The organism is Mesorhizobium montanum, from assembly GCF_033977145.1.
Taxonomy (GTDB): domain Bacteria; phylum Pseudomonadota; class Alphaproteobacteria; order Rhizobiales; family Rhizobiaceae; genus Mesorhizobium; species Mesorhizobium montanum.
The window spans coordinates 228,053-285,723 of sequence record NZ_JAVIJF010000002.1 but is presented as its reverse complement, the minus strand read 5'-3'; the positions used below and the strand labels follow the sequence as shown (position 1 = coordinate 285,723).

At 64.5% G+C, this 57,671-nt stretch carries 50 protein-coding genes (1 of these 50 cut by a window edge); 32 read left to right on the top strand and 18 right to left on the bottom strand.

Going from position 1 to position 57,671, the window contains the following annotated elements; genetic code table 11:
• The first annotated feature begins 11 nt into the window (after nt 1-11).
• The 9 genes from phnA to RFM68_RS03640 all read left to right on the top strand — a co-directional run bounded on the left by phnA (nt 12) and on the right by RFM68_RS03640 (nt 10,553).
• The gene (phnA, locus tag RFM68_RS03680; RefSeq protein WP_320231299.1) at nt 12-1,268 is read left to right on the top strand and encodes a phosphonoacetate hydrolase; all 1,257 of its coding nucleotides are present in this window, start codon (nt 12-14) and stop codon (nt 1,266-1,268) included.
• A 240-nt stretch (nt 1,269-1,508) separates the two neighbouring features.
• Nucleotides 1,509-2,963, top strand: coding sequence for a phosphonoacetaldehyde dehydrogenase (phnY, locus tag RFM68_RS03675; protein WP_320231298.1), 1,455 nt, complete (start codon nt 1,509-1,511; stop codon nt 2,961-2,963).
• Nucleotides 2,964-2,967: 4 nt separating this feature from the next.
• The gene (locus RFM68_RS03670) at nt 2,968-4,086 is read left to right on the top strand and encodes a TIGR03364 family FAD-dependent oxidoreductase (protein WP_320231297.1); all 1,119 of its coding nucleotides are present in this window, start codon (nt 2,968-2,970) and stop codon (nt 4,084-4,086) included.
• Entirely contained in the window at nt 4,083-5,429 is a 1,347-nt protein-coding gene (pbfA, locus tag RFM68_RS03665) for a (R)-1-hydroxy-2-aminoethylphosphonate ammonia-lyase (protein WP_320231296.1), read from the top strand. Before RFM68_RS03670 ends, pbfA begins: the two co-directional genes overlap by 4 nt.
• Before the next feature lie 5 nt (nt 5,430-5,434).
• Nucleotides 5,435-6,445 (top strand): 2-hydroxyacid dehydrogenase, encoded by a 1,011-nt coding sequence (locus tag RFM68_RS03660; protein ID WP_320231295.1) that lies wholly within the window; start codon nt 5,435-5,437, stop codon nt 6,443-6,445.
• A 245-nt stretch (nt 6,446-6,690) separates the two neighbouring features.
• Nucleotides 6,691-7,722 carry a 2-aminoethylphosphonate ABC transporter substrate-binding protein gene (locus RFM68_RS03655; protein ID WP_320231294.1) on the top strand — a complete coding sequence of 344 codons (1,032 nt, stop codon included), beginning with the start codon at nt 6,691-6,693 and terminating at the stop codon, nt 7,720-7,722.
• A gap of 65 nt (nt 7,723-7,787) precedes the next feature.
• Nucleotides 7,788-8,903 carry an ABC transporter ATP-binding protein gene (locus RFM68_RS03650; protein WP_320231293.1) on the top strand — a complete coding sequence of 372 codons (1,116 nt, stop codon included), beginning with the start codon at nt 7,788-7,790 and terminating at the stop codon, nt 8,901-8,903.
• On the top strand, nt 8,896-9,753 hold the full coding sequence (locus tag RFM68_RS03645) for a 2-aminoethylphosphonate ABC transporter permease subunit (RefSeq protein WP_320231292.1): 858 nt from the start codon (nt 8,896-8,898) through the stop codon (nt 9,751-9,753). The genes RFM68_RS03650 and RFM68_RS03645 overlap by 8 nt, the downstream gene beginning before the upstream one ends.
• A gap of 2 nt (nt 9,754-9,755) precedes the next feature.
• Nucleotides 9,756-10,553, top strand: coding sequence for an ABC transporter permease subunit (locus tag RFM68_RS03640; RefSeq protein WP_320231291.1), 798 nt, complete (start codon nt 9,756-9,758; stop codon nt 10,551-10,553).
• A 120-nt stretch (nt 10,554-10,673) separates the two neighbouring features.
• Here the strand turns inward: RFM68_RS03640 and RFM68_RS03635 are convergent, their stop codons facing one another.
• The 6 genes from RFM68_RS03635 to RFM68_RS03610 all read right to left on the bottom strand — a co-directional run bounded on the left by RFM68_RS03635 (nt 10,674) and on the right by RFM68_RS03610 (nt 21,044).
• Nucleotides 10,674-12,071, bottom strand: coding sequence for a hypothetical protein (locus RFM68_RS03635; RefSeq protein WP_320231290.1), 1,398 nt, complete (start codon nt 12,069-12,071; stop codon nt 10,674-10,676).
• Entirely contained in the window at nt 12,068-14,944 is a 2,877-nt protein-coding gene (locus RFM68_RS03630; protein ID WP_320231289.1) for a peroxidase family protein, read from the bottom strand. Before RFM68_RS03630 ends, RFM68_RS03635 begins: the two co-directional genes overlap by 4 nt.
• Before the next feature lie 73 nt (nt 14,945-15,017).
• Nucleotides 15,018-16,727, bottom strand: coding sequence for a thiamine pyrophosphate-binding protein (locus RFM68_RS03625; RefSeq protein ID WP_320231288.1), 1,710 nt, complete (start codon nt 16,725-16,727; stop codon nt 15,018-15,020).
• A 304-nt stretch (nt 16,728-17,031) separates the two neighbouring features.
• Nucleotides 17,032-18,237: an ROK family transcriptional regulator gene (locus RFM68_RS03620; protein ID WP_320231287.1), complete on the bottom strand. Its 1,206-nt coding sequence runs from the start codon at nt 18,235-18,237 to the stop codon at nt 17,032-17,034.
• Between the two features lie 160 nt (nt 18,238-18,397).
• On the bottom strand, nt 18,398-19,651 hold the full coding sequence (locus tag RFM68_RS03615) for an NAD(P)/FAD-dependent oxidoreductase (protein WP_320231286.1): 1,254 nt from the start codon (nt 19,649-19,651) through the stop codon (nt 18,398-18,400).
• A 4-nt stretch (nt 19,652-19,655) separates the two neighbouring features.
• Nucleotides 19,656-21,044: an aminotransferase-like domain-containing protein gene (locus RFM68_RS03610; protein WP_320231285.1), complete on the bottom strand. Its 1,389-nt coding sequence runs from the start codon at nt 21,042-21,044 to the stop codon at nt 19,656-19,658.
• A 300-nt stretch (nt 21,045-21,344) separates the two neighbouring features.
• Here RFM68_RS03610 and RFM68_RS03605 point away from each other — a divergent pair, with 300 nt between their 5' ends.
• The 8 genes from RFM68_RS03605 to otsB all read left to right on the top strand — a co-directional run bounded on the left by RFM68_RS03605 (nt 21,345) and on the right by otsB (nt 31,793).
• A complete protein-coding gene (locus tag RFM68_RS03605; protein ID WP_320231284.1) occupies nt 21,345-22,511 on the top strand; it encodes an ABC transporter ATP-binding protein in 1,167 nt (388 codons plus the stop codon).
• Between the two features lies 1 nt (nt 22,512).
• Nucleotides 22,513-23,565 carry an ABC transporter substrate-binding protein gene (locus RFM68_RS03600; protein ID WP_320231283.1) on the top strand — a complete coding sequence of 351 codons (1,053 nt, stop codon included), beginning with the start codon at nt 22,513-22,515 and terminating at the stop codon, nt 23,563-23,565.
• 9 nt (nt 23,566-23,574) lie between these two features.
• Entirely contained in the window at nt 23,575-24,855 is a 1,281-nt protein-coding gene (locus tag RFM68_RS03595; RefSeq protein ID WP_320231282.1) for an ABC transporter permease, read from the top strand.
• A 3-nt stretch (nt 24,856-24,858) separates the two neighbouring features.
• Entirely contained in the window at nt 24,859-25,677 is an 819-nt protein-coding gene (locus tag RFM68_RS03590) for an ABC transporter permease (protein ID WP_320231281.1), read from the top strand.
• Nucleotides 25,678-25,749: 72 nt separating this feature from the next.
• The gene (locus tag RFM68_RS03585; protein WP_320231280.1) at nt 25,750-26,808 is read left to right on the top strand and encodes a glycosyltransferase family 4 protein; all 1,059 of its coding nucleotides are present in this window, start codon (nt 25,750-25,752) and stop codon (nt 26,806-26,808) included.
• 39 nt (nt 26,809-26,847) lie between these two features.
• Nucleotides 26,848-29,010 (top strand): amylo-alpha-1,6-glucosidase, encoded by a 2,163-nt coding sequence (locus tag RFM68_RS03580; RefSeq protein ID WP_320231279.1) that lies wholly within the window; start codon nt 26,848-26,850, stop codon nt 29,008-29,010.
• Nucleotides 29,011-29,220: 210 nt separating this feature from the next.
• The gene (locus RFM68_RS03575) at nt 29,221-31,014 is read left to right on the top strand and encodes an alpha,alpha-trehalose-phosphate synthase (UDP-forming) (RefSeq protein ID WP_320231278.1); all 1,794 of its coding nucleotides are present in this window, start codon (nt 29,221-29,223) and stop codon (nt 31,012-31,014) included.
• A complete protein-coding gene (otsB, locus tag RFM68_RS03570) occupies nt 31,011-31,793 on the top strand; it encodes a trehalose-phosphatase (RefSeq protein ID WP_320231277.1) in 783 nt (260 codons plus the stop codon). Before RFM68_RS03575 ends, otsB begins: the two co-directional genes overlap by 4 nt.
• Nucleotides 31,794-31,924: 131 nt before the next feature.
• Here otsB and RFM68_RS03565 read toward each other — a convergent pair whose 3' ends face one another.
• The 8 genes from RFM68_RS03565 to RFM68_RS03530 form a co-directional block, all read right to left on the bottom strand.
• The gene (locus RFM68_RS03565; protein ID WP_320231276.1) at nt 31,925-33,001 is read right to left on the bottom strand and encodes an ABC transporter ATP-binding protein; all 1,077 of its coding nucleotides are present in this window, start codon (nt 32,999-33,001) and stop codon (nt 31,925-31,927) included.
• Nucleotides 32,998-33,798 carry an ABC transporter permease gene (locus RFM68_RS03560; RefSeq protein WP_320231275.1) on the bottom strand — a complete coding sequence of 267 codons (801 nt, stop codon included), beginning with the start codon at nt 33,796-33,798 and terminating at the stop codon, nt 32,998-33,000. The genes RFM68_RS03565 and RFM68_RS03560 overlap by 4 nt, the downstream gene beginning before the upstream one ends.
• Before the next feature lies 1 nt (nt 33,799).
• Nucleotides 33,800-34,660, bottom strand: coding sequence for an ABC transporter permease (locus RFM68_RS03555; protein WP_320231274.1), 861 nt, complete (start codon nt 34,658-34,660; stop codon nt 33,800-33,802).
• A gap of 68 nt (nt 34,661-34,728) precedes the next feature.
• Nucleotides 34,729-35,733 (bottom strand): ABC transporter substrate-binding protein, encoded by a 1,005-nt coding sequence (locus tag RFM68_RS03550; RefSeq protein ID WP_320231273.1) that lies wholly within the window; start codon nt 35,731-35,733, stop codon nt 34,729-34,731.
• 62 nt (nt 35,734-35,795) lie between these two features.
• Nucleotides 35,796-37,271: an aldehyde dehydrogenase gene (locus RFM68_RS03545; RefSeq protein ID WP_320231272.1), complete on the bottom strand. Its 1,476-nt coding sequence runs from the start codon at nt 37,269-37,271 to the stop codon at nt 35,796-35,798.
• The gene (locus RFM68_RS03540; RefSeq protein ID WP_320231271.1) at nt 37,268-38,326 is read right to left on the bottom strand and encodes an LLM class flavin-dependent oxidoreductase; all 1,059 of its coding nucleotides are present in this window, start codon (nt 38,324-38,326) and stop codon (nt 37,268-37,270) included. Before RFM68_RS03540 ends, RFM68_RS03545 begins: the two co-directional genes overlap by 4 nt.
• 5 nt (nt 38,327-38,331) lie before the next feature.
• Nucleotides 38,332-40,155: an alpha/beta fold hydrolase gene (locus tag RFM68_RS03535; RefSeq protein WP_320231270.1), complete on the bottom strand. Its 1,824-nt coding sequence runs from the start codon at nt 40,153-40,155 to the stop codon at nt 38,332-38,334.
• The gene (locus RFM68_RS03530) at nt 40,148-40,735 is read right to left on the bottom strand and encodes an amino acid synthesis family protein (RefSeq protein WP_320231269.1); all 588 of its coding nucleotides are present in this window, start codon (nt 40,733-40,735) and stop codon (nt 40,148-40,150) included. The genes RFM68_RS03535 and RFM68_RS03530 overlap by 8 nt, the downstream gene beginning before the upstream one ends.
• A gap of 140 nt (nt 40,736-40,875) precedes the next feature.
• Here RFM68_RS03530 and RFM68_RS03525 point away from each other — a divergent pair, with 140 nt between their 5' ends.
• On the top strand, nt 40,876-41,553 hold the full coding sequence (locus tag RFM68_RS03525; protein WP_320231268.1) for a GntR family transcriptional regulator: 678 nt from the start codon (nt 40,876-40,878) through the stop codon (nt 41,551-41,553).
• 15 nt (nt 41,554-41,568) lie between these two features.
• Here RFM68_RS03525 and RFM68_RS03520 read toward each other — a convergent pair whose 3' ends face one another.
• Nucleotides 41,569-42,600, bottom strand: coding sequence for a hydroxyacid dehydrogenase (locus tag RFM68_RS03520; RefSeq protein ID WP_320231267.1), 1,032 nt, complete (start codon nt 42,598-42,600; stop codon nt 41,569-41,571).
• Between the two features lie 144 nt (nt 42,601-42,744).
• Between RFM68_RS03520 and RFM68_RS03515 the strand changes: the two genes are divergently transcribed.
• From RFM68_RS03515 to pobA, 11 genes are all read left to right on the top strand, one after another.
• The gene (locus RFM68_RS03515; RefSeq protein WP_320231266.1) at nt 42,745-43,818 is read left to right on the top strand and encodes a LacI family DNA-binding transcriptional regulator; all 1,074 of its coding nucleotides are present in this window, start codon (nt 42,745-42,747) and stop codon (nt 43,816-43,818) included.
• A 76-nt stretch (nt 43,819-43,894) separates the two neighbouring features.
• Nucleotides 43,895-44,884, top strand: coding sequence for a sugar ABC transporter substrate-binding protein (locus RFM68_RS03510; protein WP_320231265.1), 990 nt, complete (start codon nt 43,895-43,897; stop codon nt 44,882-44,884).
• A 154-nt stretch (nt 44,885-45,038) separates the two neighbouring features.
• Entirely contained in the window at nt 45,039-46,025 is a 987-nt protein-coding gene (locus RFM68_RS03505) for an ABC transporter permease (protein ID WP_320231264.1), read from the top strand.
• The gene (locus RFM68_RS03500) at nt 46,022-46,798 is read left to right on the top strand and encodes an ATP-binding cassette domain-containing protein (protein ID WP_320231263.1); all 777 of its coding nucleotides are present in this window, start codon (nt 46,022-46,024) and stop codon (nt 46,796-46,798) included. The genes RFM68_RS03505 and RFM68_RS03500 overlap by 4 nt, the downstream gene beginning before the upstream one ends.
• Before the next feature lie 4 nt (nt 46,799-46,802).
• Nucleotides 46,803-47,657: a sugar phosphate isomerase/epimerase family protein gene (locus tag RFM68_RS03495; protein WP_320231262.1), complete on the top strand. Its 855-nt coding sequence runs from the start codon at nt 46,803-46,805 to the stop codon at nt 47,655-47,657.
• 101 nt (nt 47,658-47,758) lie between these two features.
• Entirely contained in the window at nt 47,759-48,571 is an 813-nt protein-coding gene (pcaD, locus tag RFM68_RS03490; protein ID WP_320231261.1) for a 3-oxoadipate enol-lactonase, read from the top strand.
• A complete protein-coding gene (gene pcaC / locus RFM68_RS03485; RefSeq protein WP_320231260.1) occupies nt 48,564-48,962 on the top strand; it encodes a 4-carboxymuconolactone decarboxylase in 399 nt (132 codons plus the stop codon). The genes pcaD and pcaC overlap by 8 nt, the downstream gene beginning before the upstream one ends.
• Nucleotides 48,955-49,707 (top strand): protocatechuate 3,4-dioxygenase subunit beta, encoded by a 753-nt coding sequence (gene pcaH, locus RFM68_RS03480; protein WP_320231259.1) that lies wholly within the window; start codon nt 48,955-48,957, stop codon nt 49,705-49,707. Before pcaC ends, pcaH begins: the two co-directional genes overlap by 8 nt.
• Complete coding sequence (gene pcaG, locus RFM68_RS03475; protein ID WP_320231258.1) at nt 49,707-50,321, top strand: protocatechuate 3,4-dioxygenase subunit alpha; 615 nt, start codon at nt 49,707-49,709, stop codon at nt 50,319-50,321. Before pcaH ends, pcaG begins: the two co-directional genes overlap by 1 nt.
• 11 nt (nt 50,322-50,332) lie before the next feature.
• Nucleotides 50,333-51,385 carry a 3-carboxy-cis,cis-muconate cycloisomerase gene (locus RFM68_RS03470; RefSeq protein WP_320231257.1) on the top strand — a complete coding sequence of 351 codons (1,053 nt, stop codon included), beginning with the start codon at nt 50,333-50,335 and terminating at the stop codon, nt 51,383-51,385.
• 60 nt (nt 51,386-51,445) lie between these two features.
• Nucleotides 51,446-52,621, top strand: coding sequence for a 4-hydroxybenzoate 3-monooxygenase (gene pobA, locus RFM68_RS03465; RefSeq protein WP_320231256.1), 1,176 nt, complete (start codon nt 51,446-51,448; stop codon nt 52,619-52,621).
• Nucleotides 52,622-52,781: 160 nt separating this feature from the next.
• Here the strand turns inward: pobA and pcaF are convergent, their stop codons facing one another.
• From pcaF to RFM68_RS03450, 3 genes are read right to left on the bottom strand one after another with little or no spacing between them, the layout of a single operon-like run.
• Nucleotides 52,782-53,987: a 3-oxoadipyl-CoA thiolase gene (gene pcaF, locus RFM68_RS03460; RefSeq protein ID WP_320231255.1), complete on the bottom strand. Its 1,206-nt coding sequence runs from the start codon at nt 53,985-53,987 to the stop codon at nt 52,782-52,784.
• Nucleotides 53,988-54,791, bottom strand: coding sequence for a CoA-transferase subunit beta (locus RFM68_RS03455; protein WP_320231254.1), 804 nt, complete (start codon nt 54,789-54,791; stop codon nt 53,988-53,990). It abuts the gene before it with no gap.
• Nucleotides 54,788-55,645: a CoA transferase subunit A gene (locus tag RFM68_RS03450; protein WP_320231253.1), complete on the bottom strand. Its 858-nt coding sequence runs from the start codon at nt 55,643-55,645 to the stop codon at nt 54,788-54,790. The genes RFM68_RS03455 and RFM68_RS03450 overlap by 4 nt, the downstream gene beginning before the upstream one ends.
• A 111-nt stretch (nt 55,646-55,756) precedes the next feature.
• Here RFM68_RS03450 and RFM68_RS03445 point away from each other — a divergent pair, with 111 nt between their 5' ends.
• From RFM68_RS03445 to RFM68_RS03435, 3 genes are all read left to right on the top strand, one after another.
• Nucleotides 55,757-56,527 carry an IclR family transcriptional regulator domain-containing protein gene (locus tag RFM68_RS03445; protein ID WP_320231252.1) on the top strand — a complete coding sequence of 257 codons (771 nt, stop codon included), beginning with the start codon at nt 55,757-55,759 and terminating at the stop codon, nt 56,525-56,527.
• Between the two features lie 93 nt (nt 56,528-56,620).
• Nucleotides 56,621-57,346 carry a GntR family transcriptional regulator gene (locus RFM68_RS03440; protein ID WP_320231251.1) on the top strand — a complete coding sequence of 242 codons (726 nt, stop codon included), beginning with the start codon at nt 56,621-56,623 and terminating at the stop codon, nt 57,344-57,346.
• A 2-nt stretch (nt 57,347-57,348) separates the two neighbouring features.
• Nucleotides 57,349-57,671, top strand: the beginning of a protein-coding gene (locus tag RFM68_RS03435) for an ADP-ribosylglycohydrolase family protein (RefSeq protein WP_320231250.1). Its footprint extends 712 nt past the window's final position; only the first 323 of its 1,035 coding nucleotides appear in the window; it begins with the start codon at nt 57,349-57,351; its stop codon lies beyond the right edge, outside the window.

Sequence of the window (57,671 nt, the reverse complement as noted above, 5' to 3'; positions counted from 1 at the left end):
TGAGGTCTACGATGAACCAGATGTCTCCCGTCAACGTCACGGCCAATGGCCGTTCCTATGCCTGGCCGCGCGTGCCGGCCATCGCCATCTGCCTCGACGGCTGCGAACCGGCCTATCTCGACGAGGCGATCGAGGCCGGGCTGATGCCGGCACTGGAAAGGATCAAGCAGAAGGGTACGGTGCGCTTCGCCCATTCGGTGATCCCGAGCTTCACCAACCCCAACAATCTGTCGATCGCCACCGGCCGACCGCCGGCCGTGCATGGGATTTGCGGCAACTACCTCTACAACCCGGAGACGGGCGAGGAGGTGATGATGAACGACCCGAAATTCCTGCGCGCGCCGACGGTGTTCCAGGCGTTCTACGATGCAGGCGCCAAGGTCGCGGTGGTGACGGCCAAGGACAAGCTGCGCGCGCTGCTCGGCAAGGAACTGAAGTTCGACGATGGCAGGGCGATGTGCTTCTCGGCCGAGAGGTCCGACACCACGACGAAAGCCGAGCACGGGATCGACAATGCCTCGACGCATTTTGGCCTTGCCGTGCCCGAGGTCTATTCCGCGGAGCTTTCGGAATTCGTCTTCGCTGCAGGCGTGCAGTTGCTGAAGGAATTTCGGCCGGAGGTGATGTACCTTACCACGACCGATTATGTGCAGCACAAATATGCGCCGGGCGTGCCCCAGGCCAATGCCTTCTATGAAATGTTCGACAAGTACCTTGCGCAGTTGGATGCGTTGGGTGCGGCCATCGTGGTAACGGCCGACCACGGCATGAAGCCGAAGCATCACGCCGACGGCTCGCCCAATGTCGTTTATATTCAGGATCTGCTGGATGAGTGGCTGGGCAAGGACGCGGCCAGAGTGATCCTGCCGATCACCGATCCCTATGTCGTGCATCACGGGGCGCTCGGCTCCTTCGCTACCGCCTATCTGCCGAAAGGCACCGACCGCGAGGCGATCATGGCGAAACTCCGCAAGGTCGAGGACATCATCCTGGTGCTCGGCCGCGAGGAGGGCTGCGCCCGCTTCGAGCTGCCCGAGGACCGCATGGGCGACGTCATCCTGATCTCGGGCGAGAACAAGACGATCGGCACGTCCGAGCACCGGCACAATCTGGCGGCGCTTGACGAGCCGCTGCGTTCGCATGGCGGGCTGACAGAGCAGGAGGTGCCCTTCATCGTCAACCGCGTGCTGCCGGATCTGCCGAACGAGCCGGCCCTGCGCAACTTCGATGCGTTCTGCTACGCGACGATGGCGGCGGCGCAGGCTTGATGCCGAGGGCGCCGTCGACCTCCGCCGAGCTGCGCTCGGCACCTCTCCCCCGATCGACGGGGGAGAGGAAAGGCGCCAGGGCGATCCGCCGTGCTTTTGGCTTCGGATGTTGTGCCGTTGGATTGGAAATAGGGCGCTGACTTCGCAAGATTTCCTCTCCCCGTCGACCGGGGGAGAGGTGGCCCGAGGGGCCGGAGTGGGGGTCGATCCCCGCGACGTATCCAATAATGGAACTAGCCCATGACCCAACTCGATCCTTCCATTAAAGTCCGCCATGAGCCGATGCGCATCGCCGGCGAGAAGGTCAATGCCGAACGCCGGCTTGAGGTGCGCTTCCCCTGGAACGATACCGTCATCGGCACCGTGCCGGCGGGCGGGGCGGAGCATGCGCGGCGCGCCTTCGAGATCGCCGCCAATTACCAGCCGAAGCTGACGCGCTACGAGCGGCAGCGCATCCTGCTCAAGACCGCCGAGCTGCTCAATGCCCGCAAGGATGAGTTGTCCGACCTCATCACGCTGGAGCTCGGCATTTCCAAGCAGGATTCGCTCTACGAGGTCGGGCGCGCGTTCGACGTCTTCACGCTGGCCGGTCAAATGGCCATCCACGACGATGGCGAGATCTTTTCCTGCGACCTCACCCCGCATGGCAAGCAGCGCAAGATCTTCACCACACGCGAGCCGCTCAACGCGATCTCGGCGATCACGCCGTTCAACCATCCGCTCAACATGGTGTCGCACAAGGTGGCGCCGGCGATCGCCACCAACAATTGCGTCGTGGTCAAGCCGACCGAATTGACGCCGATCACGGCGCTGATACTGGCCGATATCCTCTACGAAGCCGGTTTGCCGCCGGAGATGCTATCGGTCGTCACTGGATGGCCGGCCGATATCGGCGACGAGATGATCACCAATTCGAACATCGACCTGATCACCTTCACCGGCGGCGTGCCGGTCGGCAAGATGATCGCATCGAAGGCGGGCTACAGACGCCAGGTGCTGGAGCTCGGCGGCAACGACCCGCTGATCGTGCTCAACGATCTTTCGGACGAGGATCTGGCGAAGGCCGCCGACCTTGCCGTCGCGGGCGCCACGAAGAATTCCGGTCAGCGCTGCACGGCGGTGAAACGCATTCTCGTGCAGGAAAAGGTCGCCGACCGTTTCGTGCCGATGGTGCTGGAGCGGGCGAAGGCGATCCGCTTCGGCGATCCGCGCGATATGGCCACGCAGCTCGGCACCGTGGTGAATGAGAAGGCTGCGGCGCTGTTCGAGAAACGCGTTTACATGGCGGCGGAACAAGGGGCCGAGGTGCTCTACGATCCGGGGCGCAAGGGCGCGTTGCTGCCGCCGATCGTCGTCGACCGCGTGCCGCACCAGTCCGAGTTGGTGATGCAAGAAACTTTTGGGCCGATCGTGCCGATCGTGCGCGCGCCGGACGATGACGAGGCGCTCATCGCGCTGTCGAATTCGACGGCTTTCGGCTTGTCGTCGGGCGTATGCACGAACGATTTCCGCCGCATGCAGAAATACATCACCGGCCTCAAGGTCGGCACCGTCAACATCTGGGAAGTGCCTGGATACCGCATCGAGATGAGCCCCTTCGGCGGCATCAAGGATTCCGGCAACGGCTACAAGGAAGGCGTCATCGAGGCGATGAAGAGCTACACCAACGTCAAGACGTTCTCCTTGCCGTGGTAGTGTCGTGACGGATACCTATGACCTTGCCGTGGTCGGCTCCGGCATCATCGGGTTGGCTCACGCATTGGCAGCCGCGCGGCTTGGCTTGCGCGTCGTCGTCATCGACCGCGACCGCCAGGCGAACGGCGCCTCGATCCGAAATTTCGGCCTCGTCGTCGTCACCGGGCAGGAGCCGGGTTCGTCGCGCCGGCTGGCGGAACGCAGCCGCAAGATCTGGCTCGAGCTTGCGAATGAGGCGGGGCTTGAAATCCTCCATCGTGGCAAACTGATCGCGGCACAGCGCCCGGAAGCGCTGGCTGTACTGGAGTCGTTCAAGGCTGGCGAGCACGGCGCGGAATGCAAGATTCTGACGGCGCGGGAGACGGTCGGGCAGCTGGGCAGCCTCAACGGAAAGGCGATCGTCGGCGGGCTTTTCAGCCCGTTCGAGTTGCGCGTGGAATCGCGCGAGGTCCTGCCGCGACTGGCGTCTTTCCTGGCGGGGCGCTTCGGCGTCGCGTTCCGCACCGGCATATCGGTCAACGAGATCGCCCCGCCGATGGTCGAGACAAGTGCCGGTCGCTTGCGTGCGCAGAAGGTGGTTGTCTGTCCCGGCGATGATTTCAGCTCACTCTATCCGCAGCGCCTCCGTGAACTTGACGTGCAGCGCTGCAAGCTGCAGATGCTGCGCCTTGCCTATCCCGGCTTCCGGCTTTCGTCGGCGCTGATGTCCGATCTCAGCCTGTTGCGCTATGGCGGTTTCGCCAGCCTGCCAGAAGCCGTCGCGCTGCGAGCCAAGTTGGGCGAACAGCGCGAGGCCGCGTTAGCCAATGGCGTTCACCTGATCGTCGTGCAGAGCGCTGATGGCTCGCTTGTCGTCGGCGATTCCCATCACTACGGCCTGTCGCTCGATCCGTTTGGGTCGGAGGCCGTCGACCAGCTGATACTCGATGAGTTCAGGACATTGTTCGGCAAAGCGCCAGAGGTGATCGAGCGCTGGACCGGAAGCTACGCTTCAGCGAAGAATGCCGTGCTGCGCGACACCCCGCACAAAGACGTGCGGCTGGTGATCGTCACCAGCGGCACCGGCGCCAGCACCGGATTTGGGCTTGGCGAGGAGACCATCGTGGAGTTGTTAAGCCAATGACGCTCGTCCATACCGAAGGTGAATCCAACAGGGCCGCGGCGCGACAGGAGTGGAGCGCCAGGCAAAGTCATGCGCCCTCGCAGGAGCTCTTGCGGCGCGACGCGGCGGCCTTCCTGCATCAGAGCCTTTCCAGCCCCTGCGTCTCGGCCATCGCCAAGGCGGAAGGCATCTGGATCGAGGACACCGCAGGGCGGCGCTACATGGATTTTCATGGCAATAGCGTCCACCATATCGGCTACGGCCATCCGCGCCTCAAGGAAGCCATCCGCAAGCAGATGGACGAATTGCCGTTCTCGCCGCGCCGTTTCACTTGCGAGCCGGCGGTCGAACTGGCCGAGACGCTCGGCAAGCTGGCGCCGGGCGATCTCGGCAAGGTGCTGTTCACGACCGGTGGGTCGGACGCGATCGAAGTTTCGCTGAAGCTGGCGCGCGCGGCCACGGGCCGGTTCAAGACGCTGTCGTTCTGGGATGCTTTCCACGGCGCCGGGTTCGGCGCTGCAAGCGTCGGCGGCGAGGCGACCTTCCGTTCCGGCATTGCCGGGCCACTCCTGCCCGGCACCGAACATGTCGCGCCCTGGGCGCCGCACAATTGTCCATACGGCACCAGTTCGCTGGAGGATTCGGCGCGTGCCTGCGCAAACATGATCTCCTATGTGCTGGGACGCGAAGGCGACTTCGCCGCCTTCATCGCCGAGCCGATGCGCGCGACGCCGCTGGTGCCGGCGCCGGGCTTCTGGAAAGCCGTTCGCGAAGCCTGCGACCGCCACGGCACGCTCTTGATCTTCGACGAGATCCCGACCGGTCTCGGCAAGACCGGAAAATTCTTCGCCTCCGAGCACGACGGGGTCACGCCCGACATCATCGTGCTCGGCAAATCGCTCGGCGGCGGCATCCTGCCGATCGCCTCGGTGATCGCCCGGCGCGATCTCGACGTCGCCGGTGACTATGCGATCGGCCACTATACGCATGAGAAGAACCCGGTCACCGCGCGCGCCGCGTTGACCACCATCGCCATTATTCGCGAGGAAGGTCTCGTCGAGCGCTCGGCCGCGCTCGGCGCCCACGCGCTCGCCCGCATGAACGACCTCATGCGTCGCTCGCCTTTCGTCGGTGACGCCAGGGGCAGGGGTTTGATGTTCGGCGTCGAGATGGTCGAGGACAAGGCAAGCCGCGCTCCAGCGCGCGCGCTTGCCGAGAAGATCTATTACCGCTGCCTCGACGAGGGGCTGAGCTTCAAGATCAGCCAGGGCAATGTGCTGACGCTGTCGCCGCCGCTGGTGATTTCGAGCGCCGATCTCGATCGCGCGCTCGACATCGTCGAGGCCGCCGTGCTGGCGGCCTGAGCAAGGTGAAGGCCGTCCGCACCGACAGGGAACTCGAATGCCCGGGTATTGACGCGGGTCTGAGGGCGCGCGGTGTCAAGCTCGTCACGCTGCCGGACCGCATTCCGGAAGCCGAGCTGATGGCTGCGGTCGCCGACGCCGACCTCATCCTGATGTGCTACACGCCGATCACCGCGCGCGTCATTGAGGCCGCGCCAAATCTCAGGGGCATCGTCAAATATGGCGTCGGCATCGATGCCATAGATATCGAGGCGGCGATGCGGCGCGGCATTCCCGTCGTCAATGTTCCCGAATATGCCGAAGAGACGGTCGCCGAGGGCGCCTTCGCGCTGATGATCGCGCTGGCGAAACGGCTGCCGGCGATCTCGGGGGCGGTTTCGCGCGATGGCTGGGTCTGGCCCGAGCACCGCTGGCTGGGCCGCGACATCTCAGGCTCGACGCTTGGGCTGGTCGGCTGCGGCAAGATCGGCCGCAGCATGGCGCGCATGGCGGGGCAGGGGTTTCGGGCGCGGGTGCTCGGCTTCGATCCCGGCGTCGACGCGGCGACGATGCGGGATGCGGGGATTGAGAAGGTCGACGATCTGCAAGCGATACTGCGCGTCTGCGATTTCATCTCGGTCCATTGCGTGCTGAACGAGCAGACGCGCGGCCTGATCGGCGGCCAAGAACTCGCTTGCATGAAGCCTTCGGCCATCCTCATCAACGTATCGCGCGGGGCACTCATCGACGAGGCGGCGCTTGTCGAGGCGATCGTTGCCGGGCGCATCGCCGGGGCCGGGCTCGACGTCTATTCGCTGGAGCCGCTGGCAAAGTCCGGCCATCCGATGAGCGCGCTGTTTGATCGCGACAATGTGATCCTGTTTCCGCATCTCACCTTCTTCACGCATGAGGCGATGCGCCGGCTCGAGGATGACACGCTCGAGCGCTGTTTCGAGCTGCTCGATGGCCGGCCGGTCACCATCCGCTCACATGACCCGCGGCTGCGGGCGCAGACGGTTGGCGTTTCATTCCGTTGATTTTCAATGATTTTTCGTAGTCGGATCGGGCTCTCTCGAGGCTCGCGACCGCGATGCGACAGTTCCGTGACAAATATCAGAAAAAACTTGCCTGTCATAAAATAAATAGATTTTACTTATCGATTGGCGACCCCCAAAGTTGACACAACGACGACATGCACCAGCGCTAATGAGCCCGTAGCGGGCCAACGAACGCGATCACGAGTGCGTCGCAGATTGTGCCTTCAATCAAAGGGGAACTGACCATGAAATCGCGAAATCTTACTATAGCTATGACCTTCGCCGCGGCGCTGCTGGGTTCGTCGGCACTCGTCGCACCGGCATTCGCCGATGGCGTCGTCACCATCTATTCGGCCGATGGCCTGCATGACGGCAATGGCAGCTGGTATGAGACCGAATTCGCCGCCTTCACCAAGGCCACCGGTATTACCGTGCAGTATATTGAGGGCGGTTCGGGCGGCGTCGTCGAACGCGTCGCCAAGGAGAAATCAAACCCGCAGGCCGACGTTCTGGTGACGCTGCCGCCCTTCATCCAGCGCGCAGCCGCCGACGGCCTTCTGCAGGACTATAAGCCGGAAGGCTCCGACCAGATAGACGGCGGCACCGACAAGTACCGGCCGCTGGTCAACAACTACATGAATTTCATCTACAACAGCGCCGTGCTGTCGGAAGCGCCGAAGAGCTATGACGATCTGCTCGATCCGAAATTCAAGGGCAAGATTCAGTACTCGACGCCCGGCCAGGCCGGCGATGGCACCGCCGTCATGCTGCAGATCATCCACGCCTTCGGCGGCGAGGATGCGGGCTTCGGCTTCATGAAGAAGCTTCAGGACAACAATGTCGGCCCGTCCGCCTCGACCGGCAAGCTGACCGCGCTGGTCAACAAGGGCGAATTGCATGTCGCCAATGGCGACCTGCAGATGAACATGTCGCAGATGGCCGACAACCCGAACATCAAGGTGTTCTGGCCCGCCGGTCCGGACGGCACCCGCTCCACCTTCGCGCTGCCTTATGAAATCGGCCTGGTCACCGGCGCGCCCAACAGCGACAACGGCAAGAAGCTGATCGCGTTCCTGCTCTCCAAGGAAGCGCAGTCGACGGTGAGTTCCGTTGCGCTCGGCCTGCCGGCCCGCAAGGACGTGAAGCCGGACGATGCCAACTTCGGCAAGCTGCAGGATGCCATGAAGGGCGTGACCGTCTGGGCGCCGAACTGGGACGACGCGCTGACCAAGCTGCCCGACTACGTCAAGAAGTGGAACGAAGCGACGGGAAGTTGATCTCCCCGGTGTCCAATTCCGGAGGACCAGCCATGTCGGTGCCCGCTGTCACGGGAAGCAGTGTCATGGACGTCGACGCCGCGAAAATTCGCGGCGCCGGCTCCAATGTCCACTTCGACAAGGTCAGCGTCGCTTATGGCGCGCATGTCGTGCTGCATCCGCTGACGCTCGATATTGCGCCGGGCGAGATCCTGGCGATGATCGGGCCCTCCGGCTCCGGCAAGACGACGGCGCTCAGGGCCGTCGCCGGTTTCGTCAGGCCGGCAAGCGGCCGCATCCGGATCGGCGCCACCGACGTCACCGATGTTCCGCCCTATGAGCGCGGGCTCGGCATGGTGGTGCAGAACTATGCGTTGTTCCCGCATATGCGGGTCGAGGACAACGTCGCCTTTGGTCTGCGGGCACAAGGCGCCGACAGGGCGCTGATCGGCGAGCGCGTCAAGGACTCGCTCGCCACCGTCGGCATGTCGGGCTTTTCCAAACGCTACCCGCGCGAGCTTTCCGGCGGCCAGCAACAGCGTGTCGCGATTGCGCGGGCGCTGGCGGTCAGGCCGCGCGTGCTTCTGCTCGACGAACCGCTTTCGGCGCTCGATGCGCAGATCAGGCGCAACATGGTCGAGGAGATCGCCAAGCTGCATCGCGACCTGCCGGGTCTGACGATCCTCTATGTCACCCACGATCAGACCGAAGCGCTGACGCTTGCCGACAAGATCGCCATCATGCGTGACGGCCGGGTATCCTCGCACGGGCCGACGGGCGAACTCTACCGGCGGCCGCCAAATCGTTTCACGGCTGAGTTCCTCGGGCGCGCGAACCTCTTGCCGGTCACTGTCGCGGAGGGCGCCGCCGGACCGAAAGGGCTCGCAAAGGCCAAGCTCGGCGATGCCGTGCTTGCGGGCGCCGCGCGCGGCGAGAAGCCTGGCGACAAGACCCTGCTCTGCATCAGGCCGCAGCATCTCAGCCTCACCGGCGACGAGGAACACACCAACAGGATCGTCGGCACGCTGAAGGAAGTGCACTGGCAGGGCGAGCTTACCCATCTGGTGCTCGATGTCGACGGCACGCCGGTGCGTGTGTCGGCGACCAGGCTGCCGGTAAGCCTGCCGGAGCGCGGTTCGGCAATGCCGCTGTTCTTCACGCCCGGCGATACGTCGCTCGTTCCGGAAGACGTCCGTGGCTGACGCGGCCGTCCTCCCCGCGCCGATAGCCAGAAAGGTGCCCGGCCGGTTCTGGATCTTGCCGCCGGCAGCGCTGCTGGCGCTGTTGTTCTTCTATCCTCTGGTGTTGATCGTCCAGCAGGCATTTTTCGACGACAGCGGCATGGCCAATGTCGCCGAATTCGTACGTGTGCTGCATGCGCGGTTCTTCCTCAACGCGCTGCTGAACACCATCACCATTTCCGTCGCGGCGACAGCCGGATGCCTGATCGTCGGGCTGGTGCTGGGGCTGATCCTCGCCTTCGTGCCGTTTCCGGGCAGTGGCGTGGTTGCCCGGCTGATCGACACTTTCATCGCCTTGCCGACATTCCTGGTGACGCTTGCCTTCACCTTCCTGTACGGGTCGGCCGGCATGCTCAATGCCGGATTGATGGAAATCTTCGCGCTGCCGGCGCCGCCCGTCAATTTCCTCTACTCGACCTGGGGCGTGATCCTGGCCGAGATCACCGTCTATTCGCCTTTCGTCCTGCGCCCGCTGCTCGCCGCGTTTTCGCTGGTCGATCGCGGCCAGATCGAAGCGGCGAGCGTGCTTGGCGCGAGACCATTTCGCATCGTCCGCCAGGTGATCCTGCCGGCTGCCGTTCCGGCGCTGATTGCCGGCGGAAGCCTGTGCCTGCTTTTGACGGTCAACGAGTTCGGTATCGTGCTGTTCATCGGCGCCAAGGGCGTCATCACACTGCCGCTGCTCATCTATAGCAAGGCCATCCAGGAATCGGCCTATCAGGTCGCCTGCATCATCGCCGTCATCAACATCGCGCTGTCGCTGGGGCTGTTCGGCCTCTACCGGTTCGCCGCCGGCCGGCTGGGGGTATAGGGGTGCTGGTCTGGTCGCGCCCCGGTCGCATCCTGATTTGGGCAGTCTTCGCGCTGCTGTTCGGCGTGCTGTTCCTGGCGCCGCTGGCGGTGATCCTGCTCTCCAGCCTGGCCGACCAATGGAACGGCGTGCTGCCGAGCGGGCTGACAGTCGAGCACTACAGCGATGTCATGCGAGGCGCTGCGTGGAAGGCAGTGAAGGCCAGCCTGGTCACCGGTTTCCTGGCCAGCGCGCTGGCGCTGGTCAGCGGCACCTGGGCAGCGCTTGCGCTGCGTGTCCAGGGCGCAACGCTGGCGCGGCTGCTCGGCCTTTTGTTCTTCATCCCCAGCGCCGTGCCTTCGGTGTCGGTCGGTCTCGGCCTGCTGGTGGCCTTTAGCCATCCGCCGCTGCTGCTCAACGGTACGATCGCCATCGTCATGGTGGCGCATTTCGTACTGATCTCGGCCTTCACCTTCGGCAATGTCTCGGCCGGGCTGGCGCGGCTTTCGCCCGATTTCGAACAGGTGGCGTCGAGCCTCGGGGCACGTCCCGCCTATCGGCTTTGGCATGTCACGCTGCCGCTGCTCACGCCTTACCTGGTTGCCGCCTTCGGGCTGAGCTTCGCGCTGTCGATGGGCGAGCTGGGTGCCACCGTGATGGTCTACCCGCCGGGCTGGGTGACGCTGCCGGTATCGATCTTCAGTCTCACCGATCGCGGCGATGTCTTTGCCGGAGCGGCGCTGACCATGGTGCTCGTCGCCGTGACGCTGGTGCTCCTGCTCGGGCTCGAACGCCTCACCGGTCGTCAGACGAGATCATAAAGCGCGTCGCGATGAAACGGATTCAGGCGACGCGCTTTAAGTCTTTGTTTTGATGCATGTCGTGATCCCAAAACCGCTGCGCACTTTTGGGCGACATGCATCAGCGTCCCAACGCCAGCGTCAGTGCCAGTCGCGCGCGTGGTTGAGATGCGCGTCGGTCAGGCCGTTGCGGAAGAAGCGCTGGTAGTAGCCGACATCGACATGGTGCACCTGCAGCCAGATGCCCGGCACATGGATGGCATCGCAGTGCGCCGGGAAGCGGCCGTGGGTTTCATAGATGTAGGTGCAGATATCGCGCACGCAGTCGATGACATCCTGCGTGTAGACGGCCGCTTCGCTCAAATAGCGGTGGCCGTAGTCGCCCTTGTAGATTTCTGAGAACAGCTTCTCGTCGGAGAACAGGCCATTCTTGCCGAACTTCTCCTCGACCACTTCGGCAACGGCGTCGGCCATCGTATCGTAATAGGGCGGCGACATGCCTTTGATCAGGTGCTCGCCCTTGAAGCGCAGGCCGATCGGATTGCTGCGCAAATTGGAGTATTTCGGCAGTGGGATGTGCCAGCGCAGAAGGTCCATCAGCCGCCAGCGCGGCACCGCCACGTCGAAGCCGAGCATCGGACCATAAGTCTTTGAAAATTTCGGATCGCCGAGCAGCACAGGCGGACTGATCGAGCCGTGTATCCAGGCGCCGAGTCCCATGGCGTCGGCGACGAGGAACAAATTCTGCAACAGAAGGTCGGCCTCGATCTGCGTGCGCAGCGAGCCGATCGCGCCGAGCGGGATCTTCAGGTCCTTGTTGAGGAAGCCATTTTTCACCCAGCGCTTGACGCCGGCCGAGCGATAGAAATTGCGGTCGTCGACGATGTTGGGGCGCGCCCCATCCGGTTGCGTCAGCAGATACATCATGCCGTTGATGTACTGGCGCGAGAGGTCGACGACCGGCAGCAGGATGGTCGTGCCCGGCAGGTTCGACAGGAAGCGGTTGGAATCGAGATAGGCTGGAAAGTCGCGCATGCCTTCGGCGACGTCGAGCCGCTTGTCGAGGATGCGCACCTTGGCGTCCTGCGCGCGCTCGATCAGCCGCTCCGGCGTGAACGCCGTGTTGCCGTCGGCAGGCGGCGGCAGCTTGCGCAGGAAATAGGTGCCTGAGTCGTTGATCAGGAAGAAATGCGTGCCTTGCGCATTGTCGGGGCTGCCGGCGGTGCGGCCGGCCATGGTCAAATTGGGCTTGGCCATGATCGGCTTCTTCGTCGCCGGGTCCTCGAAGGGCCGGTCGGGCATGGTGAGGCCGGTGCAGCCGGTCATGGCGATCAGCACGGCTTCCTCGAGTTCCGACAACCGCTCGCGTGGCTCTTCCGACACGTAGCTCATGCTGCCGGCAAGCACCGAACTGCCCTGACTCACGCGATGCGTGCGGCGGCGAAAGATCGTCTCGACCAGCGGCCGCTTCAAAAGCTGATCGAGCCCCGAAGCGATGCTGGCATTGGCGGCCGGGGTTTGCTTGAGCGGCGCGGTCATGGCTTTGCTCCTGCCAGCGCCGGGTCGGTGCTTGCCGGCACGATCGGCCGCCAGGGCGCGAAGGCGCTCTGCGTCCTCGGCAGCACCGAGGCGAGGTCCGGGCAGTGGCGCAGGATCAGGCTGGTCATGCCGTTGTTGGCGATCCAGTCTATGCCGAAGGGCGAGTAGATTTCTGGCCGGTAGTCCACGGTGAGGAAGCGGTCGCTCTGCAGCCGCCGCGACGCCATCAGGATGAAGATACGGAAAGCGGTGTCGCTGAAGCCGAAGCCCGCCGGCGCCGGCTCGGAGAGCAGGCCAACCACCGTGTCGATCTTGTCGACATCGCCATAAAGCTCCTTGAGCAGCCGCGCATCCTCGGGACTTGTCGTGACTTCCTCGAAACTCCGGATGCGCGGTCGGTGCAGGCCGGTGCGAAAATCATTGTAGCGCGGCACGCCGCGGCGCCTGGTGCGCACGATATCGACGACGGAGAGATCGATGATCTCCTTGTCGCGTTCCAGCTTGAGTAGTGATTTCGGGAAGTTGTGCAGCGCGATTGCGCCCGGATGCGCGATGCCGAAAGAGTAGAGCGTGTTGCGCAGGCCGAAGTCGCGCATGATGTCGTCGGCGCCAGCGCCCTGGATGTCGAGGAAACCCTTCTCTGCAATCTTCTCGCCTGACCTGTGGTGGTAGAAGCAATAGTCGTCCGGCAGCAGCGGATGCATGCGATAGACGGTGGTGAAATCCTCGGTCAGCGAGTAGGGCGCGGTGTGATGGTCGGGCATCGTCTTCGGGATGCCGACGGACGCATGCTCGTCGAGCAGCCACAGACCGAATTTGGTCACCCAGTCGTTCGCGGGCGGGCCGTTCCAGTTGCTGGAGAGGCCGACCTCGATGGCGCGGGTGGCCAGGATCGCCGGCGTCCACTCGACCGTGTGGATCTTGGCAATCAGCGCCGAGACGATGAGCCGCGCGGTTTGATAGATGCGCTCGTCGTCCCAATTGCGGTAGCGCAGCCGCAATTCGTCGCAGAGCAGATTGTGCTCGCGCGCGAACAGCGTGTGCATGGCGCTCAGGCCCAGCCACCAGCTTTCGTTGAAGCCTGTCACCTCGAAGCCGTGGACGTCTACCGGCAGATGGTTGTCGACCAGCCTGATCTTGGCGCCCTCGCGCAGCATATTGGCCTTGGCGCTGCTCGGGCCATAGACCTCCGAGCCGTCCCACCAGTGCGAGGCCGCGTTGCCGAAATAGATTGGCGGCTGGCCGGGGCCGCGGTCGAGCGCCTGGTTGCCGGCAATGCGCATCACGTCTTCAGGCTTGCCGCCGACGGAGTTCGTCCACTTCATGCCGGGCGGCAGCGGGACGACGACGTCATCCTTGCCGAGCGGATTGCGCGCATGGTTCACCCAGTCATGCACCTGGAACTGGATCCAGGCGGCGGCGAGGATGTTGAGCGAGCGCGCCGGGATGAAGGTTTCGCGGTGCAGCAGCTTCTCGGCAACGACGACCGGGTTCGGCGTATCGAACAGTTCCGGCTTGTAAGCCGGCGTCAGGTTGCGGCCGAAAGTAGCGCCGACCGCGCCCATCTTGGGCACAGACAGATCGTTGTAGCTGCCGTCATAGGTGCGGCTCTGGCGCACTTCCTCGGGGATCGGCGCTTGCGGCTCCGGCCGCGCCTGCGGTGGCTCCTCGACAACTTCCGTGCCGATCAGGTTTTTCTCTCTCAACACATAGCGAAACGCGTCGAGATTGAGCAGGCTGAGGCGAAGCGGCAGCTTGTGCCATTCGATGCGGCGGTTGATCACCACAAAAGCCTGGCGCGCGATCCCGCTGAGCAGGCGATTGCGCAGCGGTGCTTCGGTTCGCCAGCGATAAGCGAGGCGATGCGCGGCGCTCGCGTCGTACACGCCCTTGCGTGCCCGATTGAGATTGCCGAGAGGACGAAATTCATCCGTCGTGTTCCACGGATTGAAAGCGAGCTCGTCGATCACCCGCGTATTGGTGAAAGCTTCTGAGGTGCCGGATGAGGGCCGGGTGATGGTGAGCTCCGCTATTTTCACCGGCGGCGACACGGTTTCCGTCCATTCGACCGCCGTATCCTCGATCGGCGTCGAACGCTCGTCGATGAAAGGCTGGACGCATAGCTCGAAGCGGACGTCGCCGGCTGCCAGACGGGCGGCGAACTCGTTGGCCAGATAGCTGGCATCTGTCGCGGACGGATCGGGCGCGGGAGCCGCACTCGGCACAGGCCGCACCAGGTAGCGCACGGCAAGCGTTTCGCCCCAGCGGATGGCGCCGCGGCTCCAGAAGGTTTCCAGCGCGACACTGCGCACCTTGCGATTGCGGCCGGCCGAGATGTTCTTCAGCATGCGGATCACTTCGCCCGGGCCGAAGCCGAAGGCAAGGCCAATGAGGCCAATGATCTTGCCGATCGTCCCGCCGGCGGTCGCCTTGGCGAAAGCGACGAACTGCCTTGCATCGCGGGCGTGCGAGACGGGGAAGTTGGTGGCTAAAAGGTCGTGCTGCTCCCTGTCCGAAATCTTCACGCGCAGCGCCAAGCCGCGCAGGTCGGGCTTATAGTCGGCCTGGCCCGAACCGCTCGCGTTGGAGAAGCGCACGATTGCCGGATAGGATTTGCCGGGCTGGGCGAAACCGGCGCGGAATTCAGCGGGAAGGTCGTCGTTGAAGCGCAGCGTCGCGTCGATCGAGGCGAGGATCGGCTTGGCATGGAAGGCGCGCTGGATGCCGGCTGCCTTGGCGCGCTGCTTCGTCTTCAACTGGACATGCATCATGTCCTGCGCGAGTTTCTCGAACAGCAGGCGCTCCTGCTCGTCCGAACCTTGCGATATCTCGCGCCAATTCGTCGTGGCTTGCCTGCCTGGTTGCGTCAACAAGGCTGCCTCCCCTGGTTCTCTGTTTCACGCAATTCCGAACGGGAAACCGCCGCTCACTTTTCCTGGAATTGTCTCAGTCTGGGCGGATGCGTTTTTCGATCATCTCGGCGACGCCCGCGACAAGGCCCTCGGGCGAGGGGCTGTAATGCGGCAGCGCCAGTCGTGTGATGTGGGCGTCGATGATGGCGGGCTTGCCGAGCGCGAGCGCTTCGTCGAGCGCGGCTTCGAATTCCGCGAGGGTCTCGACGCGATAGCCTTTGGCGCCGCAGGCCTGGGCAAAGCCGACATAATCGGGATTGTCGAAATCGACCAGGCCGTATTCCTGGTAGGATTGCAGCTGGTAGAGCTTGATCAGCTGGAACTCGTTGTTGTTGAAGACGATCCAGATCACCGGGATGTCGTACTGGACGGCGGTGAGCAGCTCGAAGCCGGAGAGCAAATAGCAACCGTCGCCGCAGCCGACGATCACCGGGCGCTCGGGATGGGCAAGCTTGACGCCGAGCGCGCCGTTGACGCTGCCGGCCATCGGCCCGAAGCCGCCGGGCTTGCGGAAACTCTGCCCGGGCGCGATCTGCAGGTAATAGCCGAGCCAGGCGAGATGCGCGCCGGCATCGGCGAGCACGATGGCGTTGTCCGGCAGGCGCTTCGACAACGATTGCGCCATCTGTCCGGGATGGATACTGCCGGTGAGATGGAGGATGTGCTCTTCGCTGTAGTCGGTCGCCTCGCAGTCTACCGGCAGGCTCGGCTCGAGCATATCCGACATCTTCGCAAGCAGCGCGCCGACCGCGAGTTTGGCATCGCCGATGACGGCGCCGTCGGCCTTGTAGACCTTGTCGATCTCGCCGATGTCGATGTTGATGTGGATCAACTTGCGATCCGCGAACAGGTCGTCGCGAAAACCGAAGGTCGCGTGCTGGGCGAAGGAATTGCCGACGGCCAGGACAAGGTCGGCATCGAGGAAGGCTTTCCGGGCGGCGCTGTGGCCGCTGTCGCAGAACACGCCCACGCATAGTGGATGACGCTCGGCGATGATGCCCTTGCCATCGAGCGTGGTGGCGAAGGGAATCTGGTAACGCTCGATGAGCTGCTTCAGCTCGTGGCCGGCACCGCTCTTGACCGCGCCGAAGCCGATCAGCGCCAGAACCTTCTTGCCCTTCTCCAGCGCCTCCACAAGCGTCTCGGCGACATCCCGCACCCGCGCCGGATCCGGCAGGACAGGTTTCACCTGAAGATCGACCGGACGGAAATTATCGACGGACATATCGTGCTCGGTGAGGTCCTCCGGCACGTGGATATGGACAGGGCCGGGCCTGCCCTCGAAGGCGATGTTGACGGCCTCTTCCAGCACGTCGCAGGTTTTCGCGGCGTCGGTGAGCAGGAAGGATTTTTTCGTCGTGGCGGAAAACATCGCCTGCGAATTGGGTGTGCGGCTCACGCCCGACGTCTCGTTCAGCGCGCCCTTGCCCGTCCATTTGCGCGAGGCGAAGCCGGATATCGCGAGCACCGGATAGGAGTCCGACATGGCCACCGCCAGTCCGGAGAACAGGTTGAAGGCGCCGGGGCCGGCGGTGGCGAAGCAGACGCCGAGCTGGCCTGAGAACATGGCATAGCCGCAGGCCATGAAGGATGCCGCCTGCTCATGCCGGGTGATGACCGGACGGATCGATTTGGAGTGCTTCAGCGCCAGCATCAGCCCGGCGGCATTTTCGCCCGCGCCGCCAAACGCGGCACCAACGCCAATGCCTTCCAGGCCCTTTACGATCGCCTCGTAGACCCGCATCGGAAATGCCCCCGGAGCCCTTGCGGCCGGCAACGGGAACAGCTCCGATGTCGATGCGGCGGCAAAGGCGACAAATATTCACAAATGAAACCAGTACAGGGCGAATCTGTGCTGTCTCGCTGAGGTTGACTGTGAAGCAGCTAACATTCGCGGCAAAAATAGAGTTGATGACACCCCGGAAGAGCCAAGTATTTCTTCTGTCGGTTTGGGTCGGAAGCCTAGGCGATCAGGTTCGCCGCGGATGCGGCGAGCGTTGCGGCGACGACGCGCGCCGGTAGCGTCATGACTCCTTGGGACTGAACACCTAGCCCACCGGCTTCTGCAGCACGTCGAATTGCGGGTTGGTCTCCGAGAAGATCGGCAGGGCCGCGGCACCGAGGACGGAGGTGTCCTTGCCCGCGGCGCCGACCAGAACGCGCGGCGTGATGCGGGCGCTGGTCGAGCTGACCGAGAGATGCAGCGGCTCGAGCCGGCTGGCCAAGGCCTCGATCACCGGCAACGGCATGAAACCGCCGAGCACGACAGTCTCGGGGTCGAGCGCCATTTCCACGACGTCGATCGCCTGGCGCAGCGGATCGACCGCCTCGGCGAGCCAGGCTTCGAAACGGCTGTCGCCATTTGCCAGGAGCTCCGCCAGCAGTTCAGGAGAGGCATGATCGGGATCCGGCAAATCGAGCCTGTCATAGGCCGCGCGCAGGGAGACGTAGCGCTCCAGGCAGCCGCGCTTGCCGCAGTCGCAGGGCAGGCCGTCCGGCCGCACGATGATGTGGCCGATCTCGCCTGCATTGTGGCGGCTGCCCTTGTAGAGATGGCCGTCGAGGAAAAGGCCGGCGCCGAGACCCGTTCCGATGAACAGGTAAACGAAGCTGTCGAGCTTGCGGGCAACGCCATAAAGCCGCTCGCCGATGGCGGCCGCGGTGGCGTCGTTTTCAACCGTGACGGCGATGCCGGTCAGCCGTTCCAGTTCTGCGGCCACGGGAAAGTCATGCCAGCCGGGCAGCGCGGTCGGGCCGACCGAAGTCATGCCTTCGACGCCGAAAGGCCCGGGCATCGCCATGCCGATGCCGAGCAGCCTTGTCCGGTCGAGGCCGGATGTGGCGATCAGGTCGCCGGAGATCGCGGCGAGCAGCGGCATCGCTTCGGCGGGTGTCGGACGGTCGACATTTCTTTCGATGCGGGCGCGCATGGTGCCGGAGAGATCGGTGACGACGCCGACGGCAAGCTGGTGGTCGAGCTGCAGGCCGATCGAATAGCCGCCATCGGGATTGATCGAGTAGGGGACAGCCGGCTGGCCGCGTGCGCCTTTCAGCGTCGCTTCCGGGCGCAGCAGCCCGGCCATCTCCAATTCCTCGACGATGTTGGAGATGGTCTGCGACGACAGCGCCGTCAGCCTGGCGATTGCCGCCCGCGACAGCGCGCCGTTGGTGCGGATCGCTTCGATCACCACACGCCGGTTGTGCGATTTCGCCTGCTCGAGATTTGTGCCGGAGATGGCTTTCTTGAGGATCATGCGGTAGTTACCCAGTCACGGCAAGCGTATAACGCCACTTTAAAAAATCAAGTTGATTTAATTATACGGGCGCTGAACAGCCAGCTAAAGGCTTGGGCCAGCCGGTGTACCGGCCCGCATTTTGGATGTGTCGGAAATATCGGTCGCTTGACGCCTTGGCTCAGCCGAAACGCGCCGCGGCAAAATCGGCGGCTGATGGCACGCCTCGGCCAGTGATGAAGCCGGTGACCCAGCGGGCTGTCACCGGGGCCAGTGTCAGCCCCAAATGGCCGTGGCCGAAGGCATAGATCACGTCCTGCGATTTGGCCGAGGGTCCGATGACCGGGCGTGAGTCCGGCAGCGACGGCCGGAAGCCCAGCCATTGCGATGATGGCGGGCCGAGATCGGGAAAGAACTGCCGCACGCCGCGATCGAGCAGCGCCAGCCGGCGCGGATTGGGCGGCGCTTTAAGTCCGCCGAGCTCGACGGTGCCGGCAACGCGCAGCCTGCCCTCCATCGGCGTCATGTAGAAACCGAGATCGACCGGACAGACCGGACGGTTGAGCAAAGGTGCCGCCGTCGGAAACTCGAGATGGTAGCCGCGCTCGGTGTCCAGCGGGATCCGGTCGCCGGCCTGGGCGGCGAGCGCACGCGAGCGTGCGCCAGCCGCAATCACCACTTTTTTCGCCGTGATGGCGAGGTCCGGGCCGCTTAGCCGCACGCCGCCGGCACTCGCTGCGAGGCCGATCACGCTCGCGCGCATGAATTGGACACCGCGCGCGGTGGCGGCAGCCGCCAGCCGCGCCATCACCGCCTTGGGATCATTGACATTGATCGAGTCCGGGAAATAGAGGCCTTTGGCCTCGAACTCCGCCAGCCTCGGCTCCAGCGCGGCCACCTGCTCGGCGGTCAAAACCTGCTGATGGACGCCAAGCTCGGCCCGCAAGGCCCGTCCGCCCGCGGAGGCGACGAAATCGCTGTCGCGGCGATAGACATAGAGGCAGCCGTTGCGGCGCATCAGATCCTGAAGCCCGGCCTCCTGCACCATTTCTCCCCAGGCCGGCAGTGCTTCGGCCAGCAGACCGGCGAGCGCCAACGCATTGGCGCGGGTTGCCGCCGGCAGCGACTGCCGGACAAAGCGAACCAGCCATGGCGCGAGCTGGAAAAGTGCCGCCCAGCGCAGCGAGAACGGGCTGTCCGGATCAAGCAGCAGCTTCGGCAGAGCGCGCAACACGCCGGGATTTCCGACCGGCATGCAGGCATATTCGGCGATCGTGCCGGCATTGCCGAACGAGGCGCCCGAGCCCGGCTCGTTGGGGTCGATGAGCAGGACCTCGCGGCCCTCGCCAGCAAGGCGCAAGGCGCTTGCCAGACCGACGACGCCGGCGCCGATGATGGCGATCTCGATCGATTTTGGCACCGCTGTGGAAGTCATGAGCTTAGACGAAGCCCGGCAATTGCAGATGACCAGCGGCAAGCAGTTCGGCCATCGTGGTGAGCGCCGAGCGCAAGTCGTCGAGCGAGCGCGCCGCGCCGACATTGATGCGCACGCCGTGCTGGACCGGCTCGCGGCCGACCGCGAAGGCGTCGCCCGGCAGCACGGCGACGCCGCGCTCCAGGCAGGTGCGGGCAAAGCCGGCGCCGCGCCAGGGTTCCGGCAGGCGCAGCCAGGCATGGGTCGATGTCGGATGCGCCTGGATGTCGAAGCGGCCGAGGATCTCGCTCAGGATCGCCTGGCGTTGGCGCAATTCCTGTTTCTGGATGTCGATGATGCGGCCGGCTGCACCTTCCTCGATTAATCTCGCGCCAATAAGCGCCGTCAGCGGGCTGATGCTCCAGCAGTTGATGCGCAGCGCCGCCGCGACCTGCCCGGTGATCGGCCGCGGGGCGATGACGAAGCCGAGGCGCAGGCCCGGCGCCAGGCATTTCGACAGCGCGCCGAGATGGATCGTCAACTCAGGCTCGAGGCTGGCGAAGGAAGGCGGCGGGTCGTCGGCCAGCGGCCGGTAGACGTCGTCCTCGATAATCAGCACGTTGTGGCGGCGGGCGACCGCTGCCAATTCGTGCCGGCGCTCCTCGCTCAGCGTGATCGTCGTCGGATTGTGCAGCGTCGGCACCAGAAAAACGGCACGCGGGCGAAGCTGCGCGCAAGCGGCCTCGAATGCGTCCGGACGCATGCCGCCGCGATCCATCGCGACGCCGCGCAAATCGAGTCCGTGGACCCGGCACAGTGCGTTGATGCCCTGATAGGTCACCTCGTCGGCAAGTATCACCTCGCCTTGCCGGGTGACAGCGCCCAGAACGCAGTCGAGGCCATGCTGGGCGCCGGCGGCGAGGACGACGCGGCCCGGATCGCCATCGCCGGCGACGGCTTTCAGCCAATCGGCTATCGGCGCGCGTCCCCAGAGCGGTCCTTCCGGCGGATGGTAATCCTGCAGCGCGGCATAGTGCCGGTCCTTGGAAAGTCGCGGCAGCAACGCTGCGACCGCATCGAGATAGGCGGAAGTGGGCGGCCGGTTCACGGAAAGGTCTATGATGCCGCTCTGGTCGCTCGGCGCCGATACAAAGCCGGGCCGCTCGACGACGTCACGGGCGGCGACAGTCGTGCCGCGCCCGGGCCGCGCCTCGAGCAGGCCCTGTTCCTGAAGGGTCGAGAGCGCGCGCGTTACCGTGGTGACGTTGATGCCCAGCGCCCGCGCGATCTCGCGCTGTGGCGGCAGCCGGTCGCCGACCGCGAGCGTGCCGGCTGCGATGCGTTCCGCGATCGCGTCGGCAAGACGGCGGTAGACCGGACTTTCATCCTCCGTGAGGCGAAGATCTTGAAGCATGCGGGATTCGAACCAAGGCTGACGGACGTCTCACTTGTGGGGCATCTAGCATAAGACATTGCCCCGTACAATAGGGCTTGTCTGACATGTATTCGCAAGATAGCCGATTAAAATAATCACACAACTTTGCGAAAACTCCCTTGACGGACAAAGTTGTCCGCATCTATGGTCGATTTCAGGTTAATTGTGTGATCATACAAGTCGGACGACCTGCCTGGTGGCAGGCTGGTTCCGGGGAGGACGAGGCATGGATCGCAAGCCACATCGCGAATCGATCGGCGGCAGCCAGGGCAGCGGACGATGAGCTTCGGCCAGGCCGCTTTGCTGGCTGCGCCGACGAGCGTCGCGCACGCAAACGGCGCCGGTCCGGGATTCGTCCAGTTCGCCGACGTCGAGAAGTCCTATGACGGGCGGACCTTCGCGGTGACGCGGATGAACCTCACCGTCGCGCGCGGCGAATTCCTGACGCTGCTCGGCCCTTCAGGCTCCGGCAAGACGACGACGCTCAACATGCTCGCCGGCTTCGAGCGGCCGACGCATGGCACGATCACGCTCGAAGGCCAGCCGGTCGACCGCCTGCCACCCTACCAGCGCAACATCGGCATGGTGTTCCAGAACTATGCGCTGTTCCCGCATATGACGGTCGAGGAGAATGTCGGCTTCCCGCTCTCCGTTCGCCAGGTGAGCAAGGCCGACATCGCAGCCCGCGTCGGCCGCGCGCTCGACATGGTGCGGTTAAGGCAGTTCGGCGACCGCCGGCCGAGCCAGCTTTCCGGCGGCCAGCAGCAGCGCGTGGCGCTTGCCCGCGCACTGGTTTTCCAGCCGAGCCTGGTGCTGATGGACGAGCCGCTCGGGGCGCTCGACAAGAAATTGCGCGAGCATATGCAGCTGGAGATCAAGCAGATCCACACCATGCTCGGCGTCACCATCGTCTATGTCACGCACGACCAGAGCGAGGCGCTGACGATGTCGGACCGCGTCGCCGTGTTCAACCAGGGCGGCATCGCTCAACTCGGCTCGCCGGACGATCTCTACAACACACCGCAAAGCTCTTTTGTCGCGAGCTTCATCGGCGAGAACAACACGCTGGAAGGCGTGGTCGACCACGTCTCGGGCGAGCAATGCCGCGTCCGGCTGAACGGCGGCGGCGAGATCACCGCGCTCGCTGTTGGCGTCACGCAAGGCAGTAGCTGCCATGTCGCCATCCGACCCGAGCGGCTGTCTCTTTCGCCGGCGCCTGCTGGCGGCAACGCGCTATCGGCAACCGTCGATGGGCGCATCTATCTCGGCGATCACCTGCGTCTTCTGGCCAGGCTCGCCAACGACCAGGTGCTGACCGTCAAAGTCGGCCCCGAAGCGACGATGGCAAACGGCGAGGCCGTGACGGTCTCCTGCGCGCCCAACGATTGCCGTGCCTTTCCGGCCGATGCCGGAAAGGCGGCGCCATTCCAAAACAGGGGAAAATGACATGACACAGATGAGAACACGCCTATTCGCGCTCGCGGCCGCCACGGCCTGCATGACCATCGCCGGCGCCGCCTTTGCCGACGAGCTGTCGATCATGGCGAGCGGCGGCGCCTGGCAGGATGCGCAGCGCAAGGCCTGGTTCGAGCCGTTCGCGAAGGAAACCGGCGCCAAGATCCTGGAACAGGAGTATCTGGGCGATCTCGGCAAGGTGAAAGCCATGGTCGAGACCGGCAACGTGCCGATCGACCTGGTGACGGTCGAGACAGCGACCGTGCTGCAGGGCTGCGACGCCGGCATCCTCGAGCGGCTCGACTATTCCAAGATCGCACCCCGCGACAAATTCATCCAGGGCTCGGCGCTCGATTGTGGTGTCGGGCTAGACGCTTACGGCGACATCCTCGCCTATGACCCGACGGTGCTGAAGGAGGGGCCGACCTCGGTCCTCGACCTCTTCGACACGACCAAATTCCCGGGCAAGCGGGCCATGCGCAAGTTCCCGGCGCAGAATCTCGAATGGGCGCTGATGGCCGACGGCGTGGCGCCCGCCGATGTCTACAAGGTGCTGGCGACGCCGGAAGGCGTCGACCGGGCCTTCAAGAAACTCGACACGATCAAGAAGGACATCGTCTGGTGGGATGCCGGCGCGCAGCCGGCGCAGCTTCTGGCCTCCAAGGAAGTGGTGATGACCACCGCCTGGAACGGCCGCATCCAGAACGCCATCGACACCGATGGCAAGCCGTTCAAGATCGTCTGGAACAACCAGATCCTCGAATACGACATGATCGCCATCCCGAAAGGCGCGCGCAATCCGGAGCTCGCCTACAAATATCTCGCCTATATCAGTAAGCCGGAGAACAACGCCAAGCTCGCCAGTTACATCACCTACGGGCCGGTGCGCACCGACGCAGCGTCGTTCGTCGCGCCGGACGCGCTGCCGAAGCTGCCCAACGCTCCCGATCATCTCGCCGGCGCTTATCTCGTCGCCGACACCGAGTTCTGGGGCGACTATGGCGAGGACCTCGTCAAGCGCTTCAACGCCTGGCTCGCTCAGTAGGAAGGCGAAATGTCGGCGCTCCAGCCCAGCGAACTCGACCGGCCGACGCTGGCCCGCGACCGGTCAGCCGCCGATGCGGATCTCAAATCCGTGTCGGCGGCGCTCCGGCGCGCCGAATTCGGCGACCGGATGCGCTCGCTGCTTCTGGCAGCGCCGCTGCTCGTCCTTCTGGCGCTGAGCTTCGGCATTCCGATCGTGCTGCTATTGTCGCGCGCGGTCTATGACCCGACCATCGCAGATGCTTTGCCCAAGACGACCGCGGCCCTAGCCGGCTGGAACGGCCAGGGCCTGCCCGCCGACGATGCCTTCGCCGCCCTGGCGGCGGACCTCAAGGACACCCAGGCCAAAGGCACGGCCTATGAGCTGGCAAAGAGCCTCAACGCTCGCCTGCCGGGCGCGCGCAGCCAGGTGCTGAAGACGGTGCGCAAGCTCGAAAGCGCCGACGGCCAGGCCGCGCTCGATACCCTGAAGTCGGTGCCGTTCTGGTCGGCAGCATCGACTTGGCCGGCGATCCAGAACGGTACCCGCAGCCTCACGTCGTTTTATCTGCTCAGCGCGCTCGACCTGCGCTGGAACGCCGATGGCGGCATCGAACGCGTACCGCCTGAGCAGGCGATCTTCATCCAGGTGTTCCTGCGCACCTTCTTCGTCGCGGCATCTGTGACGCTGGCAACGTTGATCCTCGGATTCCCGCTTGCCTATCTGATCGCCAACGTGCCGAAGGGCCTGGCGGCCATCCTGATCGTCGCGGTGCTCCTGCCGTTCTGGACCTCGATCCTGGTGCGCACCGCCGCCTGGACGGTGCTCTTGCAGAAGTTCGGGCTGGTCAACGACTTCCTGCTGTTTATCGGCATTGCGAGCGATCGGCTCGACCTAATGTACAGCCGCATCGGCCTGATCATCGCCATGACGCATATCCAGCTGCCGTTCACGCTGCTGCCGATCTACAGCGTCATGCGCACCATCCCGCCATCGCAGATGAAGGCCGCCTATTCACTGGGCGCCAGGCCCTTCACCGCGTTCCGCCGCGTCTACATTCCACAGGTATTTGCTGGCGTGCTGGCCGGATGCATGCTCACCTTCATCCTGTGCCTCGGCTATTACATAACGCCGGCGCTGATTGGCGGGGCGAGCGATCAGCTGATCAGCAACTTCATCGCCAACTACGTCAATGTCGAGCTGAACTGGGAGATGGCGGCGGCGCTCTCCTTCATCCTGCTTGTCTTCACGCTGGCGTTGTTCGGCATCTTTGCCCGCATCCTCGGTCTCGACCGCCTGAAGCTGGTGTAGCCCATGCTGCTCTCTCCTTACCCAACCGCCGGCGAACGCATCCGCATCACGCTGCTGTGGATATGGTGCGGGTTGGTGATCCTGTTCCTGCTGGTGCCGATCCTCATCCCGGTGCCGCTGTCGTTCAACAGCGGCGCCTTCTTCATCTTCCCGCTGGAGGGGATATCGACACGCTGGTACGAGGTGGTGCTCGGCACGCAACGCTGGCAGTCGGCGATCGGCAACAGCCTGATCGTCGCCCTCGGCACGACGCTGATCGCGACGACGCTCGGCACGCTGACGGCAATCGCGCTTTCCGACGAGAGATTCCCCGGACGTCGCATCGTCATGCCGCTGCTTTTGTCGCCGCTGATCGTGCCGGTGGTGATCACCGCCGTCGGCTCGTATTTGTTTTACGCCCGTGTCGGCCTTGCCAGCACCTATGCCGGCATCATCCTGGCGCATACCGCGCTTGCCAGCCCCTTCGTGGTGGTGACGGTGGGTGCCAGCCTCACCGGCTTCGACCGCAATCTGATGCGCGCCGCCGCGATCTCAGGGGCCAGGCCGCTGACATCGTTCTTCCGCGTCATGCTGCCGCTGATCCTGCCCGGCGTGCTCTCGGGCGCCGCTTTCGCCTTCGTTACCTCCTTCGACGAGGTGGTGGTGGTGCAGTTCCTCGCCAGCGCCGGCCAGCGCACCATGCCGCTCGAAATGTTCATCGGCCTGCGGGAAAAACTGAGCCCGGCAATCACCGCCGCGGCAACCTTGATGATGGCACTGTCCATACTGCTTCTGCTGGTCGCGAACATCCTGGCGCGGCGCGGCCGCAAGGCCTCAGCTTGAGTCGCGACCAATTGGGCAGGAACGATCTCGCGGCTGACGCATTTTGCTTCGCGTCAACAGCCGAGGGACCCGATGCGCATAGCCCATGTCGCGCCGCTTTATGAATCCGTGCCGCCGAAACTTTATGGCGGTACGGAGAGGATCGTCTTCTACATCACCGATGCGCTCGTCGATCTCGGCCACGAGGTAACGCTGTTCGCGAGCGGCGACAGTGAGACGTCGGCGCGGCTGGTGCCCGGGCGCGACCAGGCGATACGCCTCGACCCGCGGCCGAAGAAATCCGAGATCGCCGCGCACCTGGCCATGCTCGCCGATGTGCGCGAGCGTGCGGGCGAGTTCGACGTCATCCATTTCCATCTCAGCCACTTCCTGCATTTTCCGTTCTTCGAGCACATCGCGGGGCGGACGGTGACGACGCCACATGGGCGGCTCGACTATGTCGACCTGGCGCCGGCCTACAAACGCTTTCCGCGTTTCCCGATGATCTCGATTTCACACAGCCAGAAGCGGGGTTTGCCGGACGCGAACTGGCTCGCCACGATCCATCACGGACTGCCGCTCGATGCCTACCCGCCGACCTACGAACCACGGGCAAAAGAACCGTATCTCGCATTCCTCGGACGCCTGTCGCGCGACAAGCGGCCGGACCGCGCCATCGAGATCGCGCGACGGTGCGGGTTGAAGCTGAAGCTGGCGGCCAAGATCGGCGACGACGACCGCGCCTATTTTCGCGACAACATCGAGGCGCTCATCGATGGCGACCGCATCGACTATGTCGGCGAAATCACGGAAGACGAGAAGGCTCAGTTTCTCGGTAATGCGGCAGGCCTGCTGTTCCCCATCGACTGGCCCGAGCCGTTCGGCCTTGTCGCGATCGAGGCCATGGCCTGCGGCACGCCGGTGATCGCCTGGAACCGCGGCGCCCTGCCGGAGATCGTCGACAATGGCGTCACCGGCTTCGTCGTGGATAATGTGGAGGATGCGGTCGCTTCGATGCCCGCGCTTCTCGATCTCGACCGGCGGCAGGTGAGGGCGGTGTTCGAGACAAGGTTCTCGGCGACAAGAATGGCAAGCGACTACCTTGCTGCCTATATGCGCCTGACCGGCATTCCGGAGGCTAAAGCCTCTTGACCTTGGCGCCCTTGGGCGGGGCAAACGAAGAGGTGACGAATGATGGAGCTCGACGAGCGCAAGCTCGATCCTGCCGTGGCCCTTTCCTCGCTCGACGAAACGGCGCCGCGGGAACCGCACCGGCTTTTTGCCCTCAAGCAGGGCGAGTGCTTCGCCGTCGCCGATGCCTATGGCGACATCAGGGGCTCGGGCGACGGGTTCTTCCGTGATGATACGCGCGTGCTTTCCGAATTCCGGCTGACCATCGGCGGCAGGCAGATGTCGCTTCTCGGCGCATCGCTCAGCCAGGACAATGTGCTGTTCACGTCCAACCTGACCAACCTGCCGATCCAAAGCGCCGGCGGCCGCGATATCCCGCAGGGCGCAATCCATATCGAACGGGCGAGACTGATCTGGCAGGACAGGCTGTTCGAGCGCATCACGCTTTCCAACTACAGCCGCGAGCACTCGACCATCACCGTCTCGCTGCATTTCGCCGCCGACTTTCGCGACATGTTCGAGGTGCGCGGCTCGACCCGGGTGAAGCGCGGCACGACGCATGTCGCCAAGACCGACAAGACCTCGGTGCTGCTCGGCTATGATGGCCTGGATGGTTTGCCGCGGCTTTCCGCAATTTCCTTTTCGCAAGCGCCCGACCAGTTGAGCGACAATCGCGCCGATTTCCTCATCGCGGTGACCAAGCGCAGTCAAAAGATGCTCTATGTCGAAGTAGGCCCCGAAGTCGCCGACACGCCCGACCGCGACCGCTTCCGCGCCGCGGCGGCACGGGCCCGTTTCGGCATGCGCGCCAAACGCAGGCACGGCGCCACCGTGCACAGCTCTGGGCGCGTCTTCAACGATTGGGTCGAGCGCGCCCGCGCCGACGTGGCGTTGCTCACCACGGAGCTTTCGACCGGGCCTTATCCCTATGCCGGCATCCCATGGTTTTCGACGGCGTTCGGCCGCGACGGCGTGATTTCGAGCCTGCAGATGCTTTGGCTCAATCCCGGACTGGCACGCGGCGTGCTGGCTTTTCTTGCCGAGCACCAGGCGACCGAGACCTCGCCTTTCAGTGATTCCCAACCCGGCAAGATCATGCATGAAACGCGCAAGGGTGAGATGGCGGCGCTGCGCGAGCTTCCCTTCGGCCGCTATTACGGCGGTGTCGACACCACGCCGCTCTACATCCATCTCGCCTCGGCCTATGCCGAACGCACCGGCGACATGGCCTTCATCGACAAATTGTGGCCCTCGCTCAAGGCGGCCGCCGAATGGACGGAGGAGGCGAGCCGCGCCACCGGTTTCGTCACCTACCAGCGCGCCGCCGAGTCCGGTCTCGCCAATCAGGGTTGGAAGGACAGCTTCGACTCCGTCTTCCACGCCGACGGGCGCATTCCCAAGGGGCCGATCGCGCTGGTCGAGGTGCAGGGCTATGTCTTTGCCGCCTTCCGAGGCCTGGCGGCACTCGCGCGCCGCCGCGGCGAATTCGCGGACGCAGAGCACTGGGAAGGCCGTGCCGAAGAAATGCGGATCGCGGTCGAGCGTGATTTCTGGATGGACGATCTCGGCTTCTACGCCATCGCCATCGACGGCGAGGGTGAGCCTTGCAGAGTGCGCACGTCCAATGCCGGCCATCTCCTTTATGTCGGCCTGCCCGAGCCCGGGCGGGCAAAGCTGATCGCCGACCAGCTGCTGTCGGCGTCCTTTCACTCCGGCTGGGGGTTGCGGACTCTGGCCGACGACGCGATCTTCTTCAACCCGATGTCCTACCACAACGGGTCGATCTGGCCGCATGATACGGCGCTTTGCGGCGTGGGCCTCGCGCGTTACGGCGAACGCGACAGCGTGGTGCGGCTCATGAGCGGCACGTTCGAGTCGGCCGTGCACTTCAACATGCGGCTGCCGGAACTGTTCTGCGGCTTCACCCGGGCGCCCGGCGAGGCGCCGATCGCCTATCCGGTCGCCTGCCTGCCGCAGGCCTGGTCGGCAGGCTCCACCTTCATGCTGATGCAGGCGTGCCTGGGCTTGGAGATCGACGGCTGGGAAGGTGAGCTGCATGTCACGCGCCCAAGGCTGCCGATCGGCATCGACACGCTCACGCTCCGCCATCTTTCCGTCGGCGACAAAGCGGTCGATCTCACCTTCCAGCGGGTCGGCGATCGCGTCGTGGCCTTCCTGGCCGACCGGTACGAGGGCCAAGTGCCGCTCATCGTTCGCACTTAGGTGCTTTGAAACAATTCCCGGCGGAAAACCGTGACACGCTTTTCCTGGAATTGTTTGTGAGCAGAGTTTCGCAAGTCCGCGTTCAACAATCGAAAAATGTCGGAACCCATGGCCGGCTTGTGCGTTGCACACCCTGAACCGGTCCACCGGTCCGCAGCCGGCAAGAACGAAAACAAAGCGCGGACAGGCCGGAGGCAACCTGGCATCTCGATGACACAATTTGGCGTCGACCTCTTTTTGGTCCTTATTCTCGCAAGCCTTGGGCTTTCCGCTCTCGCGTTCTTCATTTCGATATTCCGGCATCGTCGCAATCACCCGACGGCCACGGCCTCGCCGGGCTCGGGCGAAGACTTCGCGGCCGAAGCCGCGCGAAAGGTGCTGCGCGAATTCGAAAAGAACGGGCAGTCCGTCGACGCGGCTCTGGTCACATGGTCGCCGGACACGTTGCGCAAGATTCTCGCCGACGAACTGCCCGATGCGCAGGTGATCGTAGTGTCCAATCGTGAACCTTATATCCACAATGAGACCAAGGACGGCGGCGTCGAGCTTGTCGTGCCGGCGAGCGGGCTGGTCTCGGCGCTGGAGCCGATCACGCGTGCCTGCGCCGGCACCTGGATCGCTTATGGCGGCGGCAGCGCCGACCGCACGGTGGTCGACGGGAACGACCGCGTGCAAGTGCCGCCCGATAATCCGTCCTATACGCTGCGCCGTGTCTGGCTGAGCGAGGATGAATATCAAGGCTACTATCTTGGTTTCGCCAATGAGGGCTTGTGGCCGCTTTGCCATATCGCTTTCACGCGCCCGATCTTCCGTGAGTCGGACTGGGAGGCCTATGAAGCCGTCAACCGCAAATTCGCCGAGACTGTTGTCGCCGAGGCGCGCAACGAGCGGCCGATCGTGCTCGTCCAGGACTATCACTTCGCGCTTCTGCCGCGCATGATCCGCGAGCGGCTGCCGGAGGCGATCGTCATCACTTTCTGGCACATCCCGTGGCCGAACTCGGAAGTGTTCAGCATCTGCCCGTGGCGCGAGCGCATCCTCGACGGCCTGCTCGGCAGCTCGATCATGGGCTTCCACACGCAGTTCCATGCCAATAACTTCACCGAGAGCGTCGACCGCTTCATGGAAAGCCGGATCGAGCGAGCGGACGCGGCCGTCTCCTATGGCGGACAGGTGACGCTGGTGCATTCCTACCCGATCTCGATCGAGTGGCCGGTCGAACTGCTCAAAGCGTTGCCCAGCGTCGAGGAGTGCCGCGCGCGGATCCGCAAACGGTTCGACATTCCAGCCGATGCCAAACTATGCGTCGGCGTCGAGCGCCTCGATTACACCAAGGGCATCCTCGACCGCTTTCATGCGCTGGAGGAGCTTTTCATTCGCCATCCCGAAACGATCGGAAAGGTGGTGTTTCTCCAGATCGCCGCACCCAGCCGCGGCACGCTACCGGCTTACAAGCACCTGCACGAGGAATGTCTGCGCTATGCCGACGAGCTGAACGAGCGCTACGGCAACGAGACATACCAACCTGTCGTGCTGGTGCCGGAACATCACGCTCAGAAAGGCGTCTACGAGATTTATCGCGCGGCCGACATCTGCATGGTCACGAGCTTGCACGACGGCATGAACCTGGTCGCCAAGGAGTTCGTGGCGTCGCGCGACGACGAGCAAGGCGTGCTGCTGCTCAGCACCTTCGCCGGCGCCTCGCGCGAATTGCTGGAGGCGCTCATCGTCAATCCTTATGACGCGGCGATGATGAGCGAGGCCATGCTGCAGGCGCTGACCATGGGGCCGGACGAGCAGCACGAGCGAATGCGGCGCATGCGCGAGATCGTGCGCGACAACAATGTCTACCGATGGGCCGGCAGCATGCTGCTTGACGCGGCGCGGCTGAGAAAGCGAAGCGACCTCGACCGGGTCACGGCTTTATACGACCGGCCGACCGGTCCCACTGGCGACAATGTCGTTTCCATCTTCGAACGCAAACAAGCAGTCGGATTCCGATGAACATTCAGGCAGACCTTACCCCGCCGCTTCCCGAAGGCCGGTGGGCCCTTTTCCTCGACATAGACGGGACCTTGCTGGAGCACGCGGCGCATCCGGACAGCGTGTCGGTCAGCGACGAGTTGCGGCAATTGCTGGAGACGATCGAGCGGCGGCTGGACGGAGCGCTCGCCTTCATCACCGGCCGTTCCATCGCGGCTGTGGACCATCTGTTCGATCCCTTAAAGCTTCGGATCGCCGGCCTCTACGGGCTGGAGCACAGGCTTGCGCCAGATGGACGGATCGAGGCCGCCGACGCGCCGGCGGACATGGCGGCACTCGCCGACGAGATCGAATTGGAGCTGGCAAGCAAGGCCGTCTACGTGGAGCGCAAGGGCCCGGTGCTCGCCATCCATACGAGAGCCGCACCGCAGCTTCTCACGCGTGCAACGGAACTGGTCGAGGCAGCGCTTGGGCGCCTGCCGAAGGGCTACCGGGTAATTGCCGGCAATGCCGGCGTCGAGCTTATGCCGCTGGAAGCGGCCAAAGGGGCCGCGATCCGGCGTTTCATGCAGACCGATCCTTTCACCGGCAGGCGCCCGGTATTCCTCGGCGACGATACGTCCGACGAGAACGGCTTCGACACGGTCAATGCCGCAGGAGGAATTTCGATCCGCGTGAAGCCGCAGGGTGAGACCACCGCGCGCTTCGCCATCGAAGATGTCGCGAGCGCCATTGCCTGGCTCGAGGCCAATTTCGGGGAGCCGGTCACGCAAGCGCCCAGCAGCGATCTCGTCGCTTAGAGCGTTTCACCGTTTCACGGAAACGGCGAACCGCTCTATCTCTTTGTTCTGACGCAATCCCGAACGGAAGGCTACGGCTAAGGCGCCGAGCTTAACCGCGCACACTTTTCCTGGAATTGCTCTAGCAGCCGTTAAGCAGGAAACAGAAAGGCGCCGCCGGGATCGAAGAACACCTGGCGCCGGCCGGGCGAGGCATCATGCGTTGCCGCTGCCGAAGACGTCGGCCTGATGTCGATTTCCTGTCCGACGCTTGTGCGCGCGACGATGCGCCGGCGCTCGCCGTAGAAGGCGACATCGACGATCTCGACGGAAAGCTCCGCATTGTTCGGCGAGCGCTCCATGCGAAATGCTTCCGGCCTGACCATCAACCTGGTCTTCTGCCCCCGCTCGAAGCTGCCATTGGAGTTTATGCCGCAGATGAGGGAGCCGTCGGCGAGGCGAACGGTGGAGGCGCCGCCCGCGGTTTCCAGATGCTCGGCGGCGAGGAAGTTCGAGTTGCCGATGAAGCCGGCGACGAAGTCGGTGGCGGGCCTGAGGTAAAGATCCTCGCCGGTGCCGATCTGCTCGATGCGGCCATCGCGGAAGAGCGCGATGCGGTCCGAGAGGTGCAGCGCTTCTTCCTGGTCATGCGTGACATAGAGGATGGTGACGCCCGTCTCGCGATGGATGCGGCGGATCTCGGCCTGGATCTCCTCGCGCAATTTCTTGTCGAGCGCCGAGAGCGGCTCGTCCATCAAAAGGATGGGTGGGTCATAGGCCAGCGCGCGGGCGAGCGCGACGCGCTGCTGCTGACCGCCTGAGAGCGCCGTGGGCAGCCGATCGGCGAAGCTTTCGAGGCGCACCAGCGAGAGCATGTCGGCGACCTTGCGCTTGACCTCGGCCTCCGGTCGGCGGCGGACGCGGAGCGGGAAGGCGACGTTCTCGGCGACGCTCAGATGCGGGAACAACGTGTAGCGCTGGAAGACCATGCCGATGTTGCGCTTGTGCGAGGGCACCGACAGCAGCGACTTGGCCTCCAGCAGCACGTCGCCGGAGGTCGGATCCTGGAAGCCGGCGATGGCATAGAGCGTCGTCGATTTGCCCGAACCCGACGGCCCGAGGAAGGTCAGGAATTGGCCCTTGGGAATGTCCAGCGTCACATCATGAACGGCGGTGAAGGCACCAAATGCCTTGCGCAATTTGCGGATCGACAGAAAAGGTTGGGTCATGTCTGCAGCTTTCGGCGCAAGAGTGCCGTCACGATCATCAGGGCCAGCGTGAGCGCAACCAGCAGGCTGGAGGCGGCGGCGATGACAGGGGTGAGGTCGGATCGAAGGCTGCCCCAGATCTTGACCGGCAAGGTCTGCAAGGTGGGGCTGGCCATGAAGATCGCCACGACCACTTCGTCCCAGGAGGCCAGGAAGGAAAAGATAGCAGCGGAGAAGATGCCGATGCGGATCGATGGCAGGGTGATCCTGAGCTTCGCCTGCAGCGGGCTGGCGCCGCAGACGATTGCCGCGTCCTCGATCGACTTGTCGAAACCTTCGAGCGCGGTGGCGATCGGGATGATGGCGAAGGGCAGCGCAAGCACGGTGTGGGCGATGACGAAGCCGACTGTCGTGCCGCCCAGGCCAAGCCGCAGGAAGAAGGCGTAGACGGCGATGGCGAAGACAACGACCGGCAGCACCATCGGCGTCAAAAGCAGCCCGCGCAGGATCTCGCGGCCGCGGAACTGGCCGCGAACCAGCGCAAAGGAGGCGAGCAGGCCGATGGTCACGGCGAGGATGGCCGTCATCGTGGCGATGCGGGCGCTGGTGAGCGCGGCTTCGATCCAGGACGGATCGGAAAACAGCTCCTGATACCATTTGAGCGTCCAGCCGGGCGGCGGGAAGGCCAGCCAGCGTGACGAGCCGAAAGAGAGCAGCACGATGAAGACTACGGGCAGCAGTAGGAACGCCGCGACTAAAGCTGTGAAAGCGAGCAGAGCGACCTTCAGCCAGCCGAGGCGGTCATAGTCGAGCAGCATCTCAGGCGCCTCCTGGCGCGCGCTTGGAGCCGACAAGACGCAGTTGCAGCGCATAGAGCGCCATGGTGACGACGAGCAGGATGAAGGCGGCAGCGCTGCCCAGCCCCCAGTTGAGCAGCGACTGGATCATCTGCGCGATCATCTCGGCGAGCATCATGTTCGACGTGCCGCCGAGCAGCGCCGGCGTGACGAAATAACCGAGCGACATGACGAAGACCATCAGGCCGCCGGCAGCGATGCCTGGAAGCGACAGCGGCAAGAGGATGCGGCGGAAGGCGGCAAGCGGGCTTGCGCCGCAAAGGGCGGCGGCGCGCAGCGTCATCGGGTCGATCGCGCGCAAGGTGCCGACCAGCGGCAGGATCATGAAGGGCAGCATGATGTAGACCATGCCGATGGCGACGCCGGTGAGATTGTTGATGAGCGGCAGCGGCTGGTCGATGATGCCGGCGGCCATCAGCCCTCGATTGATGACGCCGGTGCGCTGCAAGAGCACCATCCAGGCGTAAGTCCGGGTCAAGAGGTTCGTCCACATCGACAGGATGATGATGCCGAAGAGGATCGAGGCGAGGGCCGGCGGCATGATCGCCAGCATCCAGGCGACCGGGAACGCGACGAGGACGGTGACGATGGTGACGACGAAGGCGACCAGGAAGGTGTTGAAGAACACCCGCGCGTAAGTGCCGTCACCGAGAAGAGCCGCATAATTCTGCAACCCGGGGACAGGGTCGGTGACGCTGCGCAGCAACAGCGCCAGCACCGGTACGACGAAGAAAAGCCCAATCAGGATCAGCGCCGGGAGCAAGCCGCCAAGGCCTGCCGGTATGCGCGGGGTTGCGATCCCTTGCTGTGCTTCCACCGACATGACGGTATCCCGGATTGCGGTTCGGGACGGCCAGCGCCATCCCGAACCTTGTCATGAAAAGACGGGCGTCACTTCGCCTGCCAGGCGTACCAGCGCGTGGCGATCTCGTCGCGATGCTCGGCCCAGTAGTTCATGTCGAGGTTTATCTGACCGTCGACATGGGCGTCGGGCAGACCCTTGACCACGTCGGCGGGCATTTCAGCCTTAGCCTTGGTGTTGATCGGCGCGTAGCCGCTCGCCTCGGCGAATTTGGCCTGGCCGGTCGGGCTGGTGGCGGCGGCGAGGAATTTCATCGCGCCGTCCTTGTTCTTGGCGCCCTTCGGGACGACGAGAACGTCGGCGGCGGTGAGGTTCTGGTTCCAGGAGACGCCGACATCGGCGCCGTCCTTTTCCAGCGCGAAGACGCGGCCGTTCCAAAGCTGGCCGAAGGCGGCCTCGCCGGAGGCGATCAGCTGCTGCGATTCGGCGCCGCCGCCCCACCAGACGATGTCAGACTTGATGGTGTCGAGCTTCTTGAAAGCGCGGTCGAGATCGAGCGGATAAAGCTTGTCGGCCGGCACGCCGTCGGCGAGCAGCGCGATCTCGATGACGCCGGGTGCCGACCATTTGTAGAAGGTGCGCTTGCCGGGGAATTTCTTGGTGTCGAACATGTCGGCCCAACTCGCCGGCTCGCCGGTGACAGAGCCCTTGTTCCAGGCGAGAACGAAGGAATAGTAGAAGCTGCCGACGGCGTTCTCGTTGCTGAAGCGCGGGTCGAGATCGGCCTTCGGCACGGCGGCGAAGTCGATCGGCTCGAGCAGGCCGTCCTTGGCGGCCTTGATGGCGAAGTCCATCTCGACGTCGACGACGTCCCAGGTGACGTTCTTGGCGTCGACCATGGCCTTCAGCTTGCCGTAGTCGGTCGGTCCGTCCTGCAGCACCTTGATGCCCGACGATGCGGTGAAGGGTTCAGCCCAGGACTTGGTCTGGGCTTCCTGCGTCGTTCCACCCCAGCTGGTGAACACCATTTCGTCGGCCTTCGCGGCAGTGGTCGCCATAAGCCCGGCAAGGATGCCGGCGAAAATCAGTTTCATGTCGTTCTCCTCTATTGGTGTGTTCCGTTTCTTGTTCTTCAGTGCACCGCCGCCATGCCGCCTCAGCGCATGACGAAGGGATCGGGAATCGGGTCGTCCGAGGTTCGGATCCACACCGATTTCGAACGCGTGTAGTCGCGGATGGCGTCGAGGCCGCCTTCGCGACCGAGACCGGAGAGGCCGTAGCCGCCGAACGGAACAAGCGGCGAGACGGCGCGGTAAGTGTTGACCCAGACGACGCCGGCATGGATGCCGCGCGCCATGCGATGCGCCTTGGCGAGATTGCTGGTGAAGATGCCGGAAGCGAGCCCGAAGGGCGTGTCGTTGGCAAGCGCCAGTGCTTGCGCCTCGCTGTCGAAAGCAATCGCGCTGAGAACCGGGCCGAACAGTTCTTCACGCACGCAGGCGAGAGCCTGATCCGCCGCCTCGATGATCGTCGGCGCGTAGTAGAATCCGTCAGCCTTGTCCCTTGGCCGCGCGCCGCCGGTGATCAGCACGCCGCCTGCCGCCACGCTTTGCGCGACGATCGCTTCGATCCGTTCGCGCTGGCGTGCGGTGGCTAGGGGACCCATCTCCGTGGCCGGATCCTGCGGATCGCCGATGGCGATGGTCTCGGCCTTGCGTTTCAGTCGCGCGAGGAAATCGTCCTTTACCGAACGTTCGACCAAAAGCCGTGAGCCGGCGACGCAGCTCTGGCCGGTCGCCGCGAAGATACCGGCAACGACGGCGTTGGCGGCGCTGTCGAGATCGGCGTCGGCGAAGACGACGACCGGGCTCTTGCCGCCGAGCTCGAGCGTCGTGTAGGCGAGGTTCTCCGCCGTGTTGGCGACGATCCGCCGCGCGGTCGAAGGGCCGCCGGTGAAGGCGACGCGCGCGATGAGCGGATGGCTGGTCAGGCGATGCCCGCAATCATGGCCGAAGCCGGTGATGATGTTGACGCTGCCGGCCGGGAAGCCGGCTTCATGGACGAGCTCGGCGAAGGCGAGCAAAGGCGCCGGGCCATCCTCGGAGGCCTTGAGAACGACGGTGCAGCCGGCGGCCAGCGCCGGGCCGAGCTTGACCGCCGACAGGAAGAGCTGCGAGTTCCACGGCACGACGGCAGCGACGACACCGATCGGCTCGGGCCGGACCGTCACTTCCATGTCGGCCTTGTCGATCGGGATGAAGGCGCCTTCGTGCTTGTCGGCCAGCCCGCCATAATAGCGGTAATAGTCGCCGACATAGGCGATCTGGGCGCGGGTCTCGCGGATGATCTTGCCGGTGTCGCGCGTCTCCAGCTCGGCCAGCCGCCCGGCATTGGCGGCGACGAGATCGCCGAGCCTGACCAGCAGTTTTCCACGCGCAGTCGCGGTCATCGCCGACCACGGAGCGGAGCGCAGCGCTCGGTGCGCGGCGTCAACCGCGCGATCGACATCGGCGATGGTCGCGGCCGGCATCTTCGCCCATGGCAGGCCCGTCGATGGGTCGATGCTGTCGAAGGTGGAGGAAGGCTCGGCGAACTGGCCGTCTATGTAGTTCCTGAAGACGTTGCTGCTCATCGCGACCTCGCCTCGGATCCTTGAAAGGCGGGCATCACCTGGTCGATGAAAAGCTGTAGCGATTTCTTCTTGCGCTCGTGCGAAAGGCCGCTGTCGATCCAGATCGAATACTGGTCGTAGCCCTGCGCCTCGTAGACCTTCAGCCTGGCGATCACCTCGTCGGCCTCGCCGATGACGAGGTTCTGCCGGATCTTGTCGGGTGCGTATTGCGGCATGGCCGCGATCTCGTCCTCGGTCAGCGGCTCCAGAACACCTTGGCGAACGGGTTTCTTGTTCTGGAACCAGGCGCCGAACTGGCAGTAGAATTGCGAGAGATCCTGGGTCAGGCGATCGGCCTCGGCGGCGTCCTCGGCGACGAAGGTGTGCATCAGCAGCATGATTTCCGGCCGCGCAATGTCTGGATGCGCCTGGCAAGCGGCGTTGAAGCGCTCCATCAGGTTCGCGACCTCGCCGTCGCCCGAGGCGAGCGGCGTCACCTGGACCTGGCATTTGTTTGCAACGGCGAAGTCATGCGAGTTCGGGTCGCGGGCCGCCACCCAGATCGGCGGATAGGGTTTCTGCAACGGCTTGGGAGAGGATGTGGTCGGAGGAAACTGCCAGAACTCGCCGGAATGCTCGTAGTCTCCGTCCCAAAGGCCGCGGATCGCCGGGATCATCTCGCGCATGCGCTGGCCGGCGCCCCAGGCGTCCAACCCCGGGAAGACGCGCTGATATTCATAGCTGTAGGCGCCGCGCGCGATGCCTATGTCCAGCCTGCCGCCGGTGATGACGTCGGCCATCGCGGCTTCGCCGGCGAGTTTGATCGGGTGCCAGAATGGCGCGATGATCGTGCCGGTGCCGAGGCGGATCGTTTTCGTCTTTGCAGCGAGATAGGCGATGTTGATGAACGGGTTCGGCGAGATGGTGAATTCCATCCCGTGATGCTCGCCGATCCAGGCCGCCTCGAAACCTGCCGCTTCCGCCAGCAGGACGAGTTCTTCCAGTTCCGTCAGCAATTCGGAATGCGGCTTGGCCAGATCCGAGCGCTCCATATGGACGAAAAGCGAAAATTTCATCGGTCTCACCGCTGGCCGGAATGGATTGGGCCGGAATGGATTGGCGCCGATAGCGCCGGCTTGGCGAGCGGCCGGACCTCGCCTTCGACCTCGCTGCCGACATAGACGCCGAAAGTGTCCTCGGCACGCTCGCGCGCGTAGCGGGCGAGCATCGAGCGGACAGCCGGGTCGGCGACCTTCAATTCGGTGATCCGTTCGATCTCGACAAAGCGGATCTGCCCGTCGCCGGAGACGGGTGCAGCCACCGTCCCACGATAATAGACATGCGTGCGCGAGGCGTCCGTCGCGTCGTCCCACACTGCGTAGAGGAAACCGAGCTCGGCATCGATCGCGCTGGCGGCAAGCCGCCCCTTGAGGCTGCGGGGGTCGTTCGCGGCGCCCAGCCCATGTCCGGCCGGCAGTTGGCAGGCACCCTCCGCGGTCTCGAAGAAGAGCACGCGGCCTTCTTTCTCGAGTATGGCGCCGACCTCGGTTCCGGGCGGAGCGGCCGCCGCAAGCGCCTCCTGGCTCAGCCCAGGCGTGACATAGGCGCCCCTACAGTAGCCCAAGGGCTGCGTGCCATTGTGGCTGAAATCGCGGACGCGGCCGATGAGGATCGAATGGTCGCCGGCATCGACCAGTTGCTCCATGCCGCAATCGAACACCGCCACCGATCCTTCGATCAATGGATTGCCGCTTTGTCCGGGCTGCCAAGCGACGGAGGCGAACTTGTCCGCGGCCTTCGAGGCGAAGATACCGGAAGCCGCCTTCTGGGCTTCGGCCAGAATATTGATGGCAAAGCCTCTGGAGGTCGAGAAGGCCTGATGCCCCAGCGCCTTCTTGGCGATGCAGACCAGCACCAGCGGCGGATCGAGCGAGACCGAAGTGAAAGAGTTGGCCGTGAAGCCGCGCGGGTCGCCGGCTTCGTCGATCGTGGTGACGATGGTGACGCCGGTCAGGAAGGAGCCCAGCGCGCGTCTGAACTCCATGGCGTCGAATGCGGGGGCGTCGAATGCGGGATCGACCTCGACGCTTGCGGGAGCAGCCGCCGTCTGGTCGAGAAAGGCCATGATGCGCTGAGTCACTTTTTGCGGCGAAGCGATTGTCATCATGTGCTTTTCGCCGTTCAGCACCAGGCATTGTCCGGCCGGCGCAAGCCGTGCCATCGCCGCCGACATGGCCGGGGTGGAGTTGCGATCTTCCGACCCGGTCATGAACAGCGCCGGCACGGTGAGATCGGCCAGCCGATCGGCGTGCGCGGTATCGGCGCTGGCAAAGAGACGATAGGTGCGGGCATAGCCTTGCGCATCGACGCTTTCGAGCGCTATGCGGGCCGTCGCGGCCGCGTCAGCCAGAGCAGGCGGGATCGGACTGCCGAACCAGCGGGCGATGGTCGCGGCAATGGCCGACGGATCGCAGGGGCCGCCAAGCGCTGCCGCTCGTTCGCGCACCGCCTGCGCGAGTTCGGGCGGGCGGCGGAAGACGGCGTTGAGGCAGACGAGCGACCCGACGCGTGACGGAGCGCGGAGCGCCAACTCCTGTGCGACCAGCGCGCCCATTGAGTGGCCGACGACAGCGACGCGGTCCAGGCCAAGGTGGTCGAGCAGGCGAATCGCCTGATCGGCGAAGTCGGACAGGCCGGCGTTCTCCGGGGGCAGGGGCGAGGCGCCATGGCCAAGCATGTCGATGGCGATGACGTCGAAGCGATTCTGCATCGCGGCGATCTGCGGATGCCAGATCGCGGCATTCATGCCGACGCCGTGGATCAGCAGGACCGGAGCGCCGGAACCGACCCGGATGAAGCCGGTGTCGTCGGGCGCTTTGCTGTGGATCGTCGCGGCGTCAGCCATGCAGATCCCCCAGCTCCTTCAGGTCCTGGTAGCGGTCGCCGATGCGGTGGTGCGGGCGGCCGCCGATGGAGGCGCCGAGCGCCACCACCAGTTCGTCCGGCGCCGGCGCATCGCCGATCTGGAAATGCACGGTCAGATAATGGGAACGGCGGCCTTCGTCGTTCTTATCCATCAGCGGGATCATGATCGGCGTGTTCGGCCCGCCGCGCAGGTTGGTGAAGGCGAGGTAGGTCTTGGCGCCGACGGCGCGACGATAGTGGTTGCCGAAATGCAGCGTGTGGATCAGCGCCGAGGCATGCTCGACTTCGCCCGACGTGCCGCAGATGGCGGCCTTGCCGTAGCCTTCGATCGCTTCGCCTGAACCCGCGACACCGATAATCTCATTGGTCAGCGTTTCGCCGAGCACCGGTGCGAAGGCGCGGATCTCCGGAGAGAGATCCTCGGTGAAACCGCGGCCGGCCCACGGGTTGGTCAAGACGGCGGCGACGCCGATCAGGCGCAACGGCCGCGGGGCTGACTTGCCGCCTTCGATCAGCGTGTTTTCGGTGTAGGTCACGATCTTGCGAATGGCCGGCTGCATTGAATTCCTCGGACGAAACGGCGCGACACGGCGCCCTCATTTCTGTATCGTCTTATGGTATACCATGCTATGGAGTGTCACGTACCTTGTCAACCGGGCATGGAATCTGTTTTTGTTGAGAGGCTAACAGGTGAGAAGAAATGGCTGACGACACGCTTCGGATTGACCGCTCCGCCAAGACGCTGCGGACGCTGGCGCTGGAGCGCATGCGCGAGGCGATCATGGATTTCCATTTCCAGCCCGGCGAAAGGCTAGTCGAGCGGCCGCTTTGCGACCAGCTCGGGGTCAGCCGTTCGGTTGTGCGCGAGGTGCTGCGGCAGCTGGAGGCCGAAGGCCTGGTGCAGATGATACCTGGGCACGGGCCGGCGGTGGCCAAGCCCGATCTCGGCCGGACCGACGAGATCTACGAGTTGCGCGCGCTGCTGGAAGGCATAGCGGCGAAAGCTTGCGCCACCTCGGCCACCGACGGCCAGATCGCCTTGCTCGATGCAGCGTTGGCAAAGCTGTTTGAAGCCTGGGCGTCGGGCGTGCCGGCCGAGGTGATGCGGGCAACGGCGAGGTTTTACGAGGTGCTGTTCGAAGCCGCCGACAAGCGCATCGCCTGGGAGATCGTCACCGGCCTCAATGTCCGCATCAACCAACTGCGTTCGATGACGATCACGTCGCCGAACCGCCGCGAGCCGGCGATCGCCGAAATGAACGCCATCATGGACGCCATCCGCTTACGCAAGCCGGAAGCGGCGGAGGCCGCGGCCCGGCGGCATGTGGAGACGGCCTGGCAAATTGCGCGTGACGCGCTTCGGCTTGGCACACTGTAGGCGGGTTGTTCGAGCTCAGTTCCTGTCGACCGGCTTGGAGCGCATGCGCGAAACGGTCTCGCGCTCCGCGCGCTTGGAGCGCAGCGGCGGCAGGCCGCGGTCGATGAGATCCATGTCCTCCAGCACCATGTCGCCCATGCGCTTGAACGCGATGTCGAGGGCACCGGCGCGGTGCGCCGAGCGCAGGAAGCCGGGGAGGGCGCGAACGGCATGGTCCTTGGCCAGTGGCTCCTCGGGAAAAACGTCGCTGGCGGCAACGATGCGACCGCTCTTCACCGCCGCCATCAGCGCCGCGAAATCGACGACGCCGGCGCGGCTGAGCAGGATGAAGGCCGCACCCCTACGCATTTTTGCGAACGCATCGGCGCCCAGGAAACCCTGGTTCTCGCTGGTGACGGAAGCGACGACGAAGACGAAATCGCTTTGCGACAACACCTCGTCCAGCGAGGCCGGCTCGACGCCGTTGTCGATCAGGATCGACGGCGGCAGCCACGGATCGTAGACCTTGGTGCGGGTGCGAAAGCCGGTCAGCAGGCGGTTGAGCGCCCGGCCGAGGTCGCCGAAGCCGATGATGCCGACATCGGCGCCCGAGAGCAGCCGCGCGGTCTGGTTGCCGTCGCCGCCCCATAATTCCTTGCCCTGCCGGAAGGCGAGGTCGGCGTCGACGATGTCGCGCGCCAGGTTCAACGCCATGGCGAGGCCAAGCTCGGCGACCGGCTCGGCGAAGACCAGGCCGGTGGTGACGACGTGGATGCCGCGGGCAAACAGCGTCTCATAGGGCATATTGTTGATGAGGTTGGTCTCGACATTGAAGATGCAGCGCAGCCCCTTCAATTTCTCCAGCGTCTTCGGTGTGATCGGCGGCTGGCCGACGATGTAGCGCGCTTCGGCAAGCGCATCGCGCGGCAACTCCGAGACGCCTTCGGGCGTTGTCTCGACGATGCGATATTTCCTGCGAAACAGCGCCAGTTGCGGCGGCGTGAAAATCAGATCGAGCGTGCGCGGTTCGGGTGCGCTGATTACCAGCGGCAAGACCTTGTCGGACATGTTTTTTCCTCCCGGTGCGATTGGATCGCGTCAATCACATCTGCGTTTTTTACTCCGGATGAAACGATTTACAACAGCGAAAAATCGATTTATCGATTACATTAGTGAGGGAGCAGGCGGTCACCTGCCCTCGGGAGGAGATTAATGGCGCAACAGGAAGCCCAGCAGCGGCGTCCGTCGATCCACGACGTGGCAAGTCATGCCGGCGTCTCCGCGGCGACCGTCTCCAAGGTGCTTTCCGGCGTCACCACGGTGAAGCCGGAAAACGCGCAGCGCGTCTTCGATGCCGTCGAGCGTCTGGGCTATCGCGTCGATCCTTTAGCCTCCGACATGCGCAGGGCCAAGCGCCGCATGATCGGCGCCATCATGCCGGAGTTTGAAAGCGAGTTCTTCGGCCAGATGGTCACCGAGCTGGAAGGCCTCGCCGAGCAGCGCGGCTACACGCTGGTTGCGGCATCGAGCCGTGAATCGGAAGCGCGCGAGAAGGAAATCCTCGCCCGCATGCATGACTGGCGCGTGGCAGGCGTGGTGCTTGCGCCGGTTCGCAACGAGCATGGTCCGGCGGCAGCCTTCATGAAAGCCAACGGCATGACCGGCGTGCTGATCGACCGTGTGCTTGCCGACGATGCCTTCGACACGGTTTCAGCGGACAGCGCGGCGGCAAGTGCCGAAGTGGCGCGCGCGCTCATCAGCCAGGGCCATCGCCACATCCTTGTCGTCGGCCTCGGCCAGGAGGCGGCGACGGTGCGCGCCCGCCTTGAAGGGTTCCGCAACACGGCACTCGAGCTCGCGCCCGATATGCGCATCGACGTCGTGCTTTCAGAAAGCGACGTCGAACCTTTGCGGACGCTGCTTCGCGACTATTTCAGCAAGCGGGAAGCCGGCGACGATCGGCCGACGGCGGTCTATTCGCTCTTCCTCAAGGGTACGCTGGTGGCGCTGTCGGAATTCCGGCGGCGCGGCTGGCACTGCCCAAACGACATCTCGCTGGTCGGCTTCGATGACGCCGAATGGATGCAGGTGACATGGCCGGCGATCGCCGCCGTGGTGCAGCCGGTGCGCCGGATCGCCAGCGAGGCGATGGAGGTTTTGTTTCGCAGGATCGAAGGCGAGGGAGGGCCGCCAAGGGCGCGGCTGGAACCTTGCAAGGTGTTGATGCGGGAATCCGTTGGCTCGCCAGGCAGCGTCCCGCATTCCGGGGGAGGAGACCGACAATAGCCCCCATTGTCGACAACGGAAGAAGGGCGCCGGCCCTGGCCGAGGCATCCGGCGCAAACAACAAAAGGAGGATGGAATGACATCGCTTTTCCCAAAGATGAATCGATTTAGCCTGGCATTGGGCGTGGCTCTGGCATTTTCGGCCGTCGGTGTCGCCAAGGCGGAGGACGGCGAGTATGGCGTGCTGATGAAGACGCTGGCCAATCCGTTCTGGGGCGCGATGGCCCAGGGCGTCGCGGACGGCGCCAAGGAAGCCGGCGTGAAATACTTCCAGCAGGCGGCCGAGAGCGACCAGGCGGCGGAGCCGCAGCTCAATCTCTGCAACACGATGCTGGAGCGCAAGCCGGTGGCGATGATCACCGCCGCCATCAACTCGACCAACCTGCTGCCGTGCCTGAAGTCGGCGCAGGATGCCGGCATCAAGATCGTCGACCTCGACAACAATCTCGACCAGGCGGTGCTCGACAAGGAAGGCGTCAAGGTCACCTTCCATATCGGGTCCGACAACATCGCCGCCGGCGCGCAGGGTGCCGAGTATCTCGCCACCAAGCTGGGCAAGGACGCCAAGGGTCCAGTGCTGGTGATCGAAGGCCTCTCGGGCAACATCACCGGCGAGAAGCGCGCCAAGGGCTTTGCCGACAAGCTGAAGGAACTGGCGCCTGGCCTAGAGATAGTCGCCTCGCTGCCGGGCGACTGGGACCGCGGCAAGGCTGCCTCGATCGCCACCGACACGCTGACCGCGCATCCCGATCTCGTCGCGATCTTCTGCGCCAATGACGGCATGGCGCTTGGCGCCGTGGAATCGGTCTACGCGGCGGGCAAGGGCCAGCAGGTGACGATGATCGGCGTCGACGGCAATTCCGATGCCGTGAAGTCGATCAAGGAAGGCCGCCTCAACGCCTCGGTGGCGCAGCTTCCCTATCTCGTCGGCAAGCAGGCGGTCGAGAACGTCAAGAAGGCTTTAGCCGGCGAGAAGGTCGAGGACAGCATCGCCGTGCCGACACTGGTGCTGACCAAGGACGTGATCGACGCCGGCAAGGAGCCGATGCTGCAATATGTGAAGTAAGTAGGGAATAGGCAGTAGGCAGTAGGCAGTAGGCAGTAGGCAGTAGGGGAAGCAAGCAGCTCGCACCGCTATCATCCTTTCCCTACTGCCTAAGCCCTACCGCCTACTGCCTTACCGCCTACTGCCTTACCGCCCTCTCTCAAGGTGCAAAGACATGGCTTCTGAACAGCCCGGGTTCTGGGCTCGGGTGCAGCGCGCATCCGTCGAAAGGCTCCACATCAGGCTGGAGTCGCTGGTGGTGCTTCTGGCGCTGAGCATGGCGATGGCGCTGCTTTCGCCCTATTTCCTGTCGCTCAGCAACTTCCTCAACATCCTTTTAGCCACATCGACGATCGGCGTGCTGGCGATCGCCGCCACCTTCGTCATCGGCTCCGGCGGGCTCGATCTGTCGCTTGGCTCGGTCATGGGACTTGCGGGCGTCGCCGGCGCCTTCGTCGCGGTCAATCTCGGCTGGCCGTCGGTGCTTGCCGTGATCGCCTGTATTTTGGCCGGCGCGATTGCAGGCTATATCAACGGGCAACTGGTCACCCGCGCCTTCGTGCCGGCCTTCATCGTCACGCTCGGCATGCTTGGCCTGGCGCGCGGGCTGGCGCTGGTCATCTCGCAGGGCAGGGCGATCTACGGGCTGCCGCCCGAGATTGTCTATATCGGCCAGGGCCGACCGTTCGGCATTCCGATGCCGGTGATCATACTGGTGCTGACCGCGATCGTCGCGCATGCGGTGCTTGCCTATACGCGCTTCGGCCGCCACACGCTGGCGCTGGGCGACAGCGAAGGGGCAGCCCGCGCCGCCGGCATCCGCGTCGAGCACCACCGCCGCATCATCTACACGCTTTCCGGCGCGCTTGCCGGCCTCGCGGGCCTGCTCTTCACGGCCCGCGTCAATGCCGGCGATCCGACGGCCGGCATCAACTATGAGCTCACCGCGATCACCGCGGCGATCATCGGCGGCACCAACCTGTTCGGCGGCCGCGCCTCGATCCTCGGCACGATGATCGGCGCGCTGATCATGGGCGTGCTGCAGAACGGGCTGACGTTGCTTGCCGTGCAATCCTACTACCAGCAGATGGCGATCGGCGCGGTGCTGATCCTCGCGGTCTTCATCGACCAGTACCAGGTGCGGAAGGAGTCGCGCGTATGACCCTGCTTTCGCTTCGCGGCATCCGCAAGAGCTTTGGCGCGGTCGACGTGCTGCACGGCGTCGACCTGTCGGTTGCGGCCGGCGAGGTGGTCGGACTGGTCGGCGACAACGGCGCCGGTAAGTCGACGCTGATGAAGACCATCACCGGCATCTACCGCGCCGACACCGGCTCGATCGAGTTCGACGGCAAGGACATCCTTGCGCTTGACCCCGGACAGCGCCGCCGCCTCGGCATCGAAATGATCTACCAGGATCTGTCCCTGGCCAAGCAGCAGGACGTGGCATCGAACATCTTCCTTGGGCGCGAGCCGACCAAGCGGCTGTTCGGCCTCTTCCCCGGCTTCGTCGACAAAGGCGAAATGGATCGACAGGCCGCCAGGATGATCGAGCGGCTGGGTGCGCATTTGCCGTCGATCAATCGCTCCGTCGGGTCCTTCTCCGGCGGCCAGCAGCAGACCGTGGCGATCGCCCGTGCGCTCACCTTCAATCCCAAGCTCGTGATCATGGACGAGCCGACGGCGGCCCTGGCCGTGCGCGAGGTGCAGAGCGTGCTGGATCTCATCCGGCGGCTGAAGTCGGAAGGCATCGCCGTCATCCTGATCTCGCACCGGCTGAACGACGTGCTGTCGGTCACCGACCGGATCGTCGTGCTGCGCCACGGCAGGGCGGACGCCGATCTCGTCACCGCCAAGACCAACATGAACGAAGTCGTCAGCCGCATCGTCGGCGGCGGCGATATCGCCGCCGCGGCGGCGCATGAGCAACGGGGCTGAGCCTATGAATACATTTGGACTGCACACTTTCGCCATCGCGCCCGTCTGGGACCTGGCCCGCATCGAACCGCAGATGGATCGGCTGAAGGAACTCGGCATCGGCCTGATGGAGATCCCGCTGCTTCGCCCCGAGGAGATCGACACCAAGCGCACGCGCGGCTTCGCCAGCCACTATGGCGTCGAACTTATTCCGTCGCTCGGCCTGCCGCGCGCGCTCGACGTGGTCGATCGGCCGGAAGAGGCGCTCGACTTCCTGCAGCCCGCCTTCAAGGTCTGCAACGAGGTCGGCGCCGAGGCGCTTGGCGGCGTCACTTACGGCACGATCGGCAAGACCACCGGCCGGGCGCCGACGCAAAGGGAGATCGACGGCATCTGCCGCTTCCTCGAACGCGCGGCGAAGTCGGCGAAGTCGCGCAGCCTCAAGCTCGGCATCGAGCCCTGCAACCGCTACGAGACGCATCTGATCAACCGCGGCATCGACGCGGCGCGGATCATCGAGCGGGTCGGCGCCGACAACATCTTCATCCATCTCGACACCTACCACATGCATATCGAGGAGGAGAGCTTTGCCTCAGGGTTCGAGGCGGCGGCACCTTACCTCGGCTATGTGCATGTGTCGGAGGCCAATCGCGGCGTGCCGGGGCGCGGCATGCTCAACTGGGCGGCCTGCATGAAGGCGATCGCCGACATCGGCTATCAGGGCGCGATCACGCTCGAAAGCATGAACCATGTCGATGTCGACATCGCCGGCGGGCTGGCGGTCTGGCGTCCGGTGGCGGAAGACCCGCGCGACGTCATCGAGGTTGGCCTGCCGTTCCTACGCGAGGAGGCGAAGAAGGCGGGACTGACGCTCGGGTAGGCAGCAAGCTCCCGCATGAGGAGAGGCCGAAGCAATCCTGGACGGTTTCGATTTACCGAACCAAATACCTGGTGCAATGTGGTTTTGGAGGATCGAAAATCGTGCCATTCGTCAGCATAGGCGGCGTGACGCTGCACCATCGCCATATCGAGGCGGCCAGCACGTCGCGCCCGATCATCTTCATCAATTCGCTGGGCACCGATTTTCGGATCTGGGACGACGTCGTCGCCAAACTGACCGGTGAAATGCCGATGCTTGTTTATGACAAGCGCGGCCACGGGCTTTCCGATATCGGCGGCGGGGTACGCTCGATCGACGATCATGTCGATGATCTGGTCGCCCTCATCGATCACCTCGGCTTCGATAAAGTCGTGCTCTTCGGCCTCTCCGTCGGCGGCATGATCGCGCAACGGCTCTATACCCGCCATCCCAGATGTGTAGAAGCGTTGATCCTCAGCGACACAGCGCATAAGATCGGTACCGCCGCAAGCTGGAACACGCGCATCGCAACCGTTGAGCAAGACGGTATCGAGGCGATTGCCGATGGCGTGCTGAAGGTGTGGTTCACGCTGGAGTTCCATGCCAGGCGCGCGGCCGAGCTGGCGGGCTGCCGCAACATGCTGACCAGGCAGGCGCTGCCAGGTTACATCGGCACCTGCATTGCGGTGCGCGATGCCGATTTCACCGACAGCGCCCGGCGCATCGCTGTGCCGACGCTTTGCATCGTCGGCGATCAGGACGGTTCGACGCCGCCCGATCTCGTCCGCGCATTGGCCGAGCTGATCCCCGGCGCACGCTTCGAAGTGATCCGCAATGCCGGACACATCCCCTGCATCGAGCAACCCGAAGCGCTCGCCACTTTGATCCGCGATTTCGTCGCTTCGTTGCCGGAGGGAAAGTCTGCTTATGGATGATGTTACGAAGAACCGCTACCGGACCGGTCTCGAGGTCCGTCGTTCCGTGCTCGGCAGTCCGCATGTCGACCGCGCCGAAGATGCCGCGACCGATTTCGATCGGCCGTTCCAGCAACTGATCACCGAAGCCGCCTGGGGAACGGTATGGGCGCGGCCCGGCTGGTCCAAGCGTGAGCGCTCGATCGTGACGCTGGCGCTGCTTGCCGCACTTGGCCACGACGAGGAAGTCGCCATGCATGTGCGCGCCACCGCCAACACGGGCGCCTCGCGCGACGACATCTGCGAGGCCTTCCTGCATGTCGCGCTCTATGCCGGCGTGCCGGCCGCCAACCGCGCCTTCAAGATCGCCAAGGAGGTGTTCGCGCAGATGGATGGAGCCTCCCATGGCTGAGCCCAGCTCCAACCGGGCGCCGGAAACGGGCGCCTTCTTTCAGCGCGACCGCCAGTGGCATCCGGCGGCGTTCACACCTGGCTACAAGAGCTCGGTGCTGCGCTCACCGCAAAAAGCGTTGCTGTCGTTCGACAACACGCTGTCGGAATTGACCGGCCCAGTGTTCGGGCACGCGATGCTCGGCGAGCTCGACAACGACCTGATCCACAATTTCGCCAAGGCCGGCGCGAGCGCCATCGGCGAGCGCATCATCGTCCATGGACGCGTGCTGGATGAACGCGGCATAGGCGTGCCTGGCGTCTTGCTCGAATTCTGGCAGGCCAATGCCGGCGGCCGTTACCGTCACAAGAAGGACGGCTATCTGGCGCCGCTCGATCCGAATTTCGGCGGCTGCGGCCGCACCATCACCGGCGAGGACGGCGGCTATGCCTTTCGCACCGTCAGGCCCGGTCCTTATCCGTGGCCGAACGGCCCGAACGACTGGCGGCCGGCGCATATCCATTTTTCCGTTTTCGGCCACGGCTTCGCGCAGCGGCTGATCACGCAGATGTATTTTGAGGGCGACCCGCTGATATGGCGCTGTCCGATCGTCGGCGGCATTTCCGACAGGGCCGCGGTCGAGGCGCTGATCGCCGCGCTCGATATGCACTCGACCATTCCGATGGATGCGCTCGCCTACAGGTTCGACATCGTGCTGCGCGGGCGCCGCTCGACGCTGTTCGAGAACCGGCCGGAGGGCAATTGATGGCGCAGTCGCTCGACCGGCTGAAGGAAAGCCCTTCGCAGACCGCCGGGCCTTATGTGCATATCGGGCTGACGCCCAATTTCTGCGGCATCGGCGGCGTCTATGCGAGCGACCTCGGCTCGACCATGGTCAATGACTTGAGCAAGGGCGAGCGGATCGAATTGCGCATCCGTGTGCTCGACGGCACCGGCACGCCGCTCAAGGATGCGCTGATCGAGATCTGGCAGGCGGACGCCGACGGTCTCTACAATTCGCCTGCGGAATTGCGCGGCGCCGCCGACCCGAATTTTTCAGGATGGGGCCGGCAGCCGACCGACATGGAAACGGGGGTCTGCCTGTTCCACACGATCAAGCCGGGCCGGGTGCCGTTCCGCGACGGGCGGCTGATGGCGCCGCATATCACACTGTGGATCGTGGCGCGCGGCATCAATATCGGCCTCAACACCAGGCTTTATTTTTCGGATGAGGAAACGGCCAATGCCGAAGATCCGATCCTTGCGCGCATCGAACATCGCCTGCGCGTGCCGACGCTGATCGCCGAGCGCCAAGGCGATACTTACGTCTTCGATATCCACCTTCAGGGCGAAAAGGAGACGGTCTTCTTCGACAGCTGACCGTGACCGGCATGACCGTTTCACCCTTCGATCATCCGCTGCTTTCCGGCCTGCTCGGCGACGAAGAGGCAGCGCGGCATTTTTCGGTGGAAGCCGACATCGCGGCTATGCTCGGTTTCGAGCGGGCATTGGCCGAGGCGGAAGCCGGGTTCGGCGTCATCCCGCGCGATGCCGAGGCGGCGATCGTGGCAGCGCTGGCTGCGTTCCGGCCGGACACGGCGAAGCTGCGGGCCGGTGTTGCAAAAGACGGCACGGTTGTGGCGGAATTGGTGCGGCAAATCAAAACCGCCGTCGGCGGGCCGCACGATGCATACGTGCATTTCGGCGCCACCAGCCAGGATGTCATCGACACCTCGCTGGTGCTGCGGCTGCGACAGGTGATCGATCATATCGGCCTGCTGCTCGGCGAGAACATCGTTCGCCTCATCGGCCTTGAACTGGAGTTCGGGGAGCGTGAGCTCATGGCGATGACGCGCATGCAGCCGGCGATTCCGATAACGGCGCGGGATCGGATCGTGTCGTGGCGAGCGCCGCTTGAGCGTCACCAGGAACGGCTTGCTGAGGTGTCGGGCCGGCTACTGGTACTGCAACTCGGCGGTGCCGCAGGCACGCTGGAAAAGCTCGGCGACAAGGCCGCCGCCGTGCGCGCCGCGCTTGCCGCGAAGCTCGGTCTTGCCGACGCGCCGCAATGGCATAGTCAGCGTGACGCGCTCGCCGAGTTAGCCTCCTGGCTGTCGCTGGTGACCGGCAGCCTCGGCAAGTTCGGGCTGGATGTTGCGCTGATGGCGCAGATGGGCTCCGACATCAAGCTGTCCGGTGCTGGCGGCTCGTCGGCCATGCCGCACAAGCAGAATCCGGTGAAGGCCGAAGCGCTGGCGGCGCTGGCGCGCTTCAATGCCGTGCAGCTCTCCGGGATGCATCAGGCGCTGGTGCACGAGCAGGAACGCTCGGGCGCGGCATGGACGCTGGAATGGCTAATCCTGCCGCAGATGGTCGTGGCGACAGCGGCGGCGCTCCGGCTTGCCGCGGAGCTTGTCGCGCAGATTGAAAGTGTTGGACACTAACGCATGTCGCCCAAAAGCGCGCAGCGGTTTTTTGGGAAAACGACAGTGTGAAGGGATCTAATGCGCACGCAGGTCGCTATCATTGGGTCGGGGCCATCCGGCCTGCTGCTCGGCCAGTTGCTTGCCGGCATTGGCGTCGAGACGATCATTCTCGAGCGGTCGAGCCGCGCGCATGTTCTCGGGCGCGTGCGCGCCGGCGTGCTCGAACAGGGTACCGTCGACCTTCTCGGCGAAGCGGGCGCTGCGGACAGGCTGCATGCCCAGGGCCTGCAGCATGCCGGCATCTCGCTTGCCTTCGACGGCCGTGCGCACCGCATCGACATGACCGCACTCACCGGCGGCAAGCATGTGACCGTCTATGGCCAGACGGAGGTGACGCTCGATTTGATGCAGAAGCGCGAGGCGTCAGGGCTCGTGACCGTCTTCGAGACGTCGAATGTCGCGCTGCATGATTTCGATGGCGCGTTCCCCTTTGTCACCTACGACGACAGGGACGGGGTGACGCACCGCATCGGTTGCGACGTCATTGCCGGCTGCGACGGCTACCACGGCGTCAGCCGCCGATCGGTGCCGGAAGGCGCGCTGAAGAGTTTCGAGCGGCAATATCCGTTCGGCTGGCTGGGCGTGCTGGCGGAAGTGCCGCCGGCCGACCATGAGCTGATTTATGCCAATCACGAGCGTGGCTTTGCGCTCTGCTCGATGCGTTCGCCGCAGCGCAGCCGCTACTATGTGCAGGTTCCGGCCGACGAGCGCGTCGAGGTCTGGTCTGACGATCGTTTCTGGGATGAGTTGCGCCGCCGCTTGCCGCCGCAGACGGCGGCGGCCGTCACCATCGGTCCATCCTTCGAGAAGTCGATCGCGCCGCTGCGTTCCTTCGTCGCCGAGCCGATGCGCTTCGGCCGGCTGTTCCTGGTCGGCGACGCCGCTCACATCGTGCCGCCAACCGGCGCCAAGGGCCTCAACCTCGCCGCCAGCGACGTGCGCTATCTGTTTGCCGGGCTTCGCGAATTCTTTTCCGACAGGTCGCAAGCCGGGCTCGACGCTTACTCAGCCAAAGCGTTGGCGCGGGTGTGGAAAGCGGTGCGCTTTTCCTGGTGGATGACGACGATGCTGCACCGGTTTCCCGAGACGGGCGAGTTCGGTCAGCGCATCCAGGAAGCCGAGCTCGATTACCTCGTGCATTCGAAAGCTGCATCGACCGCACTGGCGGAGAACTACGTCGGGCTGCCTTACTAGGGTATGCCGATATTCAGGTGAGGCCGGCCTGCAAACGGCAGGTTCCTGCGCTTCCGGTGCTCACGTGCGTTAAGCACGCTCCGCTCCGGTTCTCGGAACCTGCCATTTTCGACTCGGCCTGACCTGAATCTCGGCACACCCTGGCGTGTGCCTATCGATTTCAAACCCGCTCAAGCGCGATCGCTATGCCCTGGCCGACGCCGATGCACATCGTGGCAAGCGCGTAGCGTCCGCCTCCCTCGCGCAGCTCGAACGCCGCCGTGCCGGTGATGCGCGCGCCCGACATGCCGAGCGGATGCCCGAGCGCGATCGCGCCGCCGTTTGGATTGACGTGCGCGGCGTCCTCGGCGATGCCGAGCTGGCGCAGCACCGCAATGCCTTGCGAGGCGAAGGCTTCATTGAGTTCGATCACATCGAATTGCTCCGGCGTCAGGCCGAGACGGGCGCAAAGCTTCTTCGTGGCCGGCGCCGGGCCGATGCCCATGATGCGCGGCGCAACGCCTGCGACGGCACCGCCGAGGATACGGGCGATCGGCGTCAGGCCATGCTTCCTTGCCGCCGCTTCGGAGGAAATGATCAGTGCGGCGGCGCCGTCATTGACGCCGGAGGCGTTGCCGGCGGTTACCGTGCCGCCCTGGCGGAACGGCGTCGGCAGTTTGGTCAGGGCTTCGACGGTGGTGCCGGCACGGGGGTGCTCATCCTTCGAGACGACGATGGCCTCGCCCTTCTTCTGCGGGATGCTCACCGGCGTGATCTCTTTCGCCAGCCGGCCACCGGCTTGCGCGGCCACCGCCTTGTCCTGGCTGCGTACGGCGAAAGCATCCTGATCGGTTCTGCTGACGGAAAAATCCTCGGCGACGTTTTCGCCGGTCTCCGGCATGGAATCGACGCCATACTGCTTCTTCATCAGCGGGTTGATGAAACGCCAGCCGATGGTGGTGTCGTAGATCTCGGCGTTGCGTGAGAAGGCAGCGTCGGCCTTCGGCATGACGAAGGGCGCGCGGCTCATCGACTCGACACCGCCGGCAATCATCAACTCGGCTTCGCCCGATTTGATGGCGCGCGCGGCGATGGTGGCGGCGTCCATACCCGAACCGCACAGACGGTTGACCGTCGAACCCGGAATGTCCTGCGGGAGGCCGGCGAGCAGCAGCGCCATGCGCGCCACGTTGCGATTGTCCTCGCCCGCCTGGTTGGCGCAGCCATAGACGACATCATCGACCGCCGCCCAGTCGACGCCGGCGTTGCGCTCCATGAGCGCCCTCAGCGGGACCGCCGCAAGGTCGTCGGCGCGGACGGAGGACAACGAGCCGCCGAAGCGGCCGATGGGCGTGCGGACGTAATCGCAGATGAAGGCTTCGGTCATCTAAGCAGCTTTCCCTTTGGCGGTCCCTTGATGCGCCGCCCTGGTGCGGGCCTGCAGGTCGCGCAATGTCTTCAGCTCGAGTTCCGTCGGCGCCGGCGTCTCGTCAAGGGCCTCCGCGAACTTGACCGTCCAGCCACAGGTTTCCTGCACCTGCTCGCGGCTGACGCCCGGATGCAGCGACACGACTGTGAATTCCTTGGTGATCGCGTCCGGCTTCCAGATGGCGAGGTCGGTGATCAAAAGCGTCGGGCCGGCGGTGTCGATGCCGAGGCGCTTGCGATGGTCGCCGCCTTCGCCATGGCCGAAGGAGGTGAAGAAATCGATCTTCTCGACCATGCCACGCTTCGACTGGGACATGGTGATGTAGACCTCTCGTGACGAGGTGGCGATCTCCGGCGCGCCGCCGCCGCCGGGCAGCCGCGTCCTGGGATGCGCATAGTCGCCGATGACGGTGGTGTTGATGTTGCCGAACTTGTCGAGCTGCGCCGCGCCCAGGAAGCCAATCGAGATGCGGCCGCCCTGCAGCCAGTAGCGGAACATCTCCGGCACCGCGACGGTGGTGACCGCCGTCTCGCACAATTCGCCGTCGCCGATCGACAGCGGCAGCACGTCGGGCGCGGTGCCGATGGTGCCGCTTTCGTAGATCAGCGTGATGTCGGGCGCATGGGTGAGCCGCGCGACGTTGCAGGCGGCCGATGGCGCGCCGATGCCGACGAAGCAGACATCGTCGCTTTTCAAGGCGCGGCTGGCCGCGATCGTCATCATCTCGTTCGGGCTGAAGCCCATATCCTTCGCGTCGCTCATGCGGCCTTCCTCAGATGCTCGACGCGACCGGCAAAGTCGTCCGCGCTGCTCTCGATGACGTTCTTCTGGATCCATGCCTGGAAGCGGTCGCGGTCGGCAGCGATCTCGTCCCATTCGAGATAGGCGGCGTTGTCGCGCTCGTAATAGCCATGCGTGTAGGAGGGGTGCGAGCCGCCGGGCACCACCGAAATCGCCGCGATGGTCCAGTTCGGCAGCACGGTGAGGTTGGGGTGGAGGTCGTCGAAATTGTCGACCACTTCCTCGACCGTCACCACGGCTCGCTTTGCCGCAAGAACAGCCTCCTTCTGGATGCCGATGATGCCCTCGACCAGCACATTGCCTTTTTTGTCGGCCTTCTGCGCATGGATGAAGGTAACATCGGGCCGGATCGAAGGGACTGCCGCCAGCACCTCGCCGGTGAAGGGGCAAGTAACGGATTTGATGTTCGGATTGACCGAGGCAAGGCCGGTGCCGCGATAGCCACGAAACACCGCGCAGGGCAGGCCGGCCGCACCCGCCTCATAGGCGTTGGCCATGCCGGCGTGGCTGTGCTCCTCGATCTCGACGGCGCGCGGAAAGCCGCTCTCGATGGCATCGCGGGCGCGCCTGAGCAGGCCGACGCCCGGGTTGCCGACATAGGAGAAGACGATCTTCCTCGCCATGCCCATGCCGATCATCTGGTCGTAGATCAGGTCGGGCGTCATGCGGATCAGCGTCAGGTCGCGAAAGCCCTGGCGGATCGCCTCATGCGCGGCAGCGGTCGGGATCAGGTGGGTGAAGCCCTCGAAAGCGACCGTATCGCCGTCATGCAGATTCTGTGCGACCGCCTCTTTCAGCGGCAGGAACTCGACCATCGTGGAACGCTCCGGAGATCCAGAAAAAAGTTCGCATTGCGAACGCAAGTTTTCTATGGGATATTTCTATCCCGACAGCCCGGGCAGAGTCAACGTTAGCTAGGAACGGCCGTGGAAGACGAAGCAATATCGCGAGACCATGTCGGCTCGCTGGAACGCGGCCTGGCAGTGATGGAAATCCTCTCCCACCATCCGGGCGGCATGACGCTGACCGAGATGGCCGAGAAAGCTGGCCTGACCCGCGCCGGCGCTCGACGCTTTCTGCTGACATTGGTTGCCACGGGCTACGCGACGCAATCCGGCCGGCTGTTTTCGCTGTCGCCGCGCTTGCTGACCGTCGCGCGGACCTGGCTCGGCGGTGCTTCGCTGTGGACCTTCGCGGCGCCGATCATGCGCGAAGTGGCGGGGCAATTCGACGAAGCCTGCAATGCGGCTGTGCTGTCGGGCGAGGACGTCGTCTATGTCGCGCGCATTCCCGGCCGGCGCATCCTGAGCGTGGCGCTCGATGTCGGCACAAGGCTGCCGGCCTACTGCACCTCGATGGGACGGGTGCTGCTTTCCGGCTTGGCGGCGGATGAATTGAAGAGCTTCCTGGCGCAGGCGACCATCGAGCGGCGCACGCAGAAGACGATCACCGGCCGCGCCGCGCTCGGCAAGGCCATCGACAAGGCGAGGGTGGATGGTTTTGCCATCGTCGACGAGGAGTTGGAGCTAGGCCTGCGCTCGATCGCGGTTCCGATCATAGATCGCGCCGGCCGCACCGTCGCCGCCATCAACGTCTCGACGCAGTCGGCGCGTTTCTCGGTCGAGGCGATGGAGCGCGACATCCTGCCGGTGCTGCGGAAGGCCAAGCAGCGCGTCGAGGAATTCTTCTTCGTTTAACGCCCAACCGGTCGTCAGGCGGAAGGCCGTTGACGCTTCATTTCAGATACGCTAATGAACAGGATTATACAGGTTCACTGAACAGGTATCGATATGGCCCGTCGCGCGATGCATCTCACTCCCGGCACGGGCAAGCCCGAGCAGATCGCGACGGTTCTGGAGCATGAGATACGCTCCGGCCTGCTCGGCTTCGGCGACCGCCTGCAGAGCGAGAACGAGCTCGTCCAGCGCTTCTCCGTCAGCCGCAACACCGTCCGCAAAGGGCTCGAAGAACTGTTGAGCCGGGGGCTCATCACAACCAAGGTCGGCATCGGATCGTTCGTCACCTTCGACGGCATGCCGGTTGATGACGCGATCGGCTGGTCGCGCGCGCTTGCCAATGCGGGCGCCAATGCCGAGACCCGCACATTGCGGCTCGAGATCATCGAGGACGCGGAACTGGCGGCCAGGCTCGGAGCCGGGAGTTCGTCCTTCATCGCCGTCGACCGCGCCCGCACCAATGCCGACGACGGCCACGCCATCTCGATCGAGCGCAGCCGCCTGCCGCTGTCGCCGGAGTTGGAAGAGGTGCCGTTGCGGGGTCTGCGCGAAGGCTCGCTGCACCAGACTTTGCGCGGGGCAGGGCTGGTCCCAGACCACGGTGAGGAATGGGTGGACATCGAGATGCTGAGCGCCGCCGACGCCGCTATCCTCGATTGTGCGCCCGGCACGCCCTTCCTGCGCACACGCCGCCTGACGCGCGCCGCCGACGGACGTGCCATCGAATTCGTCACCAGCCTGCTCAATCCGGCGCATTTCGCGCTCCATCTGGAGTTCTGAACATGGCGGACGCTGCCTCGATGGATCGGGCAATGGGCGCGCTGATCGGCGGGGCGCTTGGCGATGCGCTGGGCATGCCGACACAGCTTCTGTCGCCGGCCCGCATCGCCGAGCTCTACGGTCACGTCGAGGATTTCGTCGCGCCTGCCGCCGATCACCCGGTGTCGAAAGGGCTGCCGGCCGGTGCCATCACCGACGATACCGAACAGGCGCTGCTGCTTGGCCGCATCCTTGTCGAGTCCGGCGAGCGTTTCGACCATGCGCGCTGGGTCAACGCGCTGCTCGACTGGGAGCGGGACGTCAAGGCTCGCGGCAGCTACGATCT

Bases quoted from the DNA above. Each gene is read 5' to 3' on its own strand.
- phnA (WP_320231299.1), top strand. From the start codon at position 12: ATGAACCAGATGTCTCCCGTCAACGTCACGGCCAATGGCCGTTCCTAT.
- phnY (WP_320231298.1), top strand. From the start codon at position 1,509: ATGACCCAACTCGATCCTTCCATTAAAGTCCGCCATGAGCCGATGCGC.
- pbfA (WP_320231296.1), top strand. From the start codon at position 4,083: ATGACGCTCGTCCATACCGAAGGTGAATCCAACAGGGCCGCGGCGCGA.
- RFM68_RS03655 (WP_320231294.1), top strand. From the start codon at position 6,691: ATGAAATCGCGAAATCTTACTATAGCTATGACCTTCGCCGCGGCGCTG.
- RFM68_RS03650 (WP_320231293.1), top strand. From the start codon at position 7,788: ATGGACGTCGACGCCGCGAAAATTCGCGGCGCCGGCTCCAATGTCCAC.
- RFM68_RS03635 (WP_320231290.1), bottom strand. From the start codon at position 12,071: ATGACCGCGCCGCTCAAGCAAACCCCGGCCGCCAATGCCAGCATCGCT.
- RFM68_RS03625 (WP_320231288.1), bottom strand. From the start codon at position 16,727: ATGCGGGTCTACGAGGCGATCGTAAAGGGCCTGGAAGGCATTGGCGTT.
- RFM68_RS03620 (WP_320231287.1), bottom strand. From the start codon at position 18,237: ATGATCCTCAAGAAAGCCATCTCCGGCACAAATCTCGAGCAGGCGAAA.
- RFM68_RS03615 (WP_320231286.1), bottom strand. From the start codon at position 19,651: ATGACTTCCACAGCGGTGCCAAAATCGATCGAGATCGCCATCATCGGC.
- RFM68_RS03610 (WP_320231285.1), bottom strand. From the start codon at position 21,044: ATGCTTCAAGATCTTCGCCTCACGGAGGATGAAAGTCCGGTCTACCGC.
- RFM68_RS03605 (WP_320231284.1), top strand. From the start codon at position 21,345: ATGAGCTTCGGCCAGGCCGCTTTGCTGGCTGCGCCGACGAGCGTCGCG.
- RFM68_RS03600 (WP_320231283.1), top strand. From the start codon at position 22,513: ATGACACAGATGAGAACACGCCTATTCGCGCTCGCGGCCGCCACGGCC.
- RFM68_RS03595 (WP_320231282.1), top strand. From the start codon at position 23,575: ATGTCGGCGCTCCAGCCCAGCGAACTCGACCGGCCGACGCTGGCCCGC.
- RFM68_RS03590 (WP_320231281.1), top strand. From the start codon at position 24,859: ATGCTGCTCTCTCCTTACCCAACCGCCGGCGAACGCATCCGCATCACG.
- RFM68_RS03585 (WP_320231280.1), top strand. From the start codon at position 25,750: ATGCGCATAGCCCATGTCGCGCCGCTTTATGAATCCGTGCCGCCGAAA.
- RFM68_RS03580 (WP_320231279.1), top strand. From the start codon at position 26,848: ATGATGGAGCTCGACGAGCGCAAGCTCGATCCTGCCGTGGCCCTTTCC.
- RFM68_RS03575 (WP_320231278.1), top strand. From the start codon at position 29,221: ATGACACAATTTGGCGTCGACCTCTTTTTGGTCCTTATTCTCGCAAGC.
- otsB (WP_320231277.1), top strand. From the start codon at position 31,011: ATGAACATTCAGGCAGACCTTACCCCGCCGCTTCCCGAAGGCCGGTGG.
- RFM68_RS03565 (WP_320231276.1), bottom strand. From the start codon at position 33,001: ATGACCCAACCTTTTCTGTCGATCCGCAAATTGCGCAAGGCATTTGGT.
- RFM68_RS03560 (WP_320231275.1), bottom strand. From the start codon at position 33,798: ATGCTGCTCGACTATGACCGCCTCGGCTGGCTGAAGGTCGCTCTGCTC.
- RFM68_RS03555 (WP_320231274.1), bottom strand. From the start codon at position 34,660: ATGTCGGTGGAAGCACAGCAAGGGATCGCAACCCCGCGCATACCGGCA.
- RFM68_RS03550 (WP_320231273.1), bottom strand. From the start codon at position 35,733: ATGAAACTGATTTTCGCCGGCATCCTTGCCGGGCTTATGGCGACCACT.
- RFM68_RS03545 (WP_320231272.1), bottom strand. From the start codon at position 37,271: ATGAGCAGCAACGTCTTCAGGAACTACATAGACGGCCAGTTCGCCGAG.
- RFM68_RS03540 (WP_320231271.1), bottom strand. From the start codon at position 38,326: ATGAAATTTTCGCTTTTCGTCCATATGGAGCGCTCGGATCTGGCCAAG.
- RFM68_RS03535 (WP_320231270.1), bottom strand. From the start codon at position 40,155: ATGGCTGACGCCGCGACGATCCACAGCAAAGCGCCCGACGACACCGGC.
- RFM68_RS03530 (WP_320231269.1), bottom strand. From the start codon at position 40,735: ATGCAGCCGGCCATTCGCAAGATCGTGACCTACACCGAAAACACGCTG.
- RFM68_RS03525 (WP_320231268.1), top strand. From the start codon at position 40,876: ATGGCTGACGACACGCTTCGGATTGACCGCTCCGCCAAGACGCTGCGG.
- RFM68_RS03520 (WP_320231267.1), bottom strand. From the start codon at position 42,600: ATGTCCGACAAGGTCTTGCCGCTGGTAATCAGCGCACCCGAACCGCGC.
- RFM68_RS03515 (WP_320231266.1), top strand. From the start codon at position 42,745: ATGGCGCAACAGGAAGCCCAGCAGCGGCGTCCGTCGATCCACGACGTG.
- RFM68_RS03510 (WP_320231265.1), top strand. From the start codon at position 43,895: ATGACATCGCTTTTCCCAAAGATGAATCGATTTAGCCTGGCATTGGGC.
- RFM68_RS03505 (WP_320231264.1), top strand. From the start codon at position 45,039: ATGGCTTCTGAACAGCCCGGGTTCTGGGCTCGGGTGCAGCGCGCATCC.
- RFM68_RS03500 (WP_320231263.1), top strand. From the start codon at position 46,022: ATGACCCTGCTTTCGCTTCGCGGCATCCGCAAGAGCTTTGGCGCGGTC.
- RFM68_RS03495 (WP_320231262.1), top strand. From the start codon at position 46,803: ATGAATACATTTGGACTGCACACTTTCGCCATCGCGCCCGTCTGGGAC.
- pcaC (WP_320231260.1), top strand. From the start codon at position 48,564: ATGGATGATGTTACGAAGAACCGCTACCGGACCGGTCTCGAGGTCCGT.
- pcaH (WP_320231259.1), top strand. From the start codon at position 48,955: ATGGCTGAGCCCAGCTCCAACCGGGCGCCGGAAACGGGCGCCTTCTTT.
- pcaG (WP_320231258.1), top strand. From the start codon at position 49,707: ATGGCGCAGTCGCTCGACCGGCTGAAGGAAAGCCCTTCGCAGACCGCC.
- RFM68_RS03470 (WP_320231257.1), top strand. From the start codon at position 50,333: ATGACCGTTTCACCCTTCGATCATCCGCTGCTTTCCGGCCTGCTCGGC.
- pobA (WP_320231256.1), top strand. From the start codon at position 51,446: ATGCGCACGCAGGTCGCTATCATTGGGTCGGGGCCATCCGGCCTGCTG.
- pcaF (WP_320231255.1), bottom strand. From the start codon at position 53,987: ATGACCGAAGCCTTCATCTGCGATTACGTCCGCACGCCCATCGGCCGC.
- RFM68_RS03455 (WP_320231254.1), bottom strand. From the start codon at position 54,791: ATGAGCGACGCGAAGGATATGGGCTTCAGCCCGAACGAGATGATGACG.
- RFM68_RS03450 (WP_320231253.1), bottom strand. From the start codon at position 55,645: ATGGTCGAGTTCCTGCCGCTGAAAGAGGCGGTCGCACAGAATCTGCAT.
- RFM68_RS03440 (WP_320231251.1), top strand. From the start codon at position 56,621: ATGGCCCGTCGCGCGATGCATCTCACTCCCGGCACGGGCAAGCCCGAG.